Annotated in this window: 48 protein-coding genes (1 of these 48 cut by a window edge); 10 read left to right on the top strand and 38 right to left on the bottom strand. The window is 45.2% G+C overall.

The features are described 5' to 3' along the window. From HAP68_RS07005 to HAP68_RS06990, 4 genes are all read right to left on the bottom strand, one after another. Positions 1-3,279 carry the 5' portion of a type I polyketide synthase gene (locus HAP68_RS07005; RefSeq protein ID WP_024085255.1) on the bottom strand. It extends 1,494 nt beyond the left edge of the window, so 3,279 of the gene's 4,773 nt are visible here — the first part of the coding sequence; it begins with the start codon at positions 3,277-3,279; its stop codon lies beyond the left edge, outside the window. Then, entirely contained in the window at positions 3,279-15,530 is a 12,252-nt protein-coding gene (locus HAP68_RS07000) for an SDR family NAD(P)-dependent oxidoreductase (protein ID WP_024085254.1), read from the bottom strand. The genes HAP68_RS07005 and HAP68_RS07000 overlap by 1 nt, the downstream gene beginning before the upstream one ends. A gap of 20 nt (positions 15,531-15,550) precedes the next feature. Further along, positions 15,551-17,857, bottom strand: coding sequence for an ACP S-malonyltransferase (fabD, locus tag HAP68_RS06995; RefSeq protein WP_024085253.1), 2,307 nt, complete (start codon positions 17,855-17,857; stop codon positions 15,551-15,553). Positions 17,858-18,323: 466 nt separating this feature from the next. Next, positions 18,324-18,962, bottom strand: a complete 639-nt coding sequence (locus tag HAP68_RS06990) for a YkyA family protein (protein ID WP_024085252.1) — start codon at positions 18,960-18,962, stop codon at positions 18,324-18,326. A 246-nt stretch (positions 18,963-19,208) separates the two neighbouring features. On the opposite strand from HAP68_RS06990, the gene HAP68_RS06985 reads away from it, so the two are divergent. Together HAP68_RS06985 and def are read left to right on the top strand one after the other, a co-directional pair. Beyond that, positions 19,209-19,382, top strand: coding sequence for a YjcZ family sporulation protein (locus tag HAP68_RS06985; protein WP_003154542.1), 174 nt, complete (start codon positions 19,209-19,211; stop codon positions 19,380-19,382). 112 nt (positions 19,383-19,494) lie between these two features. Continuing rightward, positions 19,495-20,049, top strand: a complete 555-nt coding sequence (gene def, locus HAP68_RS06980) for a peptide deformylase (RefSeq protein ID WP_003154544.1) — start codon at positions 19,495-19,497, stop codon at positions 20,047-20,049. Positions 20,050-20,082: 33 nt separating this feature from the next. On the opposite strand, the gene HAP68_RS06975 is transcribed toward def, so the two are convergent. Continuing rightward, positions 20,083-20,856, bottom strand: a complete 774-nt coding sequence (locus tag HAP68_RS06975; protein WP_003154546.1) for a Cof-type HAD-IIB family hydrolase — start codon at positions 20,854-20,856, stop codon at positions 20,083-20,085. A gap of 354 nt (positions 20,857-21,210) precedes the next feature. On the opposite strand from HAP68_RS06975, the gene HAP68_RS06970 reads away from it, so the two are divergent. Both HAP68_RS06970 and rnjA read left to right on the top strand, forming a co-directional pair. Then, entirely contained in the window at positions 21,211-21,420 is a 210-nt protein-coding gene (locus HAP68_RS06970) for a DNA-dependent RNA polymerase subunit epsilon (RefSeq protein WP_003154548.1), read from the top strand. Positions 21,421-21,425: 5 nt separating this feature from the next. Further along, complete coding sequence (gene rnjA, locus HAP68_RS06965) at positions 21,426-23,093, top strand: ribonuclease J1 (protein WP_003154550.1); 1,668 nt, start codon at positions 21,426-21,428, stop codon at positions 23,091-23,093. A gap of 32 nt (positions 23,094-23,125) precedes the next feature. On the opposite strand, the gene ade is transcribed toward rnjA, so the two are convergent. The 5 genes from ade to HAP68_RS06940 form a co-directional block, all read right to left on the bottom strand. Then, the gene (gene ade, locus HAP68_RS06960) at positions 23,126-24,859 is read right to left on the bottom strand and encodes an adenine deaminase (RefSeq protein ID WP_024085251.1); all 1,734 of its coding nucleotides are present in this window, start codon (positions 24,857-24,859) and stop codon (positions 23,126-23,128) included. Positions 24,860-25,007: 148 nt separating this feature from the next. Continuing rightward, positions 25,008-25,673 (bottom strand): Ktr system potassium transporter KtrC, encoded by a 666-nt coding sequence (gene ktrC / locus HAP68_RS06955; RefSeq protein WP_003154554.1) that lies wholly within the window; start codon positions 25,671-25,673, stop codon positions 25,008-25,010. 40 nt (positions 25,674-25,713) lie between these two features. Then, positions 25,714-26,541 (bottom strand): gamma-glutamylcyclotransferase family protein, encoded by an 828-nt coding sequence (locus tag HAP68_RS06950; RefSeq protein ID WP_024085250.1) that lies wholly within the window; start codon positions 26,539-26,541, stop codon positions 25,714-25,716. A gap of 1 nt (position 26,542) precedes the next feature. Further along, a complete protein-coding gene (locus tag HAP68_RS06945; protein WP_014304932.1) occupies positions 26,543-27,847 on the bottom strand; it encodes an ATP-binding protein in 1,305 nt (434 codons plus the stop codon). Positions 27,848-28,019: 172 nt separating this feature from the next. Next, the gene (locus HAP68_RS06940; protein ID WP_024085249.1) at positions 28,020-28,304 is read right to left on the bottom strand and encodes an AbrB/MazE/SpoVT family DNA-binding domain-containing protein; all 285 of its coding nucleotides are present in this window, start codon (positions 28,302-28,304) and stop codon (positions 28,020-28,022) included. A gap of 268 nt (positions 28,305-28,572) precedes the next feature. Here HAP68_RS06940 and mreBH point away from each other — a divergent pair, with 268 nt between their 5' ends. The 3 genes from mreBH to HAP68_RS06925 all read left to right on the top strand — a co-directional run bounded on the left by mreBH (position 28,573) and on the right by HAP68_RS06925 (position 31,119). Further along, the gene (mreBH, locus tag HAP68_RS06935) at positions 28,573-29,580 is read left to right on the top strand and encodes a cell shape-determining protein MreBH (protein ID WP_003154558.1); all 1,008 of its coding nucleotides are present in this window, start codon (positions 28,573-28,575) and stop codon (positions 29,578-29,580) included. Between the two features lie 71 nt (positions 29,581-29,651). Further along, positions 29,652-29,786, top strand: a complete 135-nt coding sequence (locus tag HAP68_RS06930) for a protein YkpC (RefSeq protein WP_003154559.1) — start codon at positions 29,652-29,654, stop codon at positions 29,784-29,786. 100 nt (positions 29,787-29,886) lie between these two features. Continuing rightward, the gene (locus HAP68_RS06925; RefSeq protein WP_024085248.1) at positions 29,887-31,119 is read left to right on the top strand and encodes an aminopeptidase; all 1,233 of its coding nucleotides are present in this window, start codon (positions 29,887-29,889) and stop codon (positions 31,117-31,119) included. Positions 31,120-31,148: 29 nt separating this feature from the next. Here the strand turns inward: HAP68_RS06925 and HAP68_RS06920 are convergent, their stop codons facing one another. Together HAP68_RS06920 and HAP68_RS06915 are read right to left on the bottom strand one after the other, a co-directional pair. Next, the gene (locus tag HAP68_RS06920; protein WP_024085247.1) at positions 31,149-32,057 is read right to left on the bottom strand and encodes a ketopantoate reductase family protein; all 909 of its coding nucleotides are present in this window, start codon (positions 32,055-32,057) and stop codon (positions 31,149-31,151) included. A gap of 112 nt (positions 32,058-32,169) precedes the next feature. Next, positions 32,170-33,789 (bottom strand): ABC-F family ATP-binding cassette domain-containing protein, encoded by a 1,620-nt coding sequence (locus HAP68_RS06915; protein WP_003154562.1) that lies wholly within the window; start codon positions 33,787-33,789, stop codon positions 32,170-32,172. 162 nt (positions 33,790-33,951) lie between these two features. On the opposite strand from HAP68_RS06915, the gene HAP68_RS06910 reads away from it, so the two are divergent. Continuing rightward, positions 33,952-34,221 carry a hypothetical protein gene (locus tag HAP68_RS06910; protein WP_003154565.1) on the top strand — a complete coding sequence of 90 codons (270 nt, stop codon included), beginning with the start codon at positions 33,952-33,954 and terminating at the stop codon, positions 34,219-34,221. A gap of 37 nt (positions 34,222-34,258) precedes the next feature. Here the strand turns inward: HAP68_RS06910 and sipT are convergent, their stop codons facing one another. The 14 genes from sipT to HAP68_RS06840 all read right to left on the bottom strand — a co-directional run bounded on the left by sipT (position 34,259) and on the right by HAP68_RS06840 (position 47,045). After that, entirely contained in the window at positions 34,259-34,876 is a 618-nt protein-coding gene (sipT, locus tag HAP68_RS06905; RefSeq protein WP_369719103.1) for a signal peptidase I sipT, read from the bottom strand. Between the two features lie 94 nt (positions 34,877-34,970). Further along, on the bottom strand, positions 34,971-36,875 hold the full coding sequence (locus HAP68_RS06900) for a PTS fructose transporter subunit IIABC (protein WP_003154570.1): 1,905 nt from the start codon (positions 36,873-36,875) through the stop codon (positions 34,971-34,973). Between the two features lie 14 nt (positions 36,876-36,889). Beyond that, positions 36,890-37,801 carry a 1-phosphofructokinase gene (pfkB, locus tag HAP68_RS06895; protein WP_003154572.1) on the bottom strand — a complete coding sequence of 304 codons (912 nt, stop codon included), beginning with the start codon at positions 37,799-37,801 and terminating at the stop codon, positions 36,890-36,892. Further along, positions 37,798-38,553, bottom strand: coding sequence for a DeoR/GlpR family DNA-binding transcription regulator (locus tag HAP68_RS06890; RefSeq protein WP_003154573.1), 756 nt, complete (start codon positions 38,551-38,553; stop codon positions 37,798-37,800). Before HAP68_RS06890 ends, pfkB begins: the two co-directional genes overlap by 4 nt. 281 nt (positions 38,554-38,834) lie before the next feature. After that, positions 38,835-40,028, bottom strand: a complete 1,194-nt coding sequence (locus tag HAP68_RS06885; protein ID WP_003154574.1) for an ABC transporter permease — start codon at positions 40,026-40,028, stop codon at positions 38,835-38,837. Then, on the bottom strand, positions 40,025-40,717 hold the full coding sequence (locus HAP68_RS06880; RefSeq protein ID WP_003154575.1) for an ABC transporter ATP-binding protein: 693 nt from the start codon (positions 40,715-40,717) through the stop codon (positions 40,025-40,027). Before HAP68_RS06880 ends, HAP68_RS06885 begins: the two co-directional genes overlap by 4 nt. Next, positions 40,718-41,854, bottom strand: coding sequence for an efflux RND transporter periplasmic adaptor subunit (locus tag HAP68_RS06875; protein WP_024085246.1), 1,137 nt, complete (start codon positions 41,852-41,854; stop codon positions 40,718-40,720). Between the two features lies 1 nt (position 41,855). After that, positions 41,856-42,554, bottom strand: a complete 699-nt coding sequence (gene yknW, locus HAP68_RS06870; RefSeq protein ID WP_024085245.1) for a YknW family membrane protein — start codon at positions 42,552-42,554, stop codon at positions 41,856-41,858. Positions 42,555-42,878: 324 nt separating this feature from the next. Continuing rightward, complete coding sequence (moaD, locus tag HAP68_RS06865) at positions 42,879-43,112, bottom strand: molybdopterin converting factor subunit 1 (RefSeq protein ID WP_003154578.1); 234 nt, start codon at positions 43,110-43,112, stop codon at positions 42,879-42,881. After that, positions 43,109-43,579, bottom strand: coding sequence for a molybdenum cofactor biosynthesis protein MoaE (locus HAP68_RS06860; protein WP_003154579.1), 471 nt, complete (start codon positions 43,577-43,579; stop codon positions 43,109-43,111). Before HAP68_RS06860 ends, moaD begins: the two co-directional genes overlap by 4 nt. Further along, positions 43,580-44,101: a molybdopterin-guanine dinucleotide biosynthesis protein B gene (gene mobB, locus HAP68_RS06855; protein ID WP_184123311.1), complete on the bottom strand. Its 522-nt coding sequence runs from the start codon at positions 44,099-44,101 to the stop codon at positions 43,580-43,582. It lies immediately after the preceding gene. Continuing rightward, positions 44,062-45,354 (bottom strand): molybdopterin molybdotransferase MoeA, encoded by a 1,293-nt coding sequence (locus tag HAP68_RS06850; RefSeq protein ID WP_015388302.1) that lies wholly within the window; start codon positions 45,352-45,354, stop codon positions 44,062-44,064. The genes mobB and HAP68_RS06850 overlap by 40 nt, the downstream gene beginning before the upstream one ends. A gap of 17 nt (positions 45,355-45,371) precedes the next feature. Next, positions 45,372-46,391, bottom strand: a complete 1,020-nt coding sequence (locus HAP68_RS06845; protein ID WP_024085243.1) for a molybdopterin-synthase adenylyltransferase MoeB — start codon at positions 46,389-46,391, stop codon at positions 45,372-45,374. A 51-nt stretch (positions 46,392-46,442) separates the two neighbouring features. Then, positions 46,443-47,045, bottom strand: coding sequence for a molybdenum cofactor guanylyltransferase (locus HAP68_RS06840; RefSeq protein WP_024085242.1), 603 nt, complete (start codon positions 47,043-47,045; stop codon positions 46,443-46,445). Between the two features lie 145 nt (positions 47,046-47,190). Here HAP68_RS06840 and HAP68_RS06835 point away from each other — a divergent pair, with 145 nt between their 5' ends. Beyond that, a complete protein-coding gene (locus HAP68_RS06835) occupies positions 47,191-48,183 on the top strand; it encodes a coiled-coil domain-containing protein (RefSeq protein ID WP_003154589.1) in 993 nt (330 codons plus the stop codon). A 20-nt stretch (positions 48,184-48,203) separates the two neighbouring features. On the opposite strand, the gene rok is transcribed toward HAP68_RS06835, so the two are convergent. Further along, a complete protein-coding gene (gene rok / locus HAP68_RS06830) occupies positions 48,204-48,800 on the bottom strand; it encodes a transcriptional regulator Rok (RefSeq protein ID WP_003154591.1) in 597 nt (198 codons plus the stop codon). A gap of 451 nt (positions 48,801-49,251) precedes the next feature. Then, on the bottom strand, positions 49,252-49,710 hold the full coding sequence (locus HAP68_RS06825; protein ID WP_024085241.1) for a TlpA disulfide reductase family protein: 459 nt from the start codon (positions 49,708-49,710) through the stop codon (positions 49,252-49,254). Between the two features lie 287 nt (positions 49,711-49,997). Here HAP68_RS06825 and HAP68_RS06820 point away from each other — a divergent pair, with 287 nt between their 5' ends. Then, the gene (locus HAP68_RS06820; protein WP_003154595.1) at positions 49,998-50,804 is read left to right on the top strand and encodes a mechanosensitive ion channel family protein; all 807 of its coding nucleotides are present in this window, start codon (positions 49,998-50,000) and stop codon (positions 50,802-50,804) included. Positions 50,805-50,837: 33 nt separating this feature from the next. Here HAP68_RS06820 and HAP68_RS06815 read toward each other — a convergent pair whose 3' ends face one another. From HAP68_RS06815 to HAP68_RS06770, 10 genes are all read right to left on the bottom strand, one after another. Then, entirely contained in the window at positions 50,838-51,083 is a 246-nt protein-coding gene (locus HAP68_RS06815; RefSeq protein WP_003154596.1) for a YkuS family protein, read from the bottom strand. A 60-nt stretch (positions 51,084-51,143) separates the two neighbouring features. Next, the gene (locus HAP68_RS06810; protein ID WP_024085240.1) at positions 51,144-52,268 is read right to left on the bottom strand and encodes an N-acetyldiaminopimelate deacetylase; all 1,125 of its coding nucleotides are present in this window, start codon (positions 52,266-52,268) and stop codon (positions 51,144-51,146) included. Between the two features lie 70 nt (positions 52,269-52,338). Beyond that, positions 52,339-53,049, bottom strand: coding sequence for a 2,3,4,5-tetrahydropyridine-2,6-dicarboxylate N-acetyltransferase (gene dapD, locus HAP68_RS06805; protein WP_003154598.1), 711 nt, complete (start codon positions 53,047-53,049; stop codon positions 52,339-52,341). Positions 53,050-53,130: 81 nt separating this feature from the next. Further along, positions 53,131-53,586, bottom strand: a complete 456-nt coding sequence (locus tag HAP68_RS06800) for a flavodoxin (protein WP_024085239.1) — start codon at positions 53,584-53,586, stop codon at positions 53,131-53,133. Positions 53,587-53,612: 26 nt separating this feature from the next. Beyond that, complete coding sequence (locus tag HAP68_RS06795) at positions 53,613-54,506, bottom strand: WD40/YVTN/BNR-like repeat-containing protein (RefSeq protein ID WP_003154601.1); 894 nt, start codon at positions 54,504-54,506, stop codon at positions 53,613-53,615. Further along, the gene (locus HAP68_RS06790) at positions 54,496-54,969 is read right to left on the bottom strand and encodes a flavodoxin (RefSeq protein ID WP_003154604.1); all 474 of its coding nucleotides are present in this window, start codon (positions 54,967-54,969) and stop codon (positions 54,496-54,498) included. Before HAP68_RS06790 ends, HAP68_RS06795 begins: the two co-directional genes overlap by 11 nt. A gap of 125 nt (positions 54,970-55,094) precedes the next feature. Beyond that, a complete protein-coding gene (gene ccpC / locus HAP68_RS06785) occupies positions 55,095-55,976 on the bottom strand; it encodes a transcriptional regulator CcpC (protein ID WP_003154605.1) in 882 nt (293 codons plus the stop codon). A 140-nt stretch (positions 55,977-56,116) separates the two neighbouring features. After that, entirely contained in the window at positions 56,117-56,560 is a 444-nt protein-coding gene (gene cbpB / locus HAP68_RS06780) for a cyclic-di-AMP-binding protein CbpB (protein WP_003154608.1), read from the bottom strand. Between the two features lie 143 nt (positions 56,561-56,703). After that, a complete protein-coding gene (abbA, locus tag HAP68_RS06775; protein ID WP_003154609.1) occupies positions 56,704-56,895 on the bottom strand; it encodes an antirepressor AbbA in 192 nt (63 codons plus the stop codon). Positions 56,896-57,035: 140 nt separating this feature from the next. Next, entirely contained in the window at positions 57,036-57,554 is a 519-nt protein-coding gene (locus HAP68_RS06770) for a ribonuclease H-like YkuK family protein (RefSeq protein ID WP_003154611.1), read from the bottom strand. Positions 57,555-57,671: the final 117 nt, after the last annotated feature.

Raw genomic sequence — 57,671 nt, 5'->3', positions numbered from 1 at the left:
TGTTTGTGTGTCCGCATGGTTTTGATATTCCTCCACAATGACATGGGCATTTGCTCCTCCCGCTCCGAACGAACTGATTGCTGCTCTCCTGTTAGAGGCGCCTGATTCTTTCCGCCACTCTTCTTCTTTCTGCTGAACGTAAAAAGGCGTCTTTTCAAATCGAATATTTTGGTTCAGCTGTTCCGAGTGAATGGATGGCGCCAACTTCTGATGCTTAAATTGTAAAAGAACTTTTGTAAGGGCTGCTATACCTGCGGCAGACTCCAAATGTCCGATATTAGACTTCACTGAACCTATGGCACAAAATTGTTTATCATCCGTAAATTTCTCAAAAGCTTTTGTCAATCCTGCGATCTCAATCGGATCTCCGAGCGAGGTACCCGTTCCGTGTGCTTCCAAGTAGCTGACGGATCGCGGACTGATGCCCGATTTCTTGAAATTTTCAGCAATCAGCTCAGCTTGTGCATTCGGATTCGGAACCGTAAATCCATTGGTTTTTCCGCCATGATTTACAGATGTTCCTTTAATCACTCCGTATATATGATCCTGATCAGCAATTGCTTTTTCCAGAGGTTTCAACAGAACGGCTCCCGAACCTTCTCCCGGGACATAGCCGTCTCCGCCCTCTCCGAAACTTCTGCACAATCCTTCGGTGGAAACAAAATTACCTTGACTCAGCCAAAGGTATTTGCTGGGGTGTATGGATACATTAACGCCGCCTGCAAGCGCAATTTCACTTTCCCCTCTTTTAATACTCTCACATGCCAAGTGAATGGCCGTCAGCGATGATGAACACATCGTATCCAGTGCAATGCTCGGGCCGGAGAGATTAAAAAAGTATGAAACCCTGTTGGCAATAGATGAAAAGAAGGAACTGAGCGCAATCGGATTGCCCCGCGCAGTTTCTTCTGCGCCGAATAATTGATATTGTCCGTACATGGCTCCGACAAATACACCGGCTTTCATACCGTTAAGCTTCTCTTTTGTATATCCTGAATCTTCAAACGTATGCCAGGAGGTTTCGAGAAAAATTCGCTCCTGAGGGTCCATCAGCTCAGCTTCTTTATGAGAAATGTGGAAAAACAGCGGATCGAATTGATCAACACCGCTGATAAAACCGCCCCACTTACTGTTGATTTTCCCCTTCTCCATTCTGTCGGGACTGTAATTCGATCTGAAATCCCAACGTTCCTCGGGGATTTCAATAATACAGTTTTTCCCTCCGGCAATGTTTTCCCAGAACTCCTCAAGAGTATCGGAATTCGGATATCTTCCGCTCACACCGATAATGGCAATATCCTCCCCCGGCTGATCCATGCTCGGTGCAGGTGTATCCTTCTGCTGCCGGTGCTGTTTTTTACTCGGATTTTCTCTTTTCTTCTGCACTCTTGTTACCGGAGCTGCCCCTGCGGCCTTAAGCACTTTTTCTTTAAAAGATGTTAGGAAGAAGTTTGAAAGCTCTTCAATGTTCTGATATTCAAAAAAGATTGTTTTCGGAAGATCCCCGAAAGTATCTTCAAGCTTTGCAATAAGTGACATGATCATAAGTGAGTTGATTCCGAACTTCTCAAAAGAGTCTTTCGCATTTATTTTATGAGCTTGGATTTTCAAGACACCGCTGATGATCTTGATTAAATAGTCATTGACTTTTTCTTTCGCAGCATATTCCGCTTCTTCATCGTGTTCCGCCGTGAGTGTATCTTGATCTGCTGCAGCTGTATTTCTTTGAATCGAAAGCGCCTTTATCATTTTATCCCGCTCACCTTCTGCAGGCATTAAGCTGGTAAATGCAGACCGCAGCATTTTCAGAAACGCTTCCAGAACAGAGGAAGCTCGCATCGGAGTCATTCCGTATTTTTCTTTTATTTGAACGATTCCACTGCTGTCGAGACTCATTCCGCCATCTTTCAATAACGGCCAATTGATTGATAGTGTTTTTCCGTTTCGAGAGAGCTGGGATCGAAGCATTGCAAAACTGTCCATAAAATGATTTGCGTACGCATAGTCACTTTGGCCGGCATTTCCGTAAGCGGAAAAAGAAGAAAAGAGAACAAAAAAATCAAGATCTTCGTCTTTTGTCAGCTCATCCAGCCAGATTGTCCCGTAAACTTTCGGTTTCAGTACGTCCGTAAAATCACTGAGACTTTTATTTACAAGAAATGAATCACGAAGGATGCCGGCAGCATGGATGATCCCGTTTATGCTGCCGTACCGCTCTTTAACGCCGAAAATGAATCGCTCTGCCTCTGTTCGATCTGTTATGTCCGTCCGCTGATATTCAACAATAGAGCCGCTCTCATTAAGCTTACTGATCCGTTCTTTTTGATCAGCTGTTAAAAAAGAACGGCCTGTAAGTATAATCACGGCTTGGTTTTCATTAGCGATGTGTTCCGCAAACAGCAGCCCGAGTTTTCCGGCTCCTCCGGTAATGATATATATGCCGCCTTTTTGATACGTTACAGATCCGTTATCGTGTTCCGGAATATCAATAGGCTGCAGTCCTTTCACATAACGGGTATATGAGTCTATTAAAACCTCACATTCATCCGTTTGAATGCGCTGCATTTCACTGATTGCAGCATCCCACATCTCGGAAACCGGAGGATTTATGTCAGAATCCTCGTGGCGTATCTGTATGGTTTTCGCTTTAAGCTTGGAGCTTTCCATGTTTACCGTTTTCACGAACCCTCCGACAGCTTCATGAAACGGCTGATTCAGACCGCTTGTCCAATAAATATGCAATAACGTAACAGGTTCGTTTCTTCGCATTAAAGCTTTTGATAATAAAAAGAGCGAGTTTATCCCTCTGCGAAGAGTTTCATTAACAGATTCTTCAGTGAATTCTCTGATTTCTCTATTCCATAAATAAAGCACGACATCAGGTGTAAATCCGTTTTCAGCCAAATCAGACAGCAGCATTTCGACATGATGTTCATCAGAAGGATTGATTGTGCATCTATTCCGTTCAATTCTGTAATCAGAATCGGGCGTTACAAGAATGACACGGTTATGTTCTCCATTCATCATCTCGGCATGCTGAAAAAGACGGTTATCCTGATCAAAAATCAGCATATTCCCCGGTGCCTGCTGATTCGGCATATCAATGTGATTTGTCCTGACCCAATCGGTCTTAAAAAAAATGGTTGGGGACGGAGCTTGTGATTCCGGCTCCGCCTTTTTTTCCATTTGTTGTTTTCTGTAAGTACGAATTAGCTCCAGTCCTGCATCAGGAGACATTTGCTGTTCTTCAATTAAGGAAAGTATTTGTTTGATCTGCACTATTTTCCCTCCAGCAGCTGATAAACTTGGTCAGCAGAAAGTTCACCGTTTTTCAATTGTTCCAATAAGAAGAGAATTTCCTGATCTTCATTTTTATGACCTGCGGTTAATTCTCCCCCGGTCACTTTTCTGACAGAGAAGTCTTTCATGCTCACGGCTACTTCGCCGCTCTCGTTAATAAAATCAATGTTATACGTATAAAAACCGGTTTCTCTCACCGAAACATGGCATCGGGCAGTAAGCGCTCTCTTAATGTGAAGCTCTCTAAGTGAATAAGGAACAAATAAGCCGTCTTCCTCATTTTCTCTTAACAAAAATGCCGCCGCTTGAAAACCGCCGTCAATTAATGAAGGATGGAGTGTAAAATGTGAAAACCCGTTCGTTAAATGATCCGGAAGCTCCAATTCTGCCATTAACTCCACATCACCGCGATATACGGCTTTCAACGTTTGAAAACCGCTCTGATATGTCAGGCCCATACCACTGAAGCGGTGATAACACTCTTTCCGGCTTATGACCGTTTTACTGCTGCGTATGAACTGATCAATATCGACATACTCAGGATTGCTGTTTATGTCTCCGAATACTGTTTCACATTGTGTGCAGATTTGCTGCACGCCATCCGGGCCCTCTTTACATATCGTTACGTTCAACTTATCTTGTTTCATTTCCAAGCCGGTATAAATGTGCAGCGTTTTTCCTTTATATAATATAGGTCTGTTCCACATCACGTCTTTTATTTTATATACTTTACTTTCTCCGCTTATTTCCGCACAAACTAGAGCCATTTCAAGCGAAGCGGCTCCCGGCAACACACAGTCTCCTGAAACAAGGTGATCAGTGACGAAAAATTCAGTTCCGGAAATAACAGTTTTAAATGCTTGTTTCTTTAATGTTGAGACATTCTCGCTGATTAATGGGTGAAGACTTTTGCTATTAACCTCGCTTTTGTTCTTTTTCGGAGTAAACCAATAACTCTCTTTTGCAAACGGATAAGACGGCAGCGGCACTCTATTCAATTTCTCATTGCCGATGGTCTTCCATTCAAACTCGGCTCCATTGGCCCACCATTGTGCGAGCAGCTCCTCTTTTCCGCTTTGAAGAGCTTCCTGAATCATATATTCAGAAACAGCTGCGCGCTCTTCAGTGTTTTCGCTTATAAATACGCCATTTTGCACCTTGCTTTTATCAAGAAAGCTGACGTATTTATCTCTCAGCTCAGTCAGACTCACTGCACATACGGCAATTCTCTCGTTCATTGCTTCCCGGCCGTTTTGCAATGTAAATTCCATGTCACTGGCATTAACGGTCATGTCACCGGCAATCACGCGATCCAAGTACTGAACCATAAGCCGGATATACTCAAGTAATTGATCTTTGGTTTTCGCAGATAAAACAAAAATGTGTGTTTTACCGTTGTTTTCCGGTACTTCTTTTTGAGGTTCCCTATATTCCTCTAAAACAATATGTGCGTTCACACCGCCGAATCCGAATGAGCTGACACCTGCTCTCCTCGGCAGATCGTTGTTCTCTTCATCTTTTATCGGATTCCACTTTTGAGCGGTTTCTGTGATATAAAATGGCGTATTTTCCATTTTGATGTATGGATTGAGTTCTGAAAAATGGGCGAGTCCCGGAAGTTTGCGATATTTAAAAGCCAGTAACACTTTCAGCACTCCGGCTATTCCGGCAGCGGTTTCGAGATGGCCGATGTTTGTTTTCACAGACCCGATTCCGCAGCTTTTCTGTTTCTCAAAAGGAATGTCCCATTCTTGATATAACGTTTTAAATGCCTTTATGATGCTGTTTACTTCAATCGGATCGCCAAGACTTGTCCCTGTGCCATGCGCTTCTATATATCCCGCAGTGGCGGGACTGACCCCCGCCTTCCGCCAAGCTTCGGTTAATAAGTCCGCCTGTGCGTTCGGATTCGGAGCTGTCAAAGAATTGGCGCGGCCGCCGTGATTTACAGCTGACCCTTTAATCAAACCATAAATATGATCACCGTCTGCCTGTGCTTTGCTGAGCGGCTTAAGCAGTACTGCAGCCGCCCCTTCACTCCTTACATAGCCGTCAGCGCTTTTATCAAACGTTTTGCACTTTCCGTCTTTGGAAAGCATACCTGCTTTATCAAAAGCTATAAACAGAGTAGGGCTTGTCATAATATGCACTCCGCCTGCAATCGCCATTTCAAAATCGCCTCTTTGAATCCCCTCAGCCGCACGATGGAGTGCAACTAATGAACTTGAACAGGCAGTGTCAATCGGTTCGCTCGGACCCGTCAGGTTCAGCTGGTAAGAAATACGATTAGCCAATATACAATGATTTAAACCGGTTGCGGTCTGCGCCTGAACAGAGACGCCATTTTCATTGAGACGTTCCGCATAGTCCGTTGTGGCGACCCCTGCAAACACCGCGGTTTTCGTCCCTGCCAGATCTGACGGCTTATAGCCCGCATCTTCTATTGTTTTCCATACAGTCTCCATAAAAATTCTTTGCTGGGGATCCATTAATTCTGCTTCGGCGGGAGAAATCCCGAAAAACAACGGATCAAAACTGTCCGCGCCTTTGATAAATCCGCCTTTTTTTATTTTTGTTCTATTGACGTCCCTGATCGGATCGCCGTCAAACTCTTTCCAGTCCCAACGGTCTTCAGGAATGTCTGTAATCATATCCCGCCCTTTTTCAATTCCTTCCCAAAAGTCTTCCAGCGTATCTGTTTGGGGGAAACGGCCGCTCATTCCCACTATTGCAACAGGCTCATTCATATGTCTTTCCTCTTGCCTGGTTTTGTTTTCAGGCTCAGGGGAATGTTCATAGGATTCGGGCGGAGGCGTGCTGTACAATGTTTTTTCGTCTGCTGCAGAAAAAGGTTCTGTCTCAGCAAAAAGGATTTCTCCGTATTGCTCGATTACATAATCAGTCAGTTCAGCCAGTGAATTGCATTCAAAGAAAATGGACGGCAATAATTCCGTACCATATTGTTGATTGATTTCATTTCCGAGTCTGGTAAACGTAATAGAATCAAATCCGTACTCGCCGAATGAAGTCTCTTCTTCCATTTCCTTTCTGTCAATCTTTAAAATACTGGACATCATCTTTGCGATGCCCTCAATCAGATTTTCTCTCCTGTCTTTCGCCGCAGATTCATCTGAAGAAAAAGATCCGCAGAGATGAAGCTCTTCGGAATACTCACTCTTTAAAAACTCAAGAAGTTCATTAAAATCAGTAAGACCGAAAAAATCTGACGGCATCATTGATATTCCTAATGTTTCGTTTAATTCGTTGCCCAGCATTGTAAACATAATTGAATCAAATCCGTATTCACTTATCGGCAGTTCAAAATCAAATTCCCGTTCTTCAATTTTTAATACGCCGGTGATGATGCGCGTCAAAGTGCTTTTTAAAGATTCAGTTATTGACAGCTCTTTCGGTTCGTGATTTTCGTCGGCGATTGCCGGGTCACTTTTTCCGCTGTCAATCGTTATCATTCGTTCCAGCTTTAATTCATTACCGCTAAATACCATTATTTGATGTTCACACCCTGTCATTGCTTGATCAAATGCTGCAAGGCCTTCCCGTTTTCCCAGAGGCAGCATTCCGAAACGGTCATAAAGGAACTTCTCTGAATGAATGTCAATTTGCATACCGCCTTCTTTCCATAAAGGCCAATTAATCGAGACTGTTTTTCCAGGTTTATTTTCCGCCGCTCTCATTTCCGCAAAGTAATCCATAAACCGGTTTGCATAAGCATAATCAGTTTGTCCGGCATTCCCGATTATTGCGCTGATAGATGAAAACATAACAAAAAAGTCCAGAGGTTCTCTGTCTGTATACCGGTCAAGCCATATCGTTCCGTAAACCTTGCTGGCCAGGACTGAATCGAGATCCTCTTCACGCTTATTGATGAGTAATGAATCTTTTATCACACCGGCGCTGTGAATAACTCCTTTAACAGGACCTAATTTGTTTTTGACGAGTTTTATCAGGTTGTTGACATTTTCCTTATCAGAAATATCGGTTTTTACATAAAAAACTTCTGATCCGTTTTTTTCGAGCTCTTTTACATTGCTTACGGCTTCCTCAGAAAGCTCTGACCTGCCGATAAGCACAAGCTTTATTCTCCCTTTTCGCACAAGATGTCTGGCAAAAATCAGGCCCAGGCCGCCTGTTCCTCCTGTAATAAGGTAAACTCCCCCTTCTTTTACTTCCATCTTTTTGGGGGGCTCTGCCCTTTCAATTTCTGCAGAGTGTTTCACCTGCCTGATTCCATCTCTGTATCTGATCTCTGAAGCATCATCGCTGATGACTGTTTCTTTCACAAGGTTTTTTAATTCAGGCAGACCGGTGTTCAGCTGTAACTGAATTTCATCGCTGTGTATTTCAATATTTTTACCGGACAACATTGGATGTTCTAAATGAAGCGACCTAAAAAAGCCGCTGATTGCCATTTGATAAGGTAAGATTTGATTGTTCCTTGTGAAAAATACATGTGATATCAGAATTTTATGTCTTGGGATTGTTGCTAACAGAGCTTTCGTTACATTGAAAACCGGCAAAACAGCCTCTTCCAGCTTTTCATGAATGTTATGCTCAATTCCCGTTTCAGGGCTCATCCCGATTAAAATGACGCGGTCAATTGTCACTTGTCTTTCTTTAAGAATCGCCAGCAATTTCTTATAGCCTTCAAGTTTGACGCTGTTCAATTCAAAGGAATCAGCTTCTTTTTCTTGAAAACTTCCGCCATGGCGGACAAAGATCATGTTCAGGCCGATATCTTTATATGCCTGGCGGATCAGCGGTTCTGATATATCCTGACGGAGTGAAATTACAAGGCAACTGTTTAAACCGCTGCCTTCAGGCTGATGAAGCATAGGGGCCCGCTTCCACATATCAGCGTAATACTTAGCTGAATGCCGCTCATTTTGAGTCTGCGGTGCAGCCCTTAATGCCTTCAACGCTAAGTTTTTTATTTTAAGACTTACAGATCCGTGTTCATCCATAAATAGTATATGAAACCTTTTGACATCATCATGTTGTCTTTCATCGGCAGCAGTAATGTAAGCATAGCCGTTTGCCGAAGGTGGGTGAAGAATCTCCAGCTCACCTAATTCAAAAGGCAAATATGCAGTATGATCGTCTTCCTGACCGAACGTAAACCCGATTGTGGATTGAAAAATGCCATCCAATAAACACGGTTCCAGCAGCGCGCCGGATTTTTTATCAATGCTCTCAGGAAGTGATATTCGTGCAAGAACAGCATTTTCATGGATAAACAGCTGTTTTATTACCTGAAAGCCGGCTCCATAGTCCAAACCGCTCTGCCGGAAGTTTCTATAACACTCAGCGCCGCTGATTAATCTTTTCTGCCCGGTTAACCAGCTGTCCAATTTAAAATGCTCTGTATGAGAGGCGTCTTTATCTCCGCATGTCATAATGTTTCCTTGGCAATGAACTGCCGCTTCAGATTGCATATCGGTTTTTACCACAAATCTGCCGTCTTTTTGATTCGGCAGCAGATCTATCATTATCGTCTTTTCTTTTTCAACGGTTATCGGAACCGCCCATACAACCTGACTCAGTTTTATGACTGATTTTCCGTACAGCCTCTCTCCCGCTTCTCTGGCCGCTTCGATGATTGCCGCTCCGGGCAGAACCATATTCCCATGCACAACATGGTCTTTTAAATAATATTCAGAATCTGAAAGCGTTTTATAAAATCGGCACTCACCTGCAGAAAAATCAAATAAAGGAGCTGTACCGGCTGCTGATGTTGTTTGCGCCTTATTTGACACCCACAGTCTGTTTTTTAAGAAAGGGTAAGTCGGCAGCGCAATTTTTGCCGGTTTTCTGCCGGTGCGGAAATCTTCCCAGCTTAAATTCCCTCCCGATACCCAGAATTCAGCCATGTCGGCTAATGTGGTTCTGCCGGATTTGAGCGGAAGATCCGATTGCCGCTGTCCGCGTTTATGATTCGGTTTTTTCCCTCTGAATATTTCGTGATCGTCAATTCCATTATAAAAGTGATTTAATTTCAACATCAGGTCATCGATATTTTTCGAAATGACAGCAAGCCTTTCCGGCATGGCTTCCCGCCCTTCAAGAAGGGTATATGCAATATCAGAAAGGTGAAGCGGCTTATTTGTTCCCGCCGGCTGTAAACACTCGCCCTGCTTATGACGAGCCTTTTGAAGATATTCCTCCAGCTGTTTTGCTGATTCCCGTAAACTCAGTGAATGCTTGGCTGAGAGTACGATAAGTTCTTCACTTTCCTCACGCCCCGTTTGACAGTCAGCAGCAGACTCATACTCTTCCACAAGGATATGAGCATTTGCCCCGCCCGCTCCGAAAGAACTTAATCCCGCACGCCGCGGATATTTGCTGTCAGAATGTTTTTCATTCGCGGGTTTTATCCAGTCGGCGGTTTCCCGCTGGAGACAAAAAGGTGTCTCTTCCAGATAAAGATCCGGATGCACCCGTTCAGCATGCAGTGTTGCGGCTATTTTTTTATACTTCATTTGTAAAATAATCTTTGTCAGGCCGGCAATTCCCGCGGCCGCTTCGAGATGACCGATGTTAGATTTAATCGATCCGAGAGAGCAATATGAAACATCTTCGGTATAAGCTCTGAACGCCTTGGTCAGACCTCGGACTTCAATCGGGTCACCCAGCGGCGTTCCCGTGCCGTGTGCTTCAATAAAGCTGACACTTCTGGCACTCCAACCGGCCGCTTTAAGAGCTCCTTGAATTAAATCCGCCTGTGCGGCAGGATTAGGCACCGTATAGCCATTCGTCTTTCCGCCATGGTTAATTGCCGTTCCTTTTATGACGGCGTACACAGTATCATTATCACGTATGGCATCTTTAAGCGGTTTAAGAATAACGGCCCCGACACCTTCTCCGGGCACGAAACCGTCGCCGCCTTCTCCAAAACTTCTGCATTTTCCCGATTTTGAAAGCATTCCCATCTGACACCGGTATAAATAGTCAGAAGGATGAAGATACAAATTTACTCCTCCCGCAACCGCAACCGAGCACTCACCTTTTTTTAAACTTTGGCAAGCCATGTGAATTGCCGTTAAGGATGAAGAGCAAGCCGTATCTACAGGGATACTGGGACCCGTAAAATCAAATGTGTAAGACACTCTGTTCGCGAGAGACCACGGGAACGAATTTGGAAGTACATCGTTTTTGTCCGTCGGTATTCTTTCGCCGAGCAGCTTGTAAGAATTGGTTGTAACTCCCGCAAATACACCGACATGTTTTTCGGTCTGCTTTCTCAACCCTTCAATGGTATATCCCGAATCTTCAAATGCTTTCCATACGGTTTCGAGAAATATTCGTTCCTGAGGATCCATCGCTTCTGCTTCTCTCGGCGATATTTGGAAAAACAAAGAATCAAATGATTCAGCATTCTTTAAAAATCCGCCCCATTTGCAATAAATTTTCCCCTCATGCGCTTTAGCGGGATCTGGATCATAGTAGGTCTCATAATTCCATCGTTCTTTCGGAATTTCTGTGATTGAGGTTCTCTCTTTTGATAGAAGATCCCACAATTCTTCGATATTTTCAGCCCCGGGATAACGGCCGCTGATACCGATTACCGCTATCCCGTCAAGATGTTCTTTTTCCTCCGCCGCAGATGCAGTGGTGTTTTGTTCCGGCCTGGCGGGGGTAATGCTCTGAATCTGTTTTCCTTTTTCCTCCCGTGAAAATAAACGTCCCAGCCGATCCGGGTATTCCTTTACAAGATGATCTGCTAAATCTCTGATTGTATGAAATTCAAATAAAAGCGTTTTCGAAATTGCTCCCAGTGACTGCTCCAGCTTTGTGTTGCATTGATGAATCATAACGGAATCCATTCCATATTCAGCCAGATGCACATCTTGATCGATCTCTTCCCGTTCTGCACCGACCTCACAGGAGATGATATTGGTTAAAAACAAAACTGTCTGATCCAAAATATCGCCTTGAGCCAAAGGAACGGCACTGCCTGTCTCTGTTTCGTCCGTCAAAAATCTCTGCTGCATAAAATGTTCAAAGCGTTCATGATCACCGCAGACTGCAATATTATGCAGCTGACCCGAAGTTACAATCCGCGAAAACCATTGCGTTCCGTCTTCAGCAGGAAGTTCTTCGAGCCCTGAACCATGAAAAAGAGACGTCCGCCCTTGACCTGACAGGTTCGCCCCCATTCCGATGTCTTGCCATAAAGGCCAATTGATTGTCAGGGTGCGGCCGCTGCGCAGAGAATTTTGCCGTTTCTGTTCCCGATATTCGGCAAAATGATCTAAAAAGCCGTTTGCATATGCATAATCACACTGACCTTCGTTGCCTGCAATAGAGACGACTGAAGAAAAAACGGCGAAAAAATCTAATTCGAGCGACTTCGTTGCATGATCAAGATTCAATGCGCCATGAACTTTCGGAGCAATCACCTCTGAAAGTTCATGCTTTGTTTTTCGAAAAAGCAGCGAGTCTCTGATAACTCCTGCACAATGAATGACGCCATGAAGACCTGCATGCTGATCGGTAATACCGTCAATCATTTTTTTTACCGCTTCTTTATCGGATATATTCGCCTGTATATAATAAACCTTGGCTTTAAAGCTGTTCAGGTATTCTAAATGTTTCTGCTTATCTCCGTTTAAAACAGATCGCCCCGATAGGATAATAGTGGATCTTTCAGTTTTCGCGCAATATTCAGCGATTTTACTGCCAATCCCCCCAAATCCCCCTGTAATTAAATATACTTTATCTTTTTCAGGGTATTGAATGGTCTTTCTGTTTGTTTCTCTCTGCTTCTCTAACATCCGTGCATATCTTACGCAGCCTCTGTAAGTGATATGAATATGCCGATCAGGCGCTGTGTTTATTTCTTTATAAAGAATGTCAGCCTTCTCTGAACATGAAACGGATGCAGAATCATGTTCAAAGCAAACCGTCTTACAATGCAGCTGCGGGTACTCTTGTTTTACCGATTTTAAAAAACCGCTCACACCTTCAAAATACGGCAATTTTTCTTTTTGATCTGCGCTGAATGTATAAATGAACGTTACTTTGTTTATAAGGTTCTCGCTGATTAAAGCCTTAGTCAGATAAAACACAGAATAAATTCCTGATGCGAGTGTTTCTTCCAGTTCAGGCTGTTTTTCAGACCAAGTATGCAAAATTGCATCGGGCGCTGCGCCTTTTTCCTTTAACAGACGAATGACACCTTGATAATCTTCGGGACACTGCCTGTTGATGGTGAAAACACTGTCGCTTATCTGCTCTAAACGGTCACCGGGCATAATAAGATATGCGGACGTATTCTCTCTTTTTTTCAGCTCTTCAAAATAGTCTTTATTCCCGGAGAACAACAAAATAGTACAGGCTTGTCCGCTGCCCGCTTCATTCTCAAGTGCGGTTTCTTTCCATACCGGCGTATAAAGTGCCTGATTCTTCTTTTCTGAAAAAGCCGCGTCTGATTTTACCGGCTGAGGGTTTAAAGAAAATTGAGAGCGCTCAAACGGATAAGGCGGAAGCGGGGCTTTTCTTTTATGATAATCACCTAGTTTCGCCCATTCAATCTCTTCTCCTGAAAGCCACATTTGCATAAATGAATGATAAAGAGCCTCATCGGCTGGTTTGTCCGCTTCAAAAGCAGCCGCTTTGTTTAGTTTTGCTGATGGAGGGAGCGATCCGAATTGAAAAACTGAAAAATCAGAGATATTCACATCCGGCTCCGTTCCCTTTTCTTCCGTGTGAAGCGGCATATGGTCAGCTATCTCCTGAAACACGGCATCCATCTGATTGTATTCTGTCATCAGCGGAAAACGGGCCTTATTATAAAAACCTGACGGATGCTCATTCATACAAGCAACAGCCTGTTTAATTCCGTCTTGCTTTTTCAATAACATGCTCAGAAAAAGTTCTTTAGACAAGATTCCTTCATCCAGTAAATTTAATATTTCCAGAACATAATCATTATCAAAGAATCCATCATAATCTGTTAAATCCCATCTCTTATACAGTCTTCTCATAGAGGCAAGGATAGCCATGATCGCCGCTTCCTCTTCAGCCGGCAATGCGTTTCTTTTATCCGCCGTGCGATTCACAATATAAGATAAAATCTCGATTTCCTGAGTCTTTCCCGCTTTATCCCACTCTTCTAAAAACCCTTTAAACGTATATTGGTGCTCAAGAAGCAGCCGTGTTTTCCCGTACAGGCGGTCTGTAAAATCAGCCGGGAAGCTCAGACCGTTCAGCAGCATCCTTACATATTCTTCATTTAATCGAACCGGCGGGTACGTTTTTGAAGTGTACGGATTGACAAATGGAATGGACGGCGGCTCGCAGGATAAGTGCGAAGGTTTTTCAGCGCCTGTGATGACAGAAATGGCCTTTTCAATTTTGATGATATCCGCTGCTGCAAGAGCGACGTAATATCCGTCTCCGGCGCCTGTAATGAGACTTGGCTTAAAACCGGATGCCAGGATACTTTTTATGATTTCCGTATTGATAACTAAAGAATACAAGCGGATTTTCTCAGGCGTCCATTTTCTTTTAAATGAACTGTGCAATGCTGGTATACCCTTCAGCACCGACCTTACGTTCTTTTCTAGATCAGGGAACACGCGTTTCAAAACGGCAAATTGTTTATAACTTTCCCATTTGAAGTCACCGATGGCAAGCGCCCATTCAGAATTATGTTTCCTCCGAAAACTTAATCCCTCTTTAAGCTGATTTTTAAATTCCTCCTTGCTGCCTGCCAATAAACCCGCCCTGTAATCAAACGATGTCCTTGTTAAAAGGGTGCTGCTGATCGCTTCATTTGATATTTTGCAAAATTCCTCAGAATCGTCAGAAAAGGTTCTCCAATTATGTATCATTTGTTTCATGCTTTCTTCACTTTTAGCGGAAAAAAGGAAGGGAACCCTTCCCTTTCTGTCAGTTTCGTCATTTGTATGTATAAATTCTTCGATGATGACGTGAGAGTTAACACCCCCAAAACCGAAGGAGCTGATTCCCGCCCTGAGCGGCCCCCCGTCTGCCGCCTTCCAATCACTTGAATCAAGCGCCGGCCTAAACGGTGTTTTTTCAAACTGTATAATTGGATTTACCGTATGTACATTCAGGCTTTTCGGCACCCTCCGATGTTTCATCATCATTAGAACTTTTATCAATCCGGCCATTCCCGCCGCTGCTTCTGTATGACCGATATTTGTTTTCACACTTCCGATTCTGCAATATTGAGTATCCTCAGTATATTGCCGATATGCTTTTGTCAATGCTTCTATTTCTATCGGATCGCCCAGAGATGTACCTGTGCCATGTGCTTCTACATAAGAAACCGTCGCAGCATCAACAGCAGCGTTGTGTAAAGCTTCTGAGATGACCCGGCACTGCGCTTCTGCTCTGGGAGCGGTTATGGAACGGGATTTACCGCCATGATTAACAGCCGTCCCTTTTATGATCCCGTATATATGGTGACCGGCTTTTACTGCATCACCAAGGCGCTGCAGCAATACAACGCCTGCCCCTTCTCCGGGAACGTACCCGTTCGCCGCTGCGTCAAAGGTTTTACATTTGCCGTCAGGACTCAGCATTCTGGCTTTAGAAAAAGAAATATATTTTCCGGGTTGGAAATTCAAGTTTACTCCCGATGCAATTGCATAATCGCTTTCTTTTGTCCGCAATGACTTAACCGCTTCATGTAAAGCAACAAGCGACGATGCACAAGCGGCATTTACAGACATGCTTTTTCCGGTCAAACCGAATGTGTATGAAAGCCGGTTGGAGAGCATAGCTTCGAAACTTCCTAAACAGGCGTAACTGTCGATTTCCGATTCATGACCTGTCTGCCGGTAGTCAGAATTCATAATACCCGCAAAAACAGAAGTGGTTTTACGCTGGAGATCCCGCAAAGAGACCCCGGAATCTTCGATGCACCGCCAAGTTTCTTCTAAAAGGATTCTTTGCTCAGGATCCATGTTTTTCGCTTCCCGGGGAGAGATATTAAAAAACTTATGGTCGAAATGGTCAGCTTTATGAATAAAACCTCCCCACTTGCTGATTGTTTTGTTCGGTATACTGATATCAGCTGAGTAATAAAGATCGGGATTCCACCGTTCAATCGGCACTTCCCGGATGGAATCTTTGCCGCTATTTATGTTTTCCCAGAATTCATGATAATGATCTGCATCGGGGAATCTGCAAGCAACCCCGATTATCGCGATATCCGCACTCTGTTTATTCAAATGAACCATTGGCCTCCACCCGCCCCTTTTTAGTGTAGAAATAACGTATCCAATCTGCGTCTTAGCAGACTTTCGGTCTCATTCATCATTTTTTCACCAATGTCATCGACATGTCTGTTTCTCCATGATTCCAACTCCGTGCCCTTTACCCAATGGTTAAAAGCGCCTAAAGACGGGCCGCAATGAACTTGGAAATTCACCTTTTGTTCTTCCTCCCCTTCCAAAGCAAGCAGACATCCTCTCTGCAAATACCACTTAAATAGTAACAGCATCTTATATTTTTGATTGCGCTCCGCTTTTTGGGCCAGGTTCGGCTGTTTTTCTATTATGCTTTCGTAGATTTCATCAAAAGTCTTATTAAAATAAACATTTTCGAGCTGAATCTTTGTCTCTTCATCTATCTCACTCAAAGACTCATATTGTTGGTAGATTTGAAATAATTTATTTGCCCTGACCGGAAACAGCGTGCCCTTTTTCAGCACCTGAACCTTTGTTCCGAACTCAAACAGAGTCTCCGAAGGCGCATAAGCAGTATCGCATATTTCTGTCTCACTCAGCATTTCTTTAACAAAACCGCTTGTTGCGGCTTCAACTGTACATTGATTAATGGATCCCGTCATAATAAAATCAGCGCCCATTAAAAAAGCAGACGCCGCAGACTCGGGAGTTCCGATTCCTCCCGCGGCCCCGACTCTGATCTTCCTTGCGTATTTATGTGTTTCCATCATTTCATCCCGCAGGTTAACAAAAAACGGCAGCATCGCCGTCAATGAGCCCTGTTCGGTATTACTGCCGCAATCTGCTTCAATAATGATATCGTCTGCTGACGGAACACGGCTGAGCCACTCCGCCTGCTCTTCCGTCAGCATACCGTGCTGACACATTCTCTTTACGATACTTTGGGGAGGCGGACTCAGAAATGCGGCCGCAACTTCCGGCCGTGAAACTTTGGCAATGATCCGATTATGAGGTATGACCCTGCCGCTTTTGTCCATCTTCAACTGATGCGCTTTGTAATAAATTAATGGCGCGCTGACGGAAAGATACGAAGACGCTTCTATTACCCGTACGTCATGCTTGATATATAAATCTATCAATTCCTTTTCTCTATCTTGATGATCCGGCTCAAATCGCAGATTCATTCCGTAGGGCTGGCCATTTTTGAGTGTCTCCTTAATAGAAATAAGGGCCTGTTCAATTTCCCTTATAGTTAAACCCGCTGTGCCAAAGAACCCCAGCATTCCTTTCTTCCCGAGGCGGATCAGCATTTCAGCGGAAGAGATCCCTCTATGCATCGCACCTGCCAAATACGCGTATGTCAAACCGTAATCTTCTTTGAAAGATTGATCACCCAATCGGGACACCGGTGAAGCCGCAACGCTTTCTATATTTTCGGCCATGAGGCCCTTCTCTTTCCCGCTTTCGGAATTGTCCTTGTTCCCTTCAGAAAACAAGAGACTGTCTTTTGGCGCACTAATATTAAGCGGTTCCTCATCTCTTTGTATGGTTTGAATTAATTTAGTCAGAATGTTTCCGGGACCGATCTCTTCAAACACAGTGACGCCTTGTCCCATTAAGTACCTGATGCTTTCAGTCCATTTCACCGAGTTTGTTATTTGTTCAATTAAATTCCGTTTGATATCTTCTTGTTTATAAGGTCTTGCCGTATAGTTAGAGATGACCGGGAAATTCAATTCAGAAAAATGAAACTCCTCGATAAATTCCGCAAATTCACGCTGTGCACTTTCCATGAAACGAGAATGAAAAGCTCCGCCGACTTGCAATACGATATAAGCTTTCGCCCCTTCTTTTTCAAAAAAAGAGGCTGCACGCTTTATCTCTTCTGCAGCCCCTGCTATCACAATTTGTGAAGATGTATTGTAATTGGCGATATCTATTTGGCCGAATTCATACTTTTGAAGTATTTTTTTTATGTGATGCTCATCCAGTCCGATCACGGCAGCCATTCCGCCCTCGGAAGCCTCACTCATTAACTCGCCTCTTTTAGCAACCAGCCGGAGACCTGTTTCAAAATTAAAAACACCGGCCGCAAAAAGCGCAGTATATTCACCCAGACTATGTCCTGCAACAGCATCAGGGCGAGTATGACCTTCTTTTAAACCCTTTAAATATTGCAGTGCGCTCACTGTATAAATTGCAGGTTGTGTATACTTCGTATCAGTGAGCCTCTCTTTTTCATCTGAAAGGCATAAATCCTTTATGGAGTATCCTAAAATATGATCTGCCTTTTTAATGAGCTCACTGAATTCATCGAATAAGTCTCTGCCCATTCCTTTAAACTGCGCTCCCTGTCCGGGAAAGACGTAAGCAAGCATTTGTTTTCCTCCTTGTTCCGTATTTCTGCCGTTTCTTTTCGTTCCGATTGTGATTTGTTTAACATTTTTCACTTCAATTTTTAAAATTGTCATTTACTCTAAGCACCCGGCACCATTACTTAATAAGCATTACGAAGCAAAATAAAAAAACCTTTATGCCGGATAAAGGTTTAAAAGCAAAAAGCATGTACAAAGATCATATTGCCGCAAATAATAGATAGAATTTTCTGATAATTAAAACCGCATTTTCATTCTGTTTTTTATATATCAATATAATAAAAACATCCCAACGTGCCGAAACAACGATTGGTTTTATGTGAATATTTCCCTAAATAAATACTATACCATGATTTACATGTTGTCAATGGGAAACACACGTATATACCAATTCTTCAGCCGCCATTTACAGGCGGCTGAACTCGGTTGTTATCAGTTCATCAGCCCATGCCGATATGCCTTCACTATACTATTCGCGGAATAATAGTTCTTTCTCTTTGTTGTAGTCTTTAGTAAATTGATTGAACTCATCTGCTTGTTTATGCACTTTTTCGTAAACTGAGTTTACTTTGCCGATTTGCTCTTCCAGCTGCGATAATGTGAGCTTTTTATCTTTAATCAGTTTATAAAGGTCCTTATCAAGTGAAATGGCTTTTTCGTACTTTTTGTACAAAAGATCATAAGATGCATACCTTTTTTCCATTAAAGCGACAGCATGCCCGGCTTTTTCTTTTACTTTCTTATCCTTTATTTCTTGAGAAGTTTTTTTTGCGGATTCAAATGCTTTTTTTGAATCATCAATACTGTCTTTTTCTGCTTTCAGATGTTTTTTTCGCTGATTTGCATTGCTCAGAGCCTGATCAGACAGTGTGACGATTTTCTTGTAATCATCCATATTCAATTTAACCGCGCTGTCGTAAAGCTTATGCTCTTTTTTCTCCAATTTTCCCAATGTTTTCTGCTCTTTTTGAAACGGTTTTTCCGCTTGAACGGCTTTTTCCATCGAGTCATGAAGCGATTCAACCGGATCTTTTCCCCCGCAGCCCGCAAGCAGCATACTTGCGGCGCCGAGCGCTCCGATTCCTGCTAATACCTTTTTTTGAATCATATTCACTTAAAATCCCCCAATCTTGACAATTTCCACTATAGAAGCCCGAACGCTTTTTGACAATAGCTGAGCTGTAATTGGCATGACCGGGTAAAAAGACGCTTACGGTGCTGTCAAAGAATACTTGCGTAAAAAATTGAGAAAACAGGGCGGATGACCATACATCTTTTTGGCTTTTACATAGTTTATAGTAGACGCCGGCCCTGCTGACAAAGGGTCAGCGTAATTAAAAGAGGAGGTTTTTTTATGTACGGATATGGATTTGGCGGCGGATTTGGCGGCGGTTGCTGCGGCGGATACGGTTATGGCGGTTACGGTTATGGCTGCGGCGGCGGATACGGCCGCACATTCGCATTAATCGTCGTATTGTTTATCTTATTAATCATCGTCGGTGCCGCTTATTTAGGCTGCGGCTGCTGACCTTATACACCATGAAAATCGGCCGGCCTGCTTTGGCCGGCCAATTGTTTCGTTGCGCCGCGATAAAGAAATTCGCTATAATTTACATATTAAGCTTTAGGAGTGAAGTTTCTTGATTACTATGGAAAATATTGTACGCGACGGACATCCCGCGCTCAGAGAGATCGCTGAAGAGGTTCAGCTTCCCGCTTCCGACGAAGAAAAACAGCATCTTGCTGATATGATTGAGTTTGTGAAAAACAGCCAAAATCCTGAATTAGCCGAGAAATACAAGCTTCGTCCGGGCGTCGGTCTTGCCGCTCCGCAAACAGACGTAAAAAAACGGATGATCGCCGTCCATGCAGAAGATGCGAAAGGCACTTTATACAGCTATGCTCTTTTTAACCCTAAAATCGTCAGCCACTCAGTGGAAAAAAGCTACTTGACGAGCGGAGAAGGCTGCCTGTCGGTAGACGAACCCATTCCCGGCTATGTGCCGCGCTACGCCCGCATCCGCGTAAAGGCGGTGACGCTTGAAGGAGAACAGATTGACATCCGCCTCAAAGGTTTTCCGGCCATCGTGTTTCAGCACGAAATCGATCATCTGAACGGCGTGATGTTTTACGATCATATCGATAAAGAAAATCCGTTCAAAGAACCTGAAAACGCCATTGCCATTGACCGTTAAAAAAACCGGCACTTCCCAAAGTGCCGGTTTTCTTTATTTCAAAAGGCCCAGTTCTTTGACGGCCCAGCTGATTCCCTCTTCATCCACCGGCTTTGTGACGAAATCGGCGGCAGCTTTTAATTCCGGAACCGCATTTCCCATCGCCACCCCGGTGCCGGCAAAACGGATCATCTCAAGGTCATTTAGTCCGTCGCCGAATGCATAAGTGTCACTTACGCCGTACGGAAGCCGCTCAAGCACTCTTTTAATGCCTTCCGCTTTTGAACCGCCTTTCGGAAGCACATCCGTTGACAATTCATGCCAGCGGACGTAATCAAACTCCGGAAAAGCGGCATATGCTTTTTCTTCATGTCCGCGGCAGAATAAAAGCAGCTGATAAATTTCCTTTCCTTTATAAAATGTTTCATCAACTTCGGGATAAGGCGCTTTCAGACTGCCGATACCTTCCGAGACGTGCGGATGTCCGGGGACGGTCGTTTTCATCGTGTCTTCCGCCATAAATACGACGGGGTGCTCCCCTTCTGCCGCCTGCTTTAATAAACGCGCAACCGCATCTTCAGGAAGCGGATTTTTATAAATGACCTCACCTTCAAATACGACATACTGGCCGTTGTATGAAATAAATGATTCAATCTCAAGCTCTTCCAGAATCGGTTTTACCATAAACGGGGACCTTCCGCTGGCGATAAAAACGTGATGTCCAGCCTCTTTAAGCGCCGTCACGGCGTTTCTTGCGCTATCGGGAATATGTTTATCATGGTCATAGATCGTGCCGTCAATATCAAAAAAGATCAGTTTTGGTTTCATGTCAATTTCTCCTTTTTCCCGTTTATCAGTCGTGTCTTTTTCAATATCATCATACAGAAAGTTTTTCTTCCGGAAAACCGCCTTGACGAAATTCCAGTTTTACCCACGAAAACAAATTCATTTTTTCCGCATACTACTGCTATAAAGGGCTTTAAAGGAGGTATACGATGCTGCGCCGATTACGGAAGAAACTCAGAAGACAGTGGGGCGGAATGCTCCGGAAAAAAGTCATCGCATAGAAGGGATCTTTCGGTTTTTGAAAGTCCCTTTTTTGCTCGAGACTTTCCTTATAATCCGTTTTCGAATATAATAGAATAAGCGAGTCTAACATACGGCATTTAAGGAGAGATTTGGATGATTTATAAGGTATTTTATCAAGAGAAGGCTGACGAAGTACCTGTTCGGGAAAAAACAGATTCACTTTACATTGAGGGCGTTTCAGAACGGGACGTCAGAACGAAACTGAAAGATCAGAAATACAACATTGAATTTGTTCAGCCTGTGGACGGTGCTTTTTTAGAATATGAGAAGCAGAGCGAAAATTTTAAAGTATTGGAGTTATGAGCGGAATGAAATTTGTAAAAAATGACCAGACTGCCGTTTTCGCCCTCGGCGGATTGGGCGAGATCGGGAAAAATACGTACGGGGTGCAGTTTCAGGATGAAATTGTACTGATTGATGCGGGAATCAAGTTCCCGGAAGATGAACTTCTCGGCATTGATTACGTAATCCCCGATTACACGTATTTAGTAAAAAATGAAGATAAAATTAAAGGTCTGTTTATCACCCACGGTCATGAAGACCATATCGGCGGTATTCCGTACCTGCTCAGACAAGTAAATATTCCCGTTTACGGCGGTAAACTCGCGATCGGCTTACTTCGGAATAAACTTGAAGAGCACGGGCTGTTAAGACAGACCAAATTAAACATCATCGGTGAAGACGACATCGTGAAGTTCCGCAAGACGTCTGTATCCTTCTTCAGAACGACACACAGCATTCCGGATTCATACGGAATCGTCGTCAAAACACCGCCGGGCAATATCGTACATACCGGGGACTTTAAGTTCGATTTCACACCGGTAGGCGAACCGGCCAACTTGACAAAGATGGCTGAAATCGGGAAAGAAGGCGTTTTGTGCCTGCTTTCTGACAGTACAAACAGTGAGGTGCCTGATTTCACCATGTCAGAACGCCGCGTAGGCGAAAGCATTCACGATATTTTCCGAAAAGTGGACGGCAGAATTATATTTGCGACATTCGCTTCGAATATACACCGTCTTCAGCAGGTGATTGAAGCAGCCGTTTTAAACGGCAGAAAAGTTGCCGTATTCGGACGCAGTATGGAATCGGCTATTGAAATCGGACAAAATCTCGGTTACATTACCTGTCCTAAAAATACGTTTATTGAGCATAACGAAATCAATCGTATGCCTGCCAATAAGGTAACGATTTTATGTACGGGGAGCCAAGGTGAACCGATGGCGGCGTTATCACGAATCGCTAACGGGACGCACCGGCAGATTTCCATTAATCCCGGAGATACGGTCGTCTTTTCTTCCTCTCCGATACCCGGAAACACAATCAGCGTAAGCCGCACCATCAACCAGCTGTACCGTGCGGGCGCAGAAGTCATTCACGGTTCATTGAATGACATTCATACATCCGGACACGGCGGACAGGAAGAGCAGAAATTAATGCTCCGCCTGATCAAACCGAAGTTCTTTATGCCGATTCACGGTGAGTACAGAATGCAGAAAATGCACGTCAAACTCGCGACTGATTGCGGCATACCTGAAGAAAACTGCTTTATCATGGATAATGGCGAAGTGCTGGCCCTCAAAGGCGAAGAAGCCGCTGTGGCAGGCAAAATTCCGTCAGGCTCCGTTTACATTGACGGAAGCGGAATCGGTGATATCGGCAATATCGTGCTCCGCGACCGCCGCATTCTTTCAGAAGAAGGCCTTGTTATCGTTGTTGTCAGCATCAATATGGACGACTTTAAGGTTTCGGCGGGACCTGATTTAATCTCAAGAGGTTTTGTATATATGAGAGAATCCGGTGATTTGATCAATGACGCGCAGCAGCTCATTTCGAACCATCTGGAGAAAGTAATGGATCGGAAAACAACGCAGTGGTCCGAAATTAAAAACGAAATTACCGATACGCTTGCTCCGTTCCTATACGAAAAAACAAAACGCCGCCCGATGATCCTTCCGATCATTATGGAGGTCTAAAAAAAACTGCACTCATTACGAGTGCAGTTTTTTTATTGCAGCGGAATATGCTGAAAGGCTTTGACATCAAACAGACCGGCCGCCGTCATTTTGATATCCGGAATCACCGGAAGGGCTAAAAACGATAAGGTGAGAAACGGATTGAAATCACCGGTGAATCCGAGCAGAGGAAGCTTTTCATGAAGCACGCCCAAGCTGTCATTAACCCATTCCGCCGACTTATCAGACAAAAGCCCGGCGATCGGAAGCGGAACGGAGTGAAGCAATTCTCCGTTTTTCACGGCTGTTAATCCGCCCCCGGTGTCACGGAGCCTGTTGATTGCTTTTGCCAAATCGGCATCGTTTGTACCGACGGCGATGATATTATGGGAATCGTGAGAAATGGTTGTGGCGATGGCGCCTTCTTTTAACCCGAACCCTTGTACAATCCCGAGTCCTATCATTTTTTCGCCGCTGTGCCGCTCTGCGACGGCGATTTTTAATAAATCATTATCTGTATCAGGACGAAACGCGTCAGCAGACGGTGCAGGCACTTCTTTTTTTCTCGTCTCCAAATGATTCGGTATCATTTCGATTACATTCATTTTCCTGCCCTCTTGAATCGGTATATGAAAATCCGATTCAGTCAGCGGCGCTTTCAGCCGCACTGTATCCAACAGTGCCTGGTCCGGCGAATAGGAACCGGCAGACTGTTCATAAACCGTCCGTCCGTTCTCGGCAACGGTCCGGCCGGCGACCATGGTCTTCGTGACGGCAGCCTCCCGTACATCTGAAATGAACAGCAGATCTGCGTCAAAACCCGGCGCTACCGCCCCTTTTGTTTCAAGGCCGTAGCACTCAGCCGCATTTAAGCTGGCGAGCTGATACGCAAGGAATGGATCAAGTCCCGCCTTTATCGCCATTTTGACTTGGTGGTTCACACTTCCTTCTGAAAGCAGATCATCTACATGCTTATCATCCGTACAAAAGAAAAAGCGGCGCGCGTTTTTTTCATTCACCGCCGGCAGCACATTGAGCGTATTTTTTGCCACCGATCCTTCGCGCAGCATGACGTACATTCCCCGTCTGATTCTGTCCAGCGCTTCTTCTTTTGTCGTCACTTCATGATCATTTGACACCATTGCGGTTCTATATATATTGATGATATCTGAAGACAGTCCGGCTAAATGCCCGTCGATCCGCTTTCCGTGACGCTTGGCATCAAGCAGTTTCTGAAGCATATCCTCTTCACCTTCCGCAACAGACACATAATCCATTACTTCCGCAAGCCCGAGCACCTCTTTCTCCTGATAAAAAGGCTTTAAATCCTCGGCTTTTAATACAGCTCCTGAGCGTTCAAAGCTAGCGGCGGGAACACAGGAAGGAAGCATGAAACGGATGTTCAGCGGCGCCTTTTTCGCCTGCTCTATCATAAATGAAATGCCTTTTGCTCCGGAAACGTTCGCAATTTCGTGAGGATCAGTAATGACAGTAGTCACTCCGTGAGGGAGGACGGCTTTAGCAAATTCAATCGGAGTAACCATAGAGGACTCGATATGAACATGTCCGTCAATAAAGCCCGGAACGATCATTTGGCCTTCTGCATCAATGACTTCTTCCCCTTCATATTCCCCCAGCCCGACGATCACTCCGCCCGTAATGGCGATATCTGCAGAAATCCATTCCTGGTTAAATACATCCATGATTTTTCCGTTTTTAATGACGGTATCGGCTTTTTGTCTGCCGGCTGATGCATTCAGCCGTTCAGCCAGTGTTTCTTTGTTCAAAATGCGGCCTCCTCTTTTTCTTTATATGGTACAATATGCTATCGGATCGCCTGATCATAGTCAATAAAAATTGCAGAATATACCGCTTACATGATAAATGTCTTTCTATTCTGACATAATAAAAGACCGTCCTTTTACGGACGGCTTTTCACTTTGTATGAAGCACTCTTTTTTCAAATCGGGAAATGTCCGTAAGAGAGCCGATAACGATGAGAATATCTTCTTTTTGGATCATTTCAGTCGCCAGCGGAGATACGATCACTTCTTTTTCTCTCTTGATGGCCACGATATTAATGCCGTACTTCGCCCGGATGTCCAGATCAAGCAGTGTGTTGCCCGCAAGCCTGCTGTTGGCCACGATCTCCACAATGCTGTGTTCGTCGGACAGCTCCAAATAATCAAGCACATTATTTGATACGATGTTGTGGGCGATGCGTTTTGCCATGTCACGTTCAGGGTGGACGATGTGATCGGCCCCGATTTTCGCAAGCACTTTCTCATGATAATCGTTCTGCGCTTTAACCGTGATCGTGTTCACGCCGAGTTCCTTTAAAATCAGCGTCGTTAAAATGCTCGCCTGTATATTTTCGCCGATTGCCACAATGACGTGGTCAAAGTTGCGCAGCCCCAAGTTTTTCAGCACCGATTCATCGGTTGAATCGCCGATGACCGCGTGTGATGCGATTTTGGCGTATTCATTTACTTTATCTTCATCAATATCCATCGCCATGACCTCAAGGCCTTCTTCACTTAATGCTTTGCAAATACTTCCGCCGAAGCGTCCGAGACCGATAACGGCAAACTCTTTTCTCATAACAGTACTCCTTTAAACAATATCTCTAATAGGAATAGTATCACATTTTCGGCAATGAGTTCATATAGCGTTTAAGCTTTTCTGAAAAGGCGGGTGATAAATACAGGTCCGCTCCGCGTTCGATTTCTTCCTGATAGTGACCCGGAGGCGCAATTTCCTCAGCTTTATCAAGAACCAGAAACGTCAGGACGCCTCTGTATACACGGCCGCCGGCACACACTTCTATGAACGCGGGACGGTATGTGTGATTATCAACACCTTCTCTTTTGTACAGATAGGTTGCCGCTTCAAACGGGAGCTTGTACAGCACGCCTTCAGTTCGTCCCCCGTCTTCAACAAGATCGGCTCTGGAACCGTCAGGACGCCTTAACGTGAATCTCGTCGAATACCCTTCAACAACCGCCCCTCCGACCGGCTCGGCAAAGAAGTGGTCGACCCCCGCCTGTTTAAACCGGGCATTGTCCATACAGGAGCCGTAAGCGAAATAATAAACCGGACTGTCATCCTCCCGTTTCATAAAACGGTATTCTTTCCAGTCTCCGCTTTTGATACGGCTGAATGAGGCACACTGGCCGGGCTTTACGACATATGCGAAGGCGGTTTTATTCCCGGCATCCGTCGTCACGGCAACCTCTTTCCGGTCAAAATCAGCATAATACATATCCAGCTTACGGATCATCTGATGATCTGTTTCATACAATTCCCCGTACACAAAAGCTGTTTCTGCTAAAGACGCCGCAGGCTGACCTTTATCCGTTTCGTACAGCACACCGTTTATCGCGGCCTGCTCGCACACACACGGAGCGCCTTTCAGCAGTTCATGGTTTCTTTCACGCTTCCGTAACAAACCGTATACAAAAAGAAGCAAGTTATTTTTCCTCCTTTTGGACAGCAGCCGCTTCTAAAGGCAGAATCACCTGAAACGTACTGCCTTCTCCATTTTTGCTCTTAATGTTAAGTTTACCATTATGCTCCTTCAGAATTCGTAAACAAATCGGAAGCCCGAGACCCGTTCCCTGATCTTTTGTGGAGAAAAACGGTTTCCCGATATTTTCAAGCTTTTCTTTCGACATGCCGTTTCCTTCATCCTGTATGCTGATCACCGCGTATTCTTCATCCCGTTCTGTATAAATATGAATATTCCCGCCGTCAGGCATCGCTTCAATCGCATTTTTAATAATATTGATAAATACCTGTTTCAGCTGGTTTTCGTCACCGTTGACCATACAGGACTCAGTCTGCCTGAAATCCTTCTCAATCACAGTGTTCGACAGCACCGCGTTCGTGTCAAGAAGCGTCGCCACCTGCCTTAAAATATGGTTGAGATGATGAGCGGTAAACGTCACGGTTTGCGGCTTGGCGAGCAGAAGCAGCTCCCCCAGCACGAGATCAATCCTTTTAATCTCCGAAAAAATAATATCGAAATAATCCGTTCTTTCCGGATACTGGGCTTTCATCAGCTGGAGAAAGCCGCTGACTGACGTTAAAGGATTTCTTACTTCATGGGCGATTCCTGCCGCAAGCTCCCCGGCAATGGCCAGCTTTTGAGATTGCATGGCAAGGCGTTCGTTCGTTTCCAGAAGCTCGTCGACCGCTTTTTTCCGTTCACTGATATCAGACATCGTCCCCAGGCTTCCGACAAATTTCTGTCTGCGGTCATAATACAGCTTATAATGGACTTCTCCCCAAAAGATCGTGCCGTCTCTTTTAATATATTTGGCCGTAAACATTCCTGACGGGGACTGCTGCTTGATTTGGGAGATAATATAATCAATGATATGTTTTTCTTTTATAAAATAATCATTATACATCGTGCCCATACATTCGCTGATGGAGTGGCCCGTAATCGTCGTCCAGGCCTGATTCAAATATGTAATATTCCCTTGTGAATCCGTCTGAAAAACGATTTCCTGCAGATTGTCCATGATCCGGTTTTTCTCATCTGAAAGCGCCTTTGCTTTCTGCTCGCTGTCCTTCAGCTCCGCCAGCAGCTGCTTTTTATTGTCCACATAATAAGCCAGCAGCCAGACGCTGATTAATGTGACGGCGGTAAAGGTGATGTCAACGGGCCAGTTAATCGGATTCCGTTCAATCATATAAAATAAATAATCCCAAAACATAATAAAAATCATTGCCAAGATTAAGGAAATGATACGCGCTTGATATTTTCCCATAGTCCCACCTGCCGCTAACATTTCTACATATATTGTAACATTGTTGACTGCATTATTGACTAAAAAATGATAACTATTCCCAATTAATTGAGCAGGTTCGCTTACTTTTCCCGTGAGTTTTTGCACAAGTTCATAATAAAAGGACGGAATGATGCCCCGCCCTTTTTGCTGATTATGATCTATCTTTTAACGCTTCTTCGATTTCCTCAAGCAGCATTTTCGCTCCTTCAGGACTTAAAATAATTTTGCCGTTGCCGTACTCCTGATTTTCGGAGGTAATTTCCCCGGTCATCAAGCAAATGCCGTGCGGCTTGTATTTTTTTAAGACAATTTTGTCTCCGTCAACGAAAAATTCAATACTATCTTTAATAGCGATATCCAATGCTCTTCGCAATTCAATCGGCATGACAATACGCCCGAGTTCGTCTACTTTTCTTACTACACCAATTGATTTCATAGAAATCCCCTACTTCCTTTAATGTCTCTTCTTTATGTCCAAGGAAAATCCTTCATAAACGTAGACGAAAGGAACGGAGCAAAAGTTTCTCAGCATCCGGAAATGAATGTTTTTTACAAAAGAAAGCCTTTTGAAATACGGGATACAGACTTTCCCTCCTTTTTTACAAAAACATTTCATTCCCGGCGGAAACCCCCAAAAATCGTGGTTTTTCTCAGAAACTTTAAATGTAGAATCAATTAAATCAGGATAGGGATTGGGTGAAAACATGTTTCAATCAACTGAGATCGGAATCGACTTAGGAACCGCTAATATACTTGTTTACAGTAAAAATAAAGGAATTATTTTAAATGAGCCTTCCGTTGTCGCTGTAGATACAACAACGAAAGCGGTGCTTGCCATCGGAACGGATGCCAAAAGCATGATCGGAAAGACGCCGGGGAAAATCGTCGCCGTACGGCCGATGAAAGACGGTGTCATTGCTGATTATGATATGACAACTGACTTATTAAAACACATTATGAAAAAAGCCGGAAAAAAAATCGGAATGACCTTCCGCAAACCGAATGTCGTCGTCTGCACGCCTTCAGGCTCAACAGCCGTTGAACGCCGCGCCATCAGTGACGCTGTCAAAAACTGCGGAGCGAAAAACGTTCACTTGATTGAAGAACCCGTAGCCGCTGCAATCGGGGCCGACCTCCCTGTTGACGAGCCGGTCGCAAACGTCGTCGTAGATATCGGCGGCGGTACGACTGAAGTCGCCATCATCTCATTCGGGGGCGTCGTATCCTGCCATTCGATCAGAATCGGCGGCGACCAGCTTGATGAAGATATCGCCTCGTTCGTCAGAAAAAAATACAACCTGCTGATCGGGGAACGCACGGCAGAACAAGTGAAAATGGAAATCGGATTTGCATTGATCGAACATGTGCCGGAAACGATGGAAATCCGCGGGCGTGACCTCGTAACCGGTCTGCCGAAGACAATCAGACTGCAGTCTAATGAAATTCAGCACGCGATGCGTGAGTCGCTCCTGCATATTCTTGAAGCGATCAGAGCGACGCTTGAAGATTGTCCGCCGGAGCTCAGCGGTGATATCGTTGACCGCGGCGTCGTGTTAACCGGCGGAGGCTCCCTTTTAAACGGGATGAAAGAATGGCTGACAGATGAAATCGTCGTTCCCGTTCATTTGGCGGCAAATCCGCTTGAATCAGTGGCTATCGGCACTGGACGTTCATTAGACGTCATCGACAAGCTGCAAAAAGCGATTAAATAATAAGATTGTGCTTCTTTTTTCTCCGGCCGGCTCATATTGTGAGAACTGGAGAAACATTAAGGAGGAAGCATATGCTTAGAGATGTGGGAAGACGCGTAGCAGTAGCCGTCATTTTAAGCGGAATTATTTTGGGGGGTATGAGCATTTCACTGGCCAATATGCCCCATTCTCCGGCCGGCGGCGCCGTAAAACTGAATCACCCGTAAAGACGCAGCAAAAGCTGTGTCTTTTTCGTTTGTGCTCCTTCCTTTCCTTTATGAGGCGATATTTGATATGATGAGAAAAACCGATGAGGAGGAATGAACGATGAGTTCGTTTACTGAAAAGTTAAATACATATGCTCAGCTGGCGGTAGAAGTCGGCGTCAATGTCCAAAAAGGACAGCATGTCGTAATCAATGCCTCAACTGATGTCCGGGAACTTGTCAGACTGCTTGCCAAACATTCTTATGAAAAAGGCGCAAAAAACGTCACCGTAAATTGGCAGGACGATGAACTGTCCAGATTAAAATACGAGATGGCACCTTTTGAAGCGTTTGAAGAGTATCCTGAATGGGAAGCAAAAGGCAAAGAAGAGCTCGCGAAAAAAGGGGCTGCGTTTATTTCTGTCGTCTCATCCGACCCCGACCTGCTAAAAGGCGCTGACGGCAAACGGATTGCAGCGTTCCAAAAAGCCGCCGGAAAAGCATTGCATACATACAGACAATATATTCAATCAGATAAGGTCAGCTGGACGGTGATCGGAGCGGCTTCAACAGGCTGGGCGAAAAAAGTGTTCCCGGATCAGCCGGAAGAAACAGCCGTTCAGCTTTTATGGGAAGAAATTTTCAAAACAACCCGCGTAAATGAAGAAAACCCTGTGGAAGCATGGAAAAAACACGATCAAAATCTTCATGAAAAAGTGGAACACCTGAACAAAAAACATTACAGCGCCCTGCATTATCAGGCTGAAGGAACAGACTTAACCATTGAACTGCCGAAAAAACATGTATGGGCAGGCGCGGGAAGCGTGAATGAAAGCGGGCATGAATTCATGGCCAACATGCCGACAGAAGAGGTTTTCACCCTTCCGCAGCGTGACAGGGTGAACGGCACGGTTTCCAGCACGAAACCGCTGAGCTACGGCGGCAACATTATTGATAACTTCACTCTTACCTTTGAAAACGGGCGCATTGTCGATGTGAAAGCTGAAAAAGGCGAGGAGATTTTAAAAGGCATCGTCGAAACCGATGAAGGCTCACACTATCTCGGTGAAGTGGCCTTAGTGCCTTACGATTCACCGATTTCACAATCAAATATTTTATTTTACAACACACTGTACGATGAAAACGCCTCTAACCACTTGGCGATCGGCAGTGCGTATGCCTTTAATATTGAGGGCGGCAAACAAATGACACGGGAAGAGCTTGTCAAAGAGGGCTTAAATGAAAGCATTACACACGTAGATTTTATGGTCGGTTCCAAAGACATGAATATCGACGGCATTACCGCGGACGGCAAAAAAGAACCGATCTTCAGAAACGGAAACTGGGCATTTTAATAAAAAAAGGAGGCGATCAGGCCTCCTTTTTATTTCGCTTCATACATTTGCAAGTTGGCGCAGACGGTTTCCAAAACAGGTGTATCAATTGACAAGTCTTTCGCTTTCTCAAGCAAAAAGCCGTGTAAATGATCACCTTCCGTCACCCTGCCCTTTTCCATATCTCTCAGCATCGACGATTTCATATGGTAAGACATGCTTGTCAATGTGCGATAACTCTCTTCTTCCAGACCAGGATCTTTCGGGATGCCGGCAGCCTTGAAAATGGCTCCGATTTCAGCAAAGAGGCGCTTTGCCGTGCTGCGGCCGCCTTCTGTTTCTAAAATCGGTCCGACCGGCTGTTGAAACAGAGTGGTCACTCCCGCCTGCGCGGCAATAAACATATATTTTTTCCAAATGTCCTTTTCAATATCCCCGCTGATGATGACATCCGCTTTCACGCCTGCAAATGCGTTTTCCAGCTCATTCATACGTTCTGTGCGCTCCCCGTTCCATTCACCGAAAACAAAACGGTGGGCAGCGCTCGTATGAAGAATTTCCCCTTTGTCGTTAAGGGCGCTCTCAATAAAGCAGAGGCCGCCCAGCACCTGCCGTTTTGAAAAAGCTTCAAACAGCTGGTTATAGTGCCTGTATCCGTTTAAAAAAGGAATAATGACCGACGAAGGCTTGACAAACGGTTTGACATCCCGAATGACGTCCTGCAAAGAATACGCTTTTGAAGCGATGATAACGGCGTCAAATGCTCCTTCTTCGCCCGCCAACATTAATTTCGGCTTGATTGAAACATCACCTTTTGCACTTTTGACGGTCAAACCCGTTTCTTGTAATTGTTCCGCCCGTTTCTTGCGGACGAGAAATGTAACGTCATTTCCCTTTTCTGCAAGACGCGCACCGATATATCCGCCCACTCCCCCAGCTCCGGCAACTAAAAACTTCATGATGCATTCCTCCGTCTCTTTTCAATTTATGTATTCCTTTATTGTAATGGGAAGTCAGAAGATTGAAAACTTTTTTCATAAATAAAAAAGCAGAGTCTCCCCTGCTTCTTTATTACGCGTATAGCTCTTCAAGCTTTTTCTGCACATCCGCGTTTTCAAGAAATTCGTCATAAGACATTTGTTTGTCAACAATGCCTTTAGGCGTTAATTCAATGATGCGGTTGGCAATTGTCTGTACAAACTGATGGTCATGAGATGAAAACAGCATAGCGCCTTTAAAGCTGATTAAGCCGTTGTTAAGCGCTGTAATGGATTCCAAATCTAAGTGGTTTGTCGGTTCATCCAGAATTAAGATATTCGCGCCGGAAAGCATCGCTTTTGAAAGCATGCAGCGTACTTTTTCTCCTCCGGAAAGGACGTTTGATTTTTTGTTGACTTCTTCTCCTGAGAACAGCATGCGTCCTAAGAAACCGCGCAGAAAGCTTTCGCTTTGGTCATGCGGCGAGTATTGGCGGAGCCAGTCGACAAGGTTCGCATCGCTGCCGTCAAAATATTCGCTGTTGTCTTTAGGGAAGTACGCCTGAGAAGTGGTCACGCCCCATTTAAATGTGCCGCTGTCTGCTTCCATTTCCCCGGAAATGATTTTAAACAATGTCGTAACGGCAAGTTCGTTGCGGCCCGTAAATGCGATTTTGTCTTCTCTGTTCATAATAAAGCTGACGTTATCAAGCACCTTAACCCCGTCAATCGTTTTTGTTAAGCCTTCAACCCGCAGCACGTCATTTCCGATCTCGCGTTCCGGCGTGAAATTGACATAAGGATAACGGCGTGATGACGGTTTGATATCATCAAGCGTGATTTTATCAAGGAGTTTCTTTCTTGATGTCGCCTGCTTTGATTTAGAGGCGTTGGCGCTGAATCTGGCCACGAACTCCTGAAGCTGTTTAATCTGCTCTTCTTTTTTCTTGTTGGCTTCCTGAGAAAGCTTTAAAGCAAGCTGGCTTGATTCATACCAGAAATCATAGTTGCCGACGTACACTTGAATTTTATTAAAATCAAGATCGGCGATGTGCGTGCACACTTTATTTAAAAAGTGACGGTCATGGGATACGACGATAACTGTGTTCTCAAAGTTGATTAAAAACTCTTCCAGCCACTGAATCGCTTTCAGATCCAAGTGGTTGGTCGGTTCATCAAGCAGCAGAACGTCCGGCTTGCCGAACAGCGCCTGTGCCAAAAGCACTTTCACCTTTTCTGAACCGCCTAAGTCGGCCATTTTCTTCGTATGCAGGTCTTCAGAGATGCCCAGCCCCTTTAACAAAATAGCGGCTTCACTTTCAGCTTCCCATCCGTTTAATTCCGCAAACTCTCCTTCAAGCTCAGCGGCGCGGATGCCGTCTTCATCTGAAAAATCAGGCTTCATATAAATCGCGTCTTTTTCCTGCATGACTTCGTATAAACGTTTATGTCCCATAATGACGACTTTCAGCACTTCGCAGTCTTCATATTCAAAGTGGTTCTGCTTCAGAATGGCAAGACGTTCGCCCGGACTCATATGGACATCGCCGGTCTGAGGCTCCAGCTCACCGGATAAAATTTTCAAAAATGTTGATTTTCCGGCACCGTTTGCGCCTATTAATCCGTAGCAGTTGCCCGGCGTAAATTTAATATTGACATCTTCAAATAACTTGCGATCCGCAAAACGCAAGCTCACATTATTTACAGCAATCATTTAGAATCCTCCATCGTGTCTATCATCATTAAAAGTATACCATGAATAAAGGGGAAGAGAAATGTTTCCCTGCGAATATACGGGTTTGAAAAGATGCAGGCGTCAAACCCGGAGCGCTGTGATACAATAGATATATATACATATTCATCACGGAGGAACAAGTTGAAGCTTTTAACACTCACAGAATACTGTCTTATGATTTTCTTCACCGGGGTTTTTCTGGCCGTCACAGGCTTTACGGCACGTGACATCGGCTTGTACGTCGGAATCGCCCTCATTTATACGTTTTCGCATCTCTTTTCCAAACGGATGCTTGAAAGACGCGGCAAAGAGAAGAAGCAGGTGAATCTTTTTTTCAGCGTTCTGGCCATTGTCGGATCAGTGCTGGCCACGGTATTGTTCATCGCCGTCGCGGCCTCGTTTGCCAAATAAAAAACGCCTGCTGTCCGAATCGGGCAGCGCGGCGTTTTTATTTTGTCTGACGCATATCATGAAACGGGAAGAACACAAACTTCGAGGTGCCGACGATCCGGTTTTCGGCAATTAAGCCGAGGCCGTTCCGGCTGTCCATTGAGTTCAGCCGATTGTCGCCCATGACGAAGTATTTGCCTTTCGGAACCTTTACGGGGCCGAAATCTCCCGTCAGGTTGACTCCCAGTTTTTTCGCTTCTTTTTTATTGCTCGCGAGGTACGGTTCTGCGATTTTTTTGCCGTTTATGTAAAGCGTGTCATTTTTCATTTCCACCGTTTCTCCCGGTTTTCCGATGAGCCGCTTTACATAATGGACTTTCGATGTATCGCCGTTAATAATGACGATGTCCCCCCGCTCGATTTCTCCGATATAATTGACGCTTTTGTTGACAAACAGTCTTTCACCGTCATGTAATGTCGGGTACATTGATGATCCTTCCACTAAGTACGGTTCAAACAGGAAATGGCGGATTAACAGCGCAAGTGCAACCGCTATAATGATGGCCTTTCCCCATTCCCAATACGTGTTGGATTTTCTTTTTACCGATTTTTCAGAAGTAGGTTTTTGTTCTTCAGTCAACGTGGTTCCTCCTAGACGATCACTGTTTCGGTTCATGTACCATCTTTACTTTATCACAACTCATCACAAAATACATAACGCTTCTATGCGTATATGATTGAAAAAAGCGCCCGTAAAGGACGCTTTTCGCTTATTTCTCTACTACCGGTTTTTTGATGATTCCCAAGATAACCGCCGTTACAATCGCTCCGATCACGATGCTCATTAAGTAAAGCAGCGGATGGTTCGTAATGAATGCAACGAATATCCCTCCGTGCGGTGCAGGAAGCGTTACCCGGAAAAACTCTGTCAGTCCGCCCGCTACCGCAGAACCGACAACGGCTGCAGGGATGACGCGAAGCGGATCAGCCGCTGCAAACGGGATGGCGCCTTCTGTAACGAAAGCTGCTCCCATGAAGTAGCACGTAATACCGGCTTCACGGTCACGTTTAGAGAATTTGTGTTTAAAGAATGTTGTCGCCAGTGCGATTCCAAGCGGCGGAGCCATTCCGCCCGCCATGATGGCCGCATGCGGCGCATAGTTTCCGGCATCGATCATCGCGATACCGAAAGTGAAGGCCGCTTTATTGAGCGGGCCGCCCATGTCGATAGCCATCATACCGCCTAAAATAATACCCATTAAGACAAGGTTTCCAGTTCCAAGGCTTTCAAGCCAATTTGTTAAGAAATTCATAAACGCTGCTACAGGTGTGTTAATGACAAACTGCATCAGGACACCGGTGATAAAAATACCGAGCAGCGGATAAATCAATACAGGTTTTAATCCGTCAAGAGTCTGAGGAATAAAGACAAACAGCTTTTTCAAAAGGACTACGACATAACCGGCTAAGAATCCCGCAATCAGTCCGCCCAAGAATCCGGCATTCGCCTGCGTAGCCATAAATCCGCCGACCATACCCGGCGCAAACCCCGGACGATCCGCAATACTCATTGCGATGAATCCGGCAAGTACTGCAACAATCAGCTTTAACGCATTACCGTCACCGATAAAGTTCAGCGCTGCAGCAAACGTGTTGTATGTCGGGTCTTTCGGATCAGCTGAATGAATTCCCCAGAAGAATGAAATCGCAACGAGAATTCCGCCGCCGACGACAAATGGCAGCATGTTGCTGACACCGCTCATTAAGTGTTTATAGAAAGTACTCCCGATGCTTGTGCCTGATTTCTGTTTCGGGCCGTCTTCATTTGATGCGGAAGATCCTCCGCCGCTGCCCTCGTAAATCGGCGCATCTTGGTTAACGGCTTTTTCAATCAGTTCCTGTGGACGCCTGATACCGGCCGTCACAGGCACTTGAAGAACATGTTTGCCTTTAAAGCGCTCCATTTCAACCTGTTTATCAGCCGCCACGATAATCGCAGGCGCGTCTTCAATTTCTTGAGCCGTCAGCTTATGTTTAATACCGCTTGAGCCGTTTGTCTCGACTTTAATGTCAACACCGAGCTCTTTCGCTTTTTCTTTCAATGCGTCAGCTGCCATGAACGTATGAGCGATACCTGTCGGGCATGCCGTAACCGCAAGGATTTTCCCTTTTCCTGACGGCGCTGCCTGTTCTTCCTGCTCTTCTTCTTCCTCATCGTCATCTTTGTCATGCTGATTGATGATGTCAATGATCGCATCTTCTGATTCAGCTTCAAGAAGCTGTTTGCGGATTTCCTCACGCATAAGAAGCGTTGAAAGTCTTGATAATGCCTCAAGATGCGTATTGTTCGCTCCTTCGGTTGCCGCAATCATAAAGACCAAGTGTGCCGGCTGACCGTCTAATGATTCATAATCCACACCATCTTTTGAACGGCCGAATGCGATGGCCGGGTTAATGACGCTCGCCGTCTTCGCGTGAGGAATGGCAATACCTTCGCCGATTCCCGTCGAGCTTTGGCTTTCACGATTTAAAATGGCTGCTTTGTAAGCCTCTCTGTCATTTAATCTGCCGGCTTTGTCAAGCACTGTCACCATTTCATCGATAACGTTTTCTTTCTCTTTGCTTTCTATATTGAGATGAATTGTATCTCTTGTTAACAGCTCAGTTATCTTCACTTTTCTTTCCTCCTCTATAGACGTGTGACTTTAACTTCAGGAAGAAGCTGCTGTACAAACTCTTCAGTTCCGAGTTCTTCAGAAAATGCCGTCGCGCTTCCGGAAGCAACTCCTAAACGGAACGCATCTTCCAAAGGCAGCTGTTTTGAAATTCCCGCAAGGAATCCCGCGACGACGGAATCACCTGCGCCTACCGAATTGACAAGCTTTCCTTTAGGAACATTGGCGAGGAAAACCGCCTCTTTCGTAAATAAAAGCGCACCGTCGCCAGCCATCGAAACAATCGCGTGTTCAGCGCCTTGTTCAATTAATTTTTTACCGTAAGGAACGGCAGCTTCGGCTGAATCAATGACCGTATTGAACATTTCCCCAAGCTCATGATGATTCGGCTTCATCAAAAACGGTTTCATTTCTGTCGCTTTCATCAGCGCTTCACCGGAGATGTCCACCACTACCCGGGCATTCTGCTTTCTGCATGCCTCAGCAATTTTTTCATACGTGTTATGCGGCAGGGAAGAAGGGATGCTTCCCGCTAAAACGACGATGTCTCCCTCTTCCAGAGCGGAGAACTGTTCTAAAAAGGCATTGAACACTTCGTCTGAAATCGTCGGGCCCTGTCCGTTAATTTCCGTTTCATCGCCCGTTTTCAGTTTTACATTTATACGCGTGTCTTCATCCACCTCAGAAAAAGCCGTTTCCAGACCTTCCTGCTGCAAAAATGACGTGATATAATTTCCGGTAAATCCGCCGACAAACCCCAATGCTTTTGACGGCACATGGTGTCTTTTCAGTAATCTCGAAACGTTGATGCCTTTTCCGCCGGGATACTTCGTGTCATAGCTGGAACGGTTTAAACCGCCTACGGCAAAATCTTCAACGTGAACGATATAGTCAACAGACGGATTGAGAGTTACAGTGTAAATCATGGTTTCACTACCTTTACGACAGTTTTTTCTTGGTAATCATCGAATGCAAGTTCTTCAGCTTCAGTGGTAATGATAGCTGCATCGCCCAAGGCGGCGAACGCTGCGAAAGAAATCTCGCCGAATTTAGAAGGATCGGCTAAAACATACGCATTTTTCGCCTGTCTCACAGCCTTTGTCTTCAGAAGAGCCTCATCCGGATCGGGTGTTGTAAAGCCGGCTTCAATGTGCACGCCGTTCACCCCGAGAAAGCTTTTGTCAAAACGGTACTGGCTGACCGCCGTTAATGAGGCGCCGCCGATCATCGCACCTGTTCTATGCTTCACATATCCTCCGAGAAGATAAAAAGGAATCCCCTTCCTTATTAAAGCGTCGATATGCATAACCCCGTTTGTGACAACCACAATGTCCTTTGTATGATCTATAAAATCAATCATGTGCAATGTAGTTGTTCCCGCATCAAGGTAAATACAGTCACCTTCTTCTAATAAAGATGCCGCTTCTTCAGCGATCTTCAGTTTATCCTGAAGGTTTTTGGAGGATTTTTCAAGCATATCGGGTTCTTGCCTGCTGTTGGAAAGTTTAGACGCCCCGCCGTGAACGCGCTTTAAAAATCCGCGCTCTTCAAGTGTTGATAAATCTCTTCTGATCGTTGATTCAGAAGCGTTTGTCATGCTTATCAGCTCTTGAATCTTCACCACATCTCGCTTTTCAATCTGATCCATAATCAGCTGATACCTTTCAGGAGTAAGCATATTCCGCCTCCTTTGAAAACGTATTCATTTCGGCTGCAAGATAATTGTAAACGCTTTTTTTACTTCAAGCAACTAAAATCACTCAAATTCATTCAATAACTATCAAAATCTTTCACATTTGTTCATATTAACGTATGTACATAGGGTTTGTAAACTGTAAATTCGACAAAAAGGGGGACAATTGTATGACATTTTCTTTTTATCATAAATGAAAAAAGTCTATTATATTCATTCAATCATTAAAACACAAAAAACCCCATGCAGACTGCATGGGGCGCCGGTTATTCATACCGTAACGCTTCAATCGGATCTAAGCGTGATGCTTTGTTGGCGGGCAGCATGCCGAAGATGACGCCAATCAGCATACTGAACAGCACGCCGATACAAACCACCTGCCAGGAAACGAGCGACGGCCAGCCTGCGATAAGGGAAACGAGTGTTGCTCCCCCGTAGCCGAGACCGATTCCGATTAAGCCGCCGATTAAAGTAAGCACAACAGATTCAATTAAGAATTGTGTCAGAATCTGTCCTCTCGTGGCACCGAGCGATTTGCGGATGCCGATTTCTCTTGTCCGTTCCGTCACTGATACGAGCATAATATTCATGACCCCGATCCCGCCGACAACGAGAGAAATACCGGCGATCGAACCGATGATCGTCGTCATAACGGTCGTGACCTGACCGATTCCCGCCGCGATTTCTTCCATATTCATGACTTGATAGGCCTCTTTTGTACCGTGATTGTCATTTAAGAGACGGGCCGCTTCTTTTCCTGTTGTTTTGATTTGATCAGCGGACTCCGTCTGAACGGAAACGTTGCTGTAGTCGTTAGTACCGAAAGACGTTTTCAGCATGTTGAACGGCACATACATTTCACTGAGTCCTAACGATAAAAAGCCGCTCTCTTCTTTCAGTACGCCGATTACTTCTACGGGCTGTCCGCCGGCCCAGACGATTTTCCCGAGCGGAGACGTTTTCCCGAACAGCTTTTCAGCCATTTTTTTCGAGATGATTCCCGCTCTTTTCCCGGAAAGAAAATCATTGTCCGTAAACGTCCGTCCATCTTGAACGTCCAGCTTTTTTACGTCCAAGTAGCCGCTGTTAATGCCGTTCAGCGTAATATCCGTGTCTTCTTCATGGTAACGGGCCGTCATGGATTTTACCGCGGAAGCGACAACCTGCTTTACGCCGTCCACTCCTTTTAATCCATTAATATCTTCTTCTGTAAAACTCGCTTGCTGTAAGGCGTTCGGATTGGCTGTTAATTCTTCATCACTGGGCATGTAAAACAATTCAATCGTATTGCCCGGCCCGCTGATGGATTGCTTCAGCATTTGCTCTCCGCCCTGGCCGACAGCCACAACAACGATAACTGAACCGACGCCGATAATGATTCCGAGCATTGTCAGAATCGATCTCAGCTTGTGAGCTCTTACGGAACTGAGGGCCATCCGGAGATTTTCTGACAGGCTCATTCCCCCACTCTCCTCTGCTCAGAATCGCGGGAAACGATCATGCCGTCACGGACGAAAATCACTCTGTTTGTACAGTCCGCCACTTCAGGCTCATGAGTGACAAGCACCACGGTCACGCCCTCTGCATTAAGCTCTGTGAACTGCTCCATAATGGAAATGCTTGTTTTCGTATCCAGCGCGCCGGTCGGTTCATCAGCTAAAATGAGCTTCGGTTCGTTCACGATGGCTCTTGCAATCGCGACACGCTGCTTCTGGCCGCCGGACAGCTCATTCGGCATGTGACGCATCCGATCCGCCAAACCGACTTTTTCCAGCGCGTGCTCAGCCCGTTCCTCACGCTCTTTTTTGCCGATACCGGCGTAGATCATGGGAAGTTCGACATTTTTTCTTGCATTCAATCGCGGCAGCAGCTGAAACTGCTGAAAGACAAAACCGATTGATTTGTTCCGGACCGCCGCAAGCTCTTTTTCGGTGCATGAAGAAACATCTTCGCCCGCAAGACTGTAATTGCCGGACGTCGGTCTGTCCAGACAGCCGATGATATTCATGATCGTAGATTTTCCCGATCCCGAGGGTCCCATAATTGACACATATTCTCCTTCTTCAATCGTCAGGTCGATTGAACGGAGAACATCAAACGTCTCCTTGCCGATCTGATAGCTTTTTTTCACCTTTGAAAGCTGAATCATCTATGCTTTCACATCCGTTCCGTCAGTCAAACCGTCAGCCGGATTCAGAATGACTTTATCATCCTTTGAAAGCCCCTCTTTTATCTCCGTAAGCTGATTTGCGGTATCGCCGACTTTAACTTTCACGCGTTTGGCCTTCCCGTCTTTTACCGTAAAGACCCAGTGCTCATCTCCGTCTTTTTTGACTGCGGAGGACGGCAGCGTGTCGGCTTTCCGTTTGTCGGTTTCAATGTTCATAATTAATTTAAATCCCGGCTTGCCTTCCGGAAGGTTTCCGATCAGCTTAACCTGAAACGGATACTGGACGGCTTGTTCCGTGCTTTCCCCCGAAGCAGCGCTTGACTTTTGATCCGGAACGAGGCCGACAGCCGCCACTCTCCCTTTCCACGTTTTACCGGGGATGGCGTCTGAGGTGATTGTAACGCTTTGGCCCTTTTTCACTTTCAGCGTGTCGTATTCGGACAAATTGCCGGCAACGACCAGGTGTTCCGGGTCTCCTATATGTATAACCGGTTCTTGAATATCCGATTTTTTAGAAGCCGCTTCTTGATTTACCGAGATAACCGTCCCGTCCATCTCACTCTTAACATTGAGATTCGACACTTGATTTTCAAGAGACTGCTTTTGCAAATCAGATTGCTTTAATTCGATTTCCGCCGTTTTTTGCTGAAGCTGCAGATCAGTCCGTTCGGATTCAATTTGTTTTTTGGCTTCCGCTTCTCCCACTTGTTTTGCCAGATCTTGTTCCTTGCTGTTTAATGCTCTGAGTTTTTCTTCAACTTGTTCGATTTGCATCCGTTTTGATTGTTCCGTCAACTCATTTTGTTCTTTATCAAGGTTGAGCTGCTCATTTGTATACGTGACTAACGACGACCCTTTTTTTACTTTGTCGCCTTCTTTTACTTTCACTTTATCAAGAGTTCCTTTATCTGCTTCATAAAAAACATACTGTTCTTTAGAGAATTTAAGTGTTCCCGGAACCATAACCGTAGATGAGATTTCTCTGTTTTCCATGGTTCCGGTTTCGATTTTTTTTTCGGCGCTGCCGCCCGCGGGAGCGGCAGACTTATAAATATTGATACCGATGAATACTGCAACAATTACGGCGATGCCGATTCCGATCCAAATTTTTTTCATGTTATACACCTGCTGTCACTGAACTTAACAGTCCTCCGACTGCCGAAACCAAAAGCATAATAACAAACAGGACAACCGCGGAAGTCCAGGCCGCTTTTTTCGAAATGCCGCCTGTATAGCGAAGTCCCAAAGCCAGCAAAATATAGCTCCAGATGCTGAAAATGTCGAACGCGCTTAAAAAGACCGCGACGCCGTCTCCGGCCGGTATGACACTCGCCAAAGATGTAACGGCGTACAATGAGCCCGCACCGGTAAAATAAGTGACAAGACCGTTAATAACTAAGCCGATATTGGTAATAAACGCCGTAAACAGGCTGAGTGAGAGCATTTTTTTGTAAGTTGTCACGCCGCCTGAAATTTTGACGCACAGCCAGTAAATGAGCGGAACGATAAACAGAGCGATAATGCCCCCGAAGATTCCTCCGAACATCGTGCCGAATTTAGCGAAGGTTTTGGTCATTTCAATCTGATCATCCGTCAAACCGTCAAGAGATGAGCTGTTCAGCACTTCTTCATAATTCATCCCAAGCCCGCGCAAAATACTCCCCGCCGCAATGAGAATGATGACAATCAGGAGAGGAATGCCGATGACCGGCTTTTCTTTTAATCTTTTAAACTGCACAACAGGACTTGTAATGACGCCGAAAATTGACGGCTTTTCCGTGACTGCCGCATTGCTTTTTTCCAGGTTTGGTTCCATATAGCTGATGCCTCCTATGTATTATTCTGTTTATACGTACGCTTTAGGCTGAGAGAAGTTTCAATTTTTTTGCCGTTTGCGTATTTATGCTAAATTGTAACACAAATTCTCAGCTTTACGTTCCATAATTATGTAAAAAAAAGCATCGTCAGACCGGTATGACGGGTGGCTCAAAACCTTGTAAAGGCACTGTTATCAGCCTATTCATGCAGTGAAAACCGCCTCAATTGCAAAACCCTTTAAATCCCATTTAAATATTCTCTGAAATTCAGCGCCTATATACAAAAAGAGCCGGATGGCAATGATGCACACCCGGCTCTTTTTTCACCCTCCGCTTACAGGAGGGATAAAGGCAATGGTATCACCTTCTGTTACGATGCTGTTGTCTTTTACATATGTTTCATTGATTGCGATCATGGCATTGTCAATCGTCTGAAGGCCGTACCGTTCCTTTAACAGCGTTTTTACAGCAGACGCCGCCGTCTCTTTTTCGTCAAGTTCAATGACCGATGTTCCCGCCTGCTCCGCAAGCCCGGCAAATAATAATACTTTAATCATCGCGATTCCCCTTTATCCAAATCCGGTTTTCCGTTCGGATAGGGCGTTGTTTCCAGCTGATCGCCTATCCATTCTTCCCCGTCTTCCCAGATTTCTTTTTTCCATATCGGCACAATCTGTTTTATCCGTTCAATTGCATATTCATTCGCCTCATATGCCGCCTTTCTGTGCGGAGAAGACACGGCGATTACGACCGCTGCTTCACCGATATCAAGGACGCCGACACGGTGAGTGATTGCAGCTTCGGCTCCTTCCCATTTCGCGCTGATTTCACTGCCGATTTGAGAAAGCATTTGAACAGCCATCGGTTCATACGCTTCATATTCGAGACGCACCGTCCGCCGTCCTGCAGTCCACTCTCTGACCGTGCCGATAAACGTTGTGATGGCGCCGGCTTCACGCTTTTCAACTTTTTTTACGATATTTTCCGCAATGATAGGTTCCCTTGTAATTTGAAAACGTTCCATTTAAGCAGATTCCCCTTTCAGCTGCGAAAGCACAAACATAATGGCAGCCGGATCGTCCGCATGGAATACGGGCTTGCCTGCATCTGTCGGCATATGCTCCGTATTTCTGCTGACAACCGCGATCACGCGCTCCAAATGCTTCAGCTTTTGCCAATCTTCGCTGTTTTTGATCATAATGATTTTCGGATGCGGCGCATGTTTAAATCCCTCTATGAGAAGACCGTCAATTCCCAGACATTCATACAGACTGATCAAACCCGCCAGATCCCATTTTTTTCGCGCCGTAAGCTGCAGGACGCCGGCCCCTTCTACTGCCGTAACCGCGGCTCCGGCTTTTGAAAAGCGCTCCGAGTCTTTCCCGTCAGAAAAAGGTTCCGGTTCTCCGCCATGTCCGTGATGTTTTAAACATCCAATATCGCACTCTTTCGGCGCCGCTTTCAGCACACGTTCAATAAACGTTGTTTTACCGCTGTTTTGAAAACCTACGATCTGGACGATCGGGAAAGAATTGACCACGGCCATTCACTTCCATTCTCATCACGAATGAGGAGCGCGTGAACCGTCCGGCCCGCTTCATACCCCCTCGTTCCTCCCGGCAGAAGGATAAACGCGTTTGCTTCGGCAAGAGATGTGACTGAGCTTGATTTGTCGAGACCGACCGGTGACGCCATCATTTTTCCGTCCTTATGATAAACAAATGCCCTCACAAATCTCGTAAACGGATTCGGCTTCGGAAAGTCGTTTGTTAACACGGCTTCCGCCCATCCGGAATGAGGTTTTTCATTCAGAAGCCACGTCTGAATCATCGGTTTGACAAACAGGGTGAATCCGACATAACATGCGGACGGATTGCCTGAAAGGCCGAACAGCAGCATGTCATCGGCCCGGCCGACAGTTGTCACGCTCCCCGGGCGCATTGCCACTTTGTTAAAAAGAACTTCCGCTCCGAGCTTATTATAAATGTCCGGAAGAAAATCAAAATCGCCGACTGACACGCCGCCGGTCGTGATCAGAAAATCAACTTTTTTCATAGCTTCCTTCACCGCAGCATAGCTGTCATCAAAATCATCGGAAATTTTCCCTAAGTTCAGCGGTACCGCACCCGCTTCAATGACCTGGGCATATACCATGGCAGCGTTGCTGTTGCGGATTTTCCCCGGCTCAAGCGGATCGCTGACATGAAGAAGCTCGGTTCCCGTTGCGATAATGCCGACAACCGGCTTTCTGACCACGGGAACGGAAGCATAGCCGAAGGTTGCTAAAAGAGCGGTTACGCCCGGCGTGATTTTCGTCCCTTTTTTTAATAGCGAGCTGCCTTTTTTCGCATCTTCTCCTTGATATGAAATATTATCCCCCGCATGAAAAGGGCGTTTCACTGACATGTAATCCGTGCCGTTTTCAGAAAACGTTTTTGTCAGCTCAAGCATCACTACGGCATCCGCGCCTTTGGGAATCTGCGCCCCCGTCATAATGCGGACCGCTTCATAAGGCCCGAGTTCTTTTTCTGACACGGCGCCGGCTCCGATATGGTCAATGACTTCAAAGGTGACGGCATTGTCACGGGAAGCCGTTTTTGAATCGCTCGCCCTGATGGCAAACCCGTCATACGGAGAACGGTTAAAAGCCGGCACATCATGATCCGCCTTAACATCCTCCGCCAAATAGCGGTGGAGACTGTCCTCAAGCGCCACCCATTCGGTATCCCCCTTTTTTTTATACCGGCTCACCCGGCGGACTGCTTCGTCCACCTGAATCGGCGTTCTTTTTTCAAGCATAGCAATACATCCCCTTCCTACAGTCCGATCACTCTGGCCAGAACTGAATTCGCTTCTTTTATATCGTTTGTACCGTGAATCAGAGCCCGTCCGTCCTGAAAAATAACGATTCTGAAGCGCTCGTACGCCATGTGCAGCAAAAATTCATTTGCTTCCACTTTACCGATCTGCTTCAGACGTTTGACAAGCTCTTCTTTATCCAGCCTCTTTAAGGCTTCCGATCTGATTTGAACGGTGTCTCTTCCGCACAGCACGCTTGCTTTCGGCCTGTTTTCAGGCTGCAGATACGGATATACGGGCTCCGCGCCGCAGGAAGGGCAATGTTTCCGTTTGATCTGATCCACATTTATGCTCATATTGGTGTTATTCCACACGTCAAACGTGAAAAAGCGCCGATTTACCGCCGCATGATTTCCTGTCAGCAATTTCAGCGCCTCAGCCTGCTGATAGGCGGAGACGATATGAACCGCCGGAGGTATGATGCCTGCTGTATCACATGTCGCTCCGCCCACGGGCATTTGCTCAAACAGGCAGGATAAACACGGCGTAACCCCCGGAATAATCGTCATGCACATTCCCTGACTGCTGACACAGGCACCGTAAATCCAAGGTGTTTTCGTTTTCAGCGCCAGATCATTGATGACCATTCTCGTTTCAAAATTATCTGTCGCATCCACAATGCAATCCGCTTGTTCGATCAGCGGTTCGAGCGTTTCCGCCGTACCTTCCGCCGCGTAAGCATCGATATGTATATTACTGTTTACCGCTAAAAGACGCGCCTTGGCCGCCATTGCTTTCGGCAGGCGCTGTCTCGCGTCTTCTTCTGTATACAGCTGCTGTCTTTGTAAATTGCTCCATTCCACATAATCCCGGTCAATAATCGCCATACGGCCCGCTCCGGCTCTTGCAAGGCCCTCTGCCGCGGCTGTTCCGAGGGCTCCGGCTCCGACAATCAGGACACTGCTGTCAGCCAGCGCCTGCTGCCCTTTTTCCCCTATCGGCTTAAATCTTGTCTGCCGTGAATAGCGCTCTTCCATCTGTGTTGTCCCCTTGCATTTTTATTTCCATCATACCATGTTTCTTACCGATCAGTCCTGATTTGAAGACTCGACATGCGCCAAAAGTCTGGTGTAATCGTCCCGTGTGTTGATATTAGCGAACTCCTCCGGCCCGGCGCCGATGTCTTCAGCCTGCACATAACAGACAGACAGCCGTTTCAGCGTGTCTGTCATTTTCAGTTTGTTTTGTGTCAGCTGATCAAAAAGCACATCCTGCACCCGTTTATGGTAAACCGCCAAGAGGGGCTGCTCTCTGTTTTCACAAATCGGTATGACAGCGTCCAGATTTCCCGTCAGCTTCATTTCAAGCGCAGCCATCGTTTTTCTTGTCACGAGCGGCGTGTCACAGGATATGACCGTATATGTTTCGCCTTCCGTTTGTTTCATTGCCGTATATATGCCGGCAAGCGGGCCCATTCCCCGAAACCGCGGCTCATCGGCAAAAACATGCCGCTCCCTGTTTGATAAGAACTTTTTTATATGCTCAGGGCGGCTGATAATTACCGTTTCTCCGCCGCCGAAGGCTTTTTTCGCCTGTTCATAAAACATGCCGCCCTTCCACTTTGCAAAAGCTTTCGGTTCTCCGAATCTTCGGGAAGCTCCCCCCGCTAATATTACATTCACCCGTTTCATGTCATCGCTCTCCCATTCTATATAAAAGCATAGCAAACGCCTCAGCCGAAATACAATATTACGGTGCTTGTCTGTTTAATTAAGAGGAATAGCCGTTGTTCCTTTCCCATATTGTAGTGTTAACATCATGAGGGAGATGGTTCTTATGAAAATATCAGGTCCGTTTTTCCACGACACTTCTCAAGAGAACCTTTACTTGAAATCCGAACTTTCCAGATGCAGAAAAATAATTTCGGAATTTGAAGCAAGCTACTTCCATCAAAAAAACAATAAGCTTCAGGAGGAAAACGCCAATATTAAAGAGCGGCTTCACAAGCTTTCTGACGAATTGGAAGCCATGGCTCAAAAACACAAACAGACAAGTGACACGGAACGTTCTTTGCATGAAATCAGGGCCGGGCTGCTCGATAAAATCGTCATTCTGCAAGAACTGCTTCAGCAGGAAACGTTTCGGCGGAAAAATGAGATGGAAGAAAAACATCGGCTGCATCTTACAAATGTAAAATTTGAAGAAGAAAATAAAAACTTACATACCCGCATCCGCTCACTTGAGACCGCCGTTCAAACCGAACGGACTTCTCACGAAGATATGAAACAGCGTTATCATGCCGCTGCAGACGAAAATACCCGGCTCCAAACACAAATGATAGAAAAAGAATACCAGCTCAAACATATTAAAATAGAAATTAATCATATGAGAGATCGAATACTAGAAACAAAAGAACGGCTTGTAGAAATAGAAAAAACGAAAGAAAAGTTATTTCAAGAAACCATTCTTTCATATAAACGGCAGCTTGACGAAAGCGATGCTTGGATTGCCGGCCATTTTGCTGATATTGACAGCCGCACGGCGGAACCGGCGGAACAAACTCTGGAAATTCCTTCCGTTTCCAAAGAGACTGTTCAGGCAGAAGACTTGCTTACAGCCGTTACCGAACAAGTCATCTCCCTTCAAAAACAATTTGTAGAATCAGAGTCCCGCGATCAGTCGTTTGATGAAAAACTGGATGCGTTGAAAGAACGAGCTGACGGCGAAAAGCCTTTCCAAAAATATGTTGTCAAGCTTGAAAAAAAGCCTGGAAAAGATGCGTCACTTCCGCAGAATAAACGGGAAAACGCAAAAAAACTGCTTGAGTAACGCAAGCAGTTTTTACTGTTTTATTCAGCAGCCGTATCATTTGCCGTTTCTGCTGTTTCCTGAGAGATTTCTCCCTCAAGAATATATTGGCCGCGGTATGGTTTTTTCACTTCCGGATACATTTTAATTAAGCTTTGCATAAATGTTGTCATATTAGGAATTTCAAGGCCGCTTTCCTTTTCAATTTCCTTTTGCAGTTCGGAACTTTTGATCGCTGCATTGTGGCGTTTCAATGTTTTAATCGCTGCTTCGCGCAGTTTTGCCGCTTTTGATCCTGGTCTCGCCGTCCCTCTTCTTCTTCTTGTAGAACCGTCTGGAATGCCGGCGGGAAGAGACGTAATAGACTGCATCTGCGGCTGGGAGGATTGCGGCTGTGTCTGCGGCTTTTGATAGCTTCTCATTTCCTGTGCTGCAAGCTCTGCAAGCACCGGGAGAGAGTCACTTTTTTTCTCCGGACGAAACTCTTTTTTTGTATCGGACAGGCTGCCCGTATTGTCTAATTCTCTCAGTTTTGCATATATTTTATCACGTTCTATTTGATATTCACGAATGACTTTTACCTCTGCTTCGTTCAATTGTTCTAAACGTAAGCGCAGCGCTTCTCTTTCATTAAACATGTGTAAAACCCCCTGTCAAAAATTTAAACGCTTTTATTAAGATATTAGATTACAAAAGTAATTTTATCAACTATTATTTTATCATTTTACTATTTTATTTACTCTATGAAAAATTGCTTATTTTCTGAAAATGGTACTTTATATACAAAAACCCCTTATCATATAGGGGATTCTGGACAAAGTTCCAATTTATTGAACGATTTCAAAATATAACTTGAAATTACTTGTTTAATGAAAATTAGCGTGATATCTACAATTTTCGACTATAATATGTAAAAGTTAATGATATGGATAAAACAAGCGGTACAGCGTGTTTACAGCTGTTTCTCTTATTTTTTAAGCCATACATGCCATATTGGAATTTTTTATCCAATAGTCACAAAAAAACCCTGTTACCTAACGGCAAAGGGTTTGCAGAACCGAGACAATAGTCCGGCGGAGATTGTCCCGATTACTCAGAAGCCTGCTCCGTTTCTGAAAGTACCCGGCTGATGCGTTTTTCAAGCATTTTCATCCCGCTCTCTCCCGCTTGAAAATGGCGGAGCTGTCCGCTTTTATCAAAAACGTAATAAGCCGGCACATATTCATTTTCAAATGCGTCAGTCAGCGTATGATCGCTGTCGACGTAAATCGGCTGAGAGATATCGTGTTCAGCCGCTGTTTTCTTGATTTTCTCAAGATCAAGATCGTCTTCGGAACGGGGCATGTGGATGGCCACCACATTCAGCTGATCTTTATATTTATCACGAAACCCGTTCACCTCAGGCATCGCTTCTTTACACATGCGGCAGCTGGCGGACCAGAAGTGAATCAGTGCCGGCTTTCCGCCGACCAGCTGTTCCTTCGTAACTTCTCTGTTAATCCATGCTTTAGCGCCTGTTAATTCAGGCATTTGCTGATGTAATTTCATCTTATTTCCCTCCTTATGAAAAAAGTTTTTTGCCGGGGCTTTCAGTCCGCCGGGCAACGTTCTCCTGTTTTCCCTCCAAAGGAAATGATTTGGCTGAATCACCATGTTAAAATGAGTGTGGCGATTCCTTAGTTCATATCTTCACAAAAATGAAGATATTGAAACCGGGCAATATGAACAAATCATAAATGTAATAACTGGTTTCTATGAAAAGGTTTATCTTATTTAAAAAACGGGTATATCACTTTTAGCTTTTTCCTCAATAGACTTGAAAGGAAGACATCACTATGATTGATTTAAAACACTTTGATTGGGCCGGGCTTCTCACATCTGCCGGGATTTTCATCATAAAGCTGGCTCTCATTATTTTAGCGTATTTTATTTTCCGGACGGCAGGAAAAAAGCTGATCAAGCATCTGTTTCAGAAATTCGAGCAACAAAACAACCTCTCCACAGGCCGCGCTTATACTTTGCGAAGCCTCGCGCTTAATGTGTATGGATACATCCTGATTTTCGTTTTTATCGTAATGATTTTGGATTTATTTCACTACAATCCGAGCGCTCTCATTGCCGGCGCCGGCGTGGTCGGTCTCGCCGTCGGCTTCGGGGCTCAGGGGCTTGTCAGTGACATCGTCACCGGATTTTTTATCCTTTTGGAAAAACAAATCGACGTCGGTGATTATATTACGGTTGCCGGCTACAGCGGCATTGTCGAGCAGGTCGGTCTCCGTACGACGCAAATCCGGAGCTTTGACGGCACGCTTCACTATCTTCCCAACCGGGGCATCACGAATGTGAGCAACCATTCCCGCGGAACGATGCAGGCGCTTGTCGATATTAAAGTGCCGCTTGAAAAAAATCTTGATGAAACCATTCAAATCCTGCAAACCGCATGTGACAAAGCAGCCGCTGAGCTCCCGCAGATTAAGGAAGGGCCGGACGTCATCGGGGTTCAGGATTTAAGCACGTCAGAAATGGTGATCAGAATCATTGCCAAAACAGAAAATATGGAGCAATGGCGGGTTGAACGCGTACTGCGGAGAGAAATGAAAATCGCGCTCGACCGTTTTAAAAACGCCGCTTCCGCCGAATAGAAAAACCGAAGCGTAAGCTTCGGTTTTTTCTTTTTAATGAAATTTTTTTTCCACTTCGCTGCAGATTTCGTCGGCGGTCATTCCGGAAGCCGTAATGACGGGAGCCTGAGTTGACGTATCGGCAATGCCTTGGACATTGCTGTCAAGTCCGGTTACGACACAGCAGTCACAATTCTTCGCATCCTCAGGAGTCTTCATCATCACTACGTCATATCCTTTTTGTTTTAACGCCTGTTCTACATCCGATAAAGATTGTTCAATTCCAATTTTTTTCGTCATATTGAACACCTCCGTTATGTAGAATGCTCAATTTTTGTTAGATTATTCTTCTTTTCGGATTTAATTGGCATACTTCGAAAAATATCCGACCATGACATTTACCGCGGTTTCCATCGCTTCTTCATCCGGGTTCAGCTTGGCGTGATGAAGCCCGTGGGATGAATCGGCCCCCAGCCAGAACATAAAGCCGGGATATTTTTTCAGCATATATCCGAAATCTTCTCCGGTCATCGCTTCTTTCGCCGTTTTCACGTCAGCAAGCTGATGATCGCTGACAAATTGCATAAATTCTTCGGTCAGGCCGCTTGTATTATAAACTTGATGATAAACGGACGGATACGTGACTTTTCCTTTGCATCGGAAGCCGATTTCAATTCCTTTGACAAGCTCTTCAATCCGCTTTTTCACCATACGCATTGATTCCTCGGAAAGCGTCCGGATGGTTCCCTCCAGATGAGCATGCTCTGCGATGATATTTTGCGCCGTGCCCCCGGTAATCGTTCCGACAGTTATCACAGCGCTGTCAAGCGGATCCGTATTTCTGGATATGACCGTTTGCAGCTGCGTGACAAGCGTGCTCGCGGCAACGACCATGTCATCTGCTGTATGCGGATATGCCGCATGTCCGCCTTTCCCCTCAAGGTCGATGACGAGCTCGCTCGTATTGGCAAACAGCAATCCGCTTTTGGTGGAAATGGTGCCGACCGGCAGCTCTGGTGCTATATGTAGGGCGGTGATTAAATCCGGCGTCCATTTTTTCAGCACATCGCTTTCAAGCATCGGTGCCGCCCCGCCCGGTCCTTCTTCAGCCGGCTGGAATAAAAAGAGCAGATCATGTTTGACGGGGTGATGGACAAAATGATCAATAATGCCGAGCGCGATGGTCATGTGCATATCGTGTCCGCATGCGTGCATAAAACCGGGGTGCTCAGATGCAAACGGAAGCCCCGTCTGCTCTTCAATCGACAGAGCGTCTATATCCGCTCTGTAGGCGAGCATTTTTTCCGGAGCCGTGCCGTTGATTTTGACAAAGATGCCGGTTCTCCAAGTTTCGATTTCAATTCTTTCTTCCGGATATTGGTTTAAAAGATTCAGCAGGTACTGCTGGGTTTTATATTCCTGAAAGCCGATCTCCGGAATGCGGTGCAGATCTCTTCGGATGGCAATGAGCCGCTCTTTTTCCATATGTATTCCTCCTTGAGATAAGAATAAGGCGTGGATTTTATCATCCACGCCCATTCTATCAAACCATTCCTTACAGCTGGCGTAATTCCTGTTTGATTTCTGTTTTGCCTTTTGTTTTTTCATCGATATCTTTGATTTTTTTCGCTGGTGTTCCCGCTACAACGGTATATGGCTCGACGTCATTTACAACAATGGCTCCGGCGGCGACAACTGCTCCTTTACCGATTGTTACGCCTTCAAGCACAACCGCATTTGCGCCGATCACAACGTCGTCTTCTACGACAACAGGCTTAGCGCTAGGCGGCTCAATAACGCCCGCTAATACAGAACCCGCTCCGATGTGGCAGTTTTTGCCGACAGTCGCGCGTCCTCCGAGAACAACGTTCATATCAATCATCGTACCTTCGCCGATGACTGCACCGATATTAATAGATGCACCCATCATGATAACGGCATTGTCGCCGATTTCGACTTGGTCGCGGATAATAGCGCCTGGCTCGATTCTCGCTTTCACATCTTTTAAATCAAGCATCGGGATCGCAGAGTTGCGGCGGTCATTCTCAATGACGTAATCCTCAATTTTGTCTTTGTTTTCTTCGATTGCGCTTTTAATTTCAGCCCACTCGCCAAAAACGACGCCGGATTGGCCGTTCAGGAATGTTTTAGCGGAATCGCCAAAGCTGATTCCTTCGAGATCGCCTTTTACATACACTTTTACAGGCGTTGATTTTGTACTATTTTGAATAAATGAAATAATTTCATTTGCATCCATCATTTTCATATGTATTGTCCTCCTCTGATTTTCTACCTCATTACTGTAACAAAGGAAGGATACAAAGACAAGAAAAAAAGGAACAAGCCTTTATTCTGCCGGCTGGCTGCACAGCGCGGCAAACTGTCTTCCGAATTCCCGGAGCTCTTCTTCCTCACTGCCCTCAGGGTTGTTTTCAATTTTGACCGACGGCAGCACCACCCGTCCGCCGCGGGCCGTAATTACTTTTTCCAATTCGTCAACCGCTCCGCAAAAAAACTCATAGGACGTATCTCCGGAACCGAACAAAGCAAATGTTTTTCCCGTAAACTCCAGTTTTTCCATATCTTCAGCAATATCGAGCATTTCATCAGGAAGATCCCCGTCTCCCCACGTATATGTGCCTAATAAAATATACTCGTAATCATTAAAAAGTCCGGCATGAATATCCATCGCTTCATATCTGTCTACGGATGCTTGTGCTTCGATCAGCCCTTTTTCAATTAAATCCGCCATCGCCTCGGTGTTTCCTGACATTGTAGCGTAAACAAGCAATACATTCCCCATCTTCGTCTCTCCTTTATGCATAAAAACTAATGTGCGAGCCGAACCGCCTCATACGGTCTGACAAACTTACTTTCGTAAAGGCCCGCGCAAAAAAAGTCTTCTTCCCGGTTGGCCACCCGCCATCCGTGACCGCGGATCGTATCAAACCACTTTAATTCACCGGCAGCGAGATCAGCTTGATAAATACGCGAAAATCCGCTTTCGTCCTGTGACGAAGTGACATAAATAATCCCGTTATCCTCAGACACGTCGAGAAATGATTTTTCCCGTACATTGTCCCCGGCTGTAATGGCAAACTCCTCATGCGTCCGCACGTTTCGGACAGCAAGCTCCCCCCGTTCTCCCTTTGCCGCGCCCTTTGCTGCAATGAGCCAGTCATTCTGATACATCATCATTGAAGCCGTCATGCGCTGCCTTTCGCGGCTTATACGCCGGATGCGGCCTTCCGTCAGATCATACGCCCAAATGCCGCCATGATTCATATGAATCCGGGTGCCGATATAAACCGTCTGACCGTGTAAACAAAGCGAACGGATGACAGGCGGCTCCTTTAATTGTGAAAAAGGCTTAGCCACATGCCAAGTGACGCCGAAATCATCAGATAAGTAGATGCAGTATGTGCCGTGCGCACAGACAAATCCGTCATTCCGCCCGGCAACGGCCCATACGGAGGCGCTGGTCGGAAATCGGGAGGCCGTCCAAGTCTTTCCTTGATCGGCCGATCTGAGGACGGCGCCTTTTTCTCCAGCCGCGAATATGTAGGGCCCTATATAAGTCAGCACATGAATCCTGCTCTTCACTCGGAATAGTCTTTTCCAGCCTTCTTCCGCCGAAAAATGAAAAATACCTTCGCCTTTCACAGCGACAAAAAATCCTGAAGATACTGATGCCATGACAGCCGTCGCGCCTTTATGAAACATGGCACCGGTCTCCGTGGTGAGCGGCCCATGCAAGAAAACCGCGGACAAATTCTTTGCAGCATTCTTGATCTTCAGCCGTCTCGGGCGCCAGCTCAATTTTCAGCGTTTCCGGATATAAATTGGCTCCGGCCTGTTCAAACGCATCGCAAAACAGCGTGACCGCTTCGCAAAACTTCGGGTAGGCGTGATCGCCTGAACCGAAACAGGCCGTTTTCAGTCCGTTGAGCTGGCTGTGCAGAATATCTTCGTAAAAATCTTCCGCTTCGTAAGGAAGATCACCATCCCCCCATGTGTATGTGCCGACAAAAACATAATCATATGCTTTTAGAGAATCCGCATCTGCTTCGTCCATATCAAGACAGTCAACCGCTATCTGATGCCCGCTCAGTGTTTCTTTTATAATGCCGGCAATATCCTCTGTATTCCCCGACATGCTTGCGTATATCATTAATGCTTTCTGCATATGATCACCTCGTAATTGATAATGATTTTCATTAACATATATAACACTTTAAATGATAATGATTTTCATTGTCAATAAAAAATAAAAAATAAAAAATAAAAAAAGACAGCATGATTGCTGTCTTTCTAAAATGGGCGTTCCTGTTTCAGCATATCTTTAATGACAGAAACAAAAGCCTGCACCTGTTTTAATTCAAATGCCGGCTCATAACCGAGCAGCCATGTGTCACGGCCGATCGGATGGTCCTTTGTATCAAGCAGGGGCATTTTATTTACTTTATCTTCCTCTTCTAAGGTGACTGACGGCAGAATGGCATAACCGATCCCGTGCAGCGCCATCTGCTTGCACGTTTCAATCTGATCGACAAGGATGGTCTGTTTCGGCGAGGTTTTGAATTTTTGATGCCACCAATGCTGAATTTCCTGAAAATATGTACTGTCACTTTTGAATTGAATAAACGGCCGGTCGGTATGGGCAATATCATCAATACAGGAAATTTCCGTATCGACCAAATATAAATGATCGGTCATTAAATAATCTTTCCGGCCTTTCCATTCCGGATTTCCCCGGATAATGCCGATATGTACCTGATCTTCATACAGACTTTTCAGCATTTCGCTGCTCCACCCTGTAATGAGAGAGACCTTTGCATTCGGATATCGTTCCACATATGTTTTTAACACTTTCGGAAGCCAGTGCTGCCCGATAATCGAGGCGACGGCAAGCTTTAATGTGCCGTGAATCTCACCCTCAAGTTCATCAATGTTTTCTCTGATTCTTTCTTGCCGATCCGTGACGTCATTTGCAAATTGTATGATTTTTTCTCCTGCCGGCGTTACCGTAAGTCCTTTTTGAGACCTAAGAAAGATCTTTGTTCCCCAGGTTTTTTCAATGGTCTGCAATCGCTGGGACAGAGCCGGCTGTGACACGAATAACCGTTCGGCAGCCTTCCTCATGTTTAATTCCTCAGCTAAAACTACGAGCATATGAAGCTCTTGAAGCTGCATGTCGTCCTCCTTTTCAATGCCTTTTCGTATTTCTTATCTACCATTCTAATCAAATAAAGGCTGCCGAGGCAAGCGCCACTCATATGTATGCGTTTTCTTTTTCTGGCATGCGAAAGAACAAATAGGCTGATCGTGCGAGCCTACTTATTCAATGATCTGATATGACTGCTCAACTGCTTTAATACGACTCTTCTCGTGAAAATGCCTTCAAAGACGCCTTCATCATTTTCAACGCAGACAAAGCCGTTGTTAATGACCATGCTGAACCCTTTGATAATCGGATCATTGATGTGGAGACGGGGAATGTCTTTCAGCATGACTTCCTCAACCGTAATTTGATCCAGCTTCTCAAACTCGATCCGTTCAAGTCCGAAAATGCTGTTCATAATCATATTTGTCCCGATCAAACCGTGCAGACGGTACGAAGCGTCAAGGACGGGAATGGCGGTATAGCCGGTTTTCGTCAGCACTAATAGAGCATGCTCAAGGTTGTTTCCGACTTGAACGTGCGCCACTTTATCCGCCTCGATCATAAATTGTCCGACTGTTGCATCAAGAAGCTGATCTGATTGTAAGCTAATCATGTCACTTCGACCCCTTTACATTTTTCATCAAAGCATGTATTCCCTATATTGCAATAATATAAACATTATCATTTTTTGTCGAAAAGTTTCCGTCAATAAAAAAGATACTCTTTGCAATCGAGTATCAATTTATAGGCCGCTGATTAATTTTCGTTCCGAAAACGGTCATAGAGCGTTACGAGTTTTTTATAAGTGGTTCCATCAACGCTTTTTGACCCTGCTTCTATATCGTTGATTTCGCTGGTCAAAAGCTCAATGGCATATTCTTGATTGATCAGGATATTCAGCAGAAGTTTCTGTTCTTCTTCCGTAAATCGTTCACTGATAAGACTCATACGTAATCAGGCCCCCTATTTTTAACTGAATACCTCTGAAAGCAATGTGAAATTTGCTTTCAGCTCTACCGCTAGAATAAGTAAACAGAAAAAAATCGTCAACCGCATAATTCGACATTTTGCGGATTCTGTATGAAATATTATTTTGTGTAACGATTGGCATAACTGAATGCTGTGCAGGAATCGGGCTTGATTTTCGCTTCAATGCCCATCGAGGTAATGCGGCCGGTCATTTCTTGTATCAATTCTTTTGTCAGCCCTTTTTGACCGATATCCAGATGCACTTCAAATGAAAGATCCGCCCCTTCATCCGCAAAAGGCAAGAGCAAATCTGTCAGTTCCATAAGACAGCCGTCGAGGATATGCGCAGCCATCTCCTGGCTGAACGCGGTTTCCAGCGAGATTTTTTCGCGAAGGCTATGTATCGGTCTTGCAAGGTCGTGATTTTTCAAACAGCCCCAAGCTCCCTTGCCTGTACGGTGCAAGTGTATAGCCGTAATAAACTTTGTGAAGTCGCGGTAAACTTGTGAATCAGTCCCTACAGACAGCACGTATGCTGAACGGGGGTCTTTATTGACAAAGCGTTTCAGCCGCTCCGTCACGTCTTGAAAGGTCATCTGTGCCTCAGAAAGATTATAAAACAGAAAAGAATCAGCCATGTACGGACACTCCTCTTTCCAGAGTCTACAACCAAACGAACAAGCACGTTCCTTTGCATAATTTAATAAAGCTCCGCTTGCGGAAGACCGGAAGCTTGGTCAGCCTGAAAAATCAAA

Origin of the sequence: Bacillus sp. Bvel1 (assembly GCF_014872755.1) — a bacterium.
Taxonomy (GTDB): Bacteria; Bacillota; Bacilli; order Bacillales; family Bacillaceae; genus Bacillus; species Bacillus velezensis.
The sequence above is the reverse complement of the archived record's forward strand: the minus strand, read 5'-3'. Positions and strand labels throughout refer to the sequence as shown.

What these genes read in the sequence shown, in the direction of transcription:
- HAP68_RS07000 (WP_024085254.1), bottom strand. Translation starts at nt 15,530, where the DNA reads ATGGTTCATTTGAATAAACAGAGTGCGGATATCGCGATAATCGGGGTT.
- fabD (WP_024085253.1), bottom strand. Translation starts at nt 17,857, where the DNA reads ATGCTTGCTTACGTCTTTCCCGGACAGGGAGCGCAGTTTAAAGGAATG.
- HAP68_RS06990 (WP_024085252.1), bottom strand. Translation starts at nt 18,962, where the DNA reads ATGATTCAAAAAAAGGTATTAGCAGGAATCGGAGCGCTCGGCGCCGCA.
- HAP68_RS06985 (WP_003154542.1), top strand. Translation starts at nt 19,209, where the DNA reads ATGTACGGATATGGATTTGGCGGCGGATTTGGCGGCGGTTGCTGCGGC.
- HAP68_RS06975 (WP_003154546.1), bottom strand. Translation starts at nt 20,856, where the DNA reads ATGAAACCAAAACTGATCTTTTTTGATATTGACGGCACGATCTATGAC.
- HAP68_RS06970 (WP_003154548.1), top strand. Translation starts at nt 21,211, where the DNA reads ATGATTTATAAGGTATTTTATCAAGAGAAGGCTGACGAAGTACCTGTT.
- rnjA (WP_003154550.1), top strand. Translation starts at nt 21,426, where the DNA reads ATGAAATTTGTAAAAAATGACCAGACTGCCGTTTTCGCCCTCGGCGGA.
- ktrC (WP_003154554.1), bottom strand. Translation starts at nt 25,673, where the DNA reads ATGAGAAAAGAGTTTGCCGTTATCGGTCTCGGACGCTTCGGCGGAAGT.
- HAP68_RS06945 (WP_014304932.1), bottom strand. Translation starts at nt 27,847, where the DNA reads ATGGGAAAATATCAAGCGCGTATCATTTCCTTAATCTTGGCAATGATT.
- HAP68_RS06940 (WP_024085249.1), bottom strand. Translation starts at nt 28,304, where the DNA reads ATGAAATCAATTGGTGTAGTAAGAAAAGTAGACGAACTCGGGCGTATT.
- mreBH (WP_003154558.1), top strand. Translation starts at nt 28,573, where the DNA reads ATGTTTCAATCAACTGAGATCGGAATCGACTTAGGAACCGCTAATATA.
- HAP68_RS06930 (WP_003154559.1), top strand. Translation starts at nt 29,652, where the DNA reads ATGCTTAGAGATGTGGGAAGACGCGTAGCAGTAGCCGTCATTTTAAGC.
- HAP68_RS06925 (WP_024085248.1), top strand. Translation starts at nt 29,887, where the DNA reads ATGAGTTCGTTTACTGAAAAGTTAAATACATATGCTCAGCTGGCGGTA.
- HAP68_RS06920 (WP_024085247.1), bottom strand. Translation starts at nt 32,057, where the DNA reads ATGAAGTTTTTAGTTGCCGGAGCTGGGGGAGTGGGCGGATATATCGGT.
- HAP68_RS06915 (WP_003154562.1), bottom strand. Translation starts at nt 33,789, where the DNA reads ATGATTGCTGTAAATAATGTGAGCTTGCGTTTTGCGGATCGCAAGTTA.
- sipT (WP_369719103.1), bottom strand. Translation starts at nt 34,876, where the DNA reads ATGAACCGAAACAGTGATCGTCTAGGAGGAACCACGTTGACTGAAGAA.
- pfkB (WP_003154572.1), bottom strand. Translation starts at nt 37,801, where the DNA reads ATGATTTACACTGTAACTCTCAATCCGTCTGTTGACTATATCGTTCAC.
- HAP68_RS06890 (WP_003154573.1), bottom strand. Translation starts at nt 38,553, where the DNA reads ATGCTTACTCCTGAAAGGTATCAGCTGATTATGGATCAGATTGAAAAG.
- HAP68_RS06885 (WP_003154574.1), bottom strand. Translation starts at nt 40,028, where the DNA reads ATGAGCCTGTCAGAAAATCTCCGGATGGCCCTCAGTTCCGTAAGAGCT.
- HAP68_RS06880 (WP_003154575.1), bottom strand. Translation starts at nt 40,717, where the DNA reads ATGATTCAGCTTTCAAAGGTGAAAAAAAGCTATCAGATCGGCAAGGAG.
- HAP68_RS06875 (WP_024085246.1), bottom strand. Translation starts at nt 41,854, where the DNA reads ATGAAAAAAATTTGGATCGGAATCGGCATCGCCGTAATTGTTGCAGTA.
- yknW (WP_024085245.1), bottom strand. Translation starts at nt 42,554, where the DNA reads ATGGAACCAAACCTGGAAAAAAGCAATGCGGCAGTCACGGAAAAGCCG.
- moaD (WP_003154578.1), bottom strand. Translation starts at nt 43,112, where the DNA reads ATGATTAAAGTATTATTATTTGCCGGGCTTGCGGAGCAGGCGGGAACA.
- HAP68_RS06860 (WP_003154579.1), bottom strand. Translation starts at nt 43,579, where the DNA reads ATGGAACGTTTTCAAATTACAAGGGAACCTATCATTGCGGAAAATATC.
- mobB (WP_184123311.1), bottom strand. Translation starts at nt 44,101, where the DNA reads ATGGCCGTGGTCAATTCTTTCCCGATCGTCCAGATCGTAGGTTTTCAA.
- HAP68_RS06850 (WP_015388302.1), bottom strand. Translation starts at nt 45,354, where the DNA reads ATGCTTGAAAAAAGAACGCCGATTCAGGTGGACGAAGCAGTCCGCCGG.
- HAP68_RS06845 (WP_024085243.1), bottom strand. Translation starts at nt 46,391, where the DNA reads ATGGAAGAGCGCTATTCACGGCAGACAAGATTTAAGCCGATAGGGGAA.
- HAP68_RS06840 (WP_024085242.1), bottom strand. Translation starts at nt 47,045, where the DNA reads ATGAAACGGGTGAATGTAATATTAGCGGGGGGAGCTTCCCGAAGATTC.
- HAP68_RS06835 (WP_003154589.1), top strand. Translation starts at nt 47,191, where the DNA reads ATGAAAATATCAGGTCCGTTTTTCCACGACACTTCTCAAGAGAACCTT.
- rok (WP_003154591.1), bottom strand. Translation starts at nt 48,800, where the DNA reads ATGTTTAATGAAAGAGAAGCGCTGCGCTTACGTTTAGAACAATTGAAC.
- HAP68_RS06825 (WP_024085241.1), bottom strand. Translation starts at nt 49,710, where the DNA reads ATGAAATTACATCAGCAAATGCCTGAATTAACAGGCGCTAAAGCATGG.
- HAP68_RS06820 (WP_003154595.1), top strand. Translation starts at nt 49,998, where the DNA reads ATGATTGATTTAAAACACTTTGATTGGGCCGGGCTTCTCACATCTGCC.
- HAP68_RS06815 (WP_003154596.1), bottom strand. Translation starts at nt 51,083, where the DNA reads ATGACGAAAAAAATTGGAATTGAACAATCTTTATCGGATGTAGAACAG.
- HAP68_RS06810 (WP_024085240.1), bottom strand. Translation starts at nt 52,268, where the DNA reads ATGGAAAAAGAGCGGCTCATTGCCATCCGAAGAGATCTGCACCGCATT.
- dapD (WP_003154598.1), bottom strand. Translation starts at nt 53,049, where the DNA reads ATGAAAATGATGGATGCAAATGAAATTATTTCATTTATTCAAAATAGT.
- HAP68_RS06800 (WP_024085239.1), bottom strand. Translation starts at nt 53,586, where the DNA reads ATGGGGAATGTATTGCTTGTTTACGCTACAATGTCAGGAAACACCGAG.
- HAP68_RS06795 (WP_003154601.1), bottom strand. Translation starts at nt 54,506, where the DNA reads ATGTTTCATAAAGGCGCGACGGCTGTCATGGCATCAGTATCTTCAGGA.
- HAP68_RS06790 (WP_003154604.1), bottom strand. Translation starts at nt 54,969, where the DNA reads ATGCAGAAAGCATTAATGATATACGCAAGCATGTCGGGGAATACAGAG.
- ccpC (WP_003154605.1), bottom strand. Translation starts at nt 55,976, where the DNA reads ATGCAGCTTCAAGAGCTTCATATGCTCGTAGTTTTAGCTGAGGAATTA.
- cbpB (WP_003154608.1), bottom strand. Translation starts at nt 56,560, where the DNA reads ATGATTAGCTTACAATCAGATCAGCTTCTTGATGCAACAGTCGGACAA.
- abbA (WP_003154609.1), bottom strand. Translation starts at nt 56,895, where the DNA reads ATGAGTCTTATCAGTGAACGATTTACGGAAGAAGAACAGAAACTTCTG.
- HAP68_RS06770 (WP_003154611.1), bottom strand. Translation starts at nt 57,554, where the DNA reads ATGGCTGATTCTTTTCTGTTTTATAATCTTTCTGAGGCACAGATGACC.